Source organism: Streptomyces sp. 2A115, from assembly GCF_052245575.1.
Taxonomy (GTDB): domain Bacteria; phylum Actinomycetota; class Actinomycetes; order Streptomycetales; family Streptomycetaceae; genus Streptomyces.
The window spans coordinates 1-56222 of the sequence record NZ_JBQQCG010000057.1 but is presented as its reverse complement, the minus strand read 5'-3'; the positions used below and the strand labels follow the sequence as shown (position 1 = coordinate 56222).

56 protein-coding genes and 2 tRNA genes (1 of these 58 running past the window's edge) are annotated in these 56222 nt (G+C 68.3%); 10 read left to right on the top strand and 48 right to left on the bottom strand.

Going from position 1 to position 56222, the window contains the following annotated elements; all coding sequences use genetic code 11:
* The 5 genes from ACTWQR_RS37025 to ACTWQR_RS37005 all read right to left on the bottom strand — a co-directional run.
* Window positions 1-348 carry the start of an Rne/Rng family ribonuclease gene (locus tag ACTWQR_RS37025; protein WP_443231616.1) on the bottom strand. 3915 nt of this gene lie to the left of the window's left edge, so the window shows 348 of its 4263 coding nt (coding positions 1-348); the start codon lies at window positions 346-348; its stop codon lies off the left edge, out of view.
* Window positions 349-584: 236 nt separating this feature from the next.
* The gene (locus tag ACTWQR_RS37020) at window positions 585-1409 is read right to left on the bottom strand and encodes a TIGR03936 family radical SAM-associated protein (protein WP_443231615.1); all 825 of its coding nucleotides are present in this window, start codon (window positions 1407-1409) and stop codon (window positions 585-587) included.
* Between the two features lie 135 nt (window positions 1410-1544).
* Entirely contained in the window at window positions 1545-2915 is a 1371-nt protein-coding gene (locus ACTWQR_RS37015) for a hypothetical protein (protein ID WP_443231614.1), read from the bottom strand.
* A gap of 15 nt (window positions 2916-2930) precedes the next feature.
* Window positions 2931-3464 (bottom strand): GNAT family N-acetyltransferase, encoded by a 534-nt coding sequence (locus tag ACTWQR_RS37010; protein WP_443231613.1) that lies wholly within the window; start codon window positions 3462-3464, stop codon window positions 2931-2933.
* Window positions 3465-3593: 129 nt separating this feature from the next.
* Window positions 3594-3986: a winged helix-turn-helix transcriptional regulator gene (locus tag ACTWQR_RS37005; protein ID WP_443231612.1), complete on the bottom strand. Its 393-nt coding sequence runs from the start codon at window positions 3984-3986 to the stop codon at window positions 3594-3596.
* 147 nt (window positions 3987-4133) lie between these two features.
* Between ACTWQR_RS37005 and ACTWQR_RS37000 the strand changes: the two genes are divergently transcribed.
* Window positions 4134-4979: an NAD(P)H-binding protein gene (locus tag ACTWQR_RS37000; protein WP_443231611.1), complete on the top strand. Its 846-nt coding sequence runs from the start codon at window positions 4134-4136 to the stop codon at window positions 4977-4979.
* A gap of 258 nt (window positions 4980-5237) precedes the next feature.
* Here the strand turns inward: ACTWQR_RS37000 and ACTWQR_RS36995 are convergent, their stop codons facing one another.
* From ACTWQR_RS36995 to ACTWQR_RS36925, 15 genes are all read right to left on the bottom strand, one after another.
* Window positions 5238-6053, bottom strand: a complete 816-nt coding sequence (locus ACTWQR_RS36995; RefSeq protein ID WP_443231610.1) for a S1 RNA-binding domain-containing protein — start codon at window positions 6051-6053, stop codon at window positions 5238-5240.
* A 30-nt stretch (window positions 6054-6083) separates the two neighbouring features.
* Window positions 6084-6272: a hypothetical protein gene (locus ACTWQR_RS36990; RefSeq protein ID WP_443231609.1), complete on the bottom strand. Its 189-nt coding sequence runs from the start codon at window positions 6270-6272 to the stop codon at window positions 6084-6086.
* A 147-nt stretch (window positions 6273-6419) separates the two neighbouring features.
* Window positions 6420-8477 carry a restriction endonuclease gene (locus ACTWQR_RS36985; RefSeq protein ID WP_443231608.1) on the bottom strand — a complete coding sequence of 686 codons (2058 nt, stop codon included), beginning with the start codon at window positions 8475-8477 and terminating at the stop codon, window positions 6420-6422.
* 427 nt (window positions 8478-8904) lie between these two features.
* A complete protein-coding gene (locus tag ACTWQR_RS36980) occupies window positions 8905-9090 on the bottom strand; it encodes a hypothetical protein (RefSeq protein WP_443231607.1) in 186 nt (61 codons plus the stop codon).
* A 1-nt stretch (window position 9091) separates the two neighbouring features.
* On the bottom strand, window positions 9092-11044 hold the full coding sequence (locus ACTWQR_RS36975) for a TIGR03960 family B12-binding radical SAM protein (RefSeq protein WP_443231606.1): 1953 nt from the start codon (window positions 11042-11044) through the stop codon (window positions 9092-9094).
* 146 nt (window positions 11045-11190) lie between these two features.
* Window positions 11191-12702: a CYTH and CHAD domain-containing protein gene (locus ACTWQR_RS36970; protein ID WP_443231605.1), complete on the bottom strand. Its 1512-nt coding sequence runs from the start codon at window positions 12700-12702 to the stop codon at window positions 11191-11193.
* A gap of 51 nt (window positions 12703-12753) precedes the next feature.
* Window positions 12754-13953, bottom strand: coding sequence for a rod shape-determining protein RodA (gene rodA / locus ACTWQR_RS36965; RefSeq protein WP_443231604.1), 1200 nt, complete (start codon window positions 13951-13953; stop codon window positions 12754-12756).
* Window positions 13950-16232 carry a penicillin-binding protein 2 gene (mrdA, locus tag ACTWQR_RS36960; protein ID WP_443231603.1) on the bottom strand — a complete coding sequence of 761 codons (2283 nt, stop codon included), beginning with the start codon at window positions 16230-16232 and terminating at the stop codon, window positions 13950-13952. The genes rodA and mrdA overlap by 4 nt, the downstream gene beginning before the upstream one ends.
* 155 nt (window positions 16233-16387) lie before the next feature.
* Window positions 16388-17059, bottom strand: a complete 672-nt coding sequence (gene mreD, locus ACTWQR_RS36955) for a rod shape-determining protein MreD (protein WP_443231602.1) — start codon at window positions 17057-17059, stop codon at window positions 16388-16390.
* Window positions 17060-17072: 13 nt separating this feature from the next.
* On the bottom strand, window positions 17073-18026 hold the full coding sequence (mreC, locus tag ACTWQR_RS36950) for a rod shape-determining protein MreC (protein ID WP_443231601.1): 954 nt from the start codon (window positions 18024-18026) through the stop codon (window positions 17073-17075).
* A 149-nt stretch (window positions 18027-18175) separates the two neighbouring features.
* Window positions 18176-19195: a rod shape-determining protein gene (locus ACTWQR_RS36945; RefSeq protein ID WP_037747701.1), complete on the bottom strand. Its 1020-nt coding sequence runs from the start codon at window positions 19193-19195 to the stop codon at window positions 18176-18178.
* A gap of 1203 nt (window positions 19196-20398) precedes the next feature.
* Window positions 20399-20812, bottom strand: a complete 414-nt coding sequence (gene ndk, locus ACTWQR_RS36940) for a nucleoside-diphosphate kinase (protein ID WP_443231600.1) — start codon at window positions 20810-20812, stop codon at window positions 20399-20401.
* Window positions 20813-20979: 167 nt separating this feature from the next.
* On the bottom strand, window positions 20980-21345 hold the full coding sequence (locus ACTWQR_RS36935) for a DUF4233 domain-containing protein (RefSeq protein ID WP_443231599.1): 366 nt from the start codon (window positions 21343-21345) through the stop codon (window positions 20980-20982).
* A gap of 3 nt (window positions 21346-21348) precedes the next feature.
* Window positions 21349-22854, bottom strand: coding sequence for a bifunctional tetrahydrofolate synthase/dihydrofolate synthase (folC, locus tag ACTWQR_RS36930; protein ID WP_443231598.1), 1506 nt, complete (start codon window positions 22852-22854; stop codon window positions 21349-21351).
* A gap of 150 nt (window positions 22855-23004) precedes the next feature.
* Window positions 23005-25635 (bottom strand): valine--tRNA ligase, encoded by a 2631-nt coding sequence (locus ACTWQR_RS36925; RefSeq protein ID WP_443231597.1) that lies wholly within the window; start codon window positions 25633-25635, stop codon window positions 23005-23007.
* Window positions 25636-25770: 135 nt separating this feature from the next.
* Between ACTWQR_RS36925 and ACTWQR_RS36920 the strand changes: the two genes are divergently transcribed.
* The gene (locus ACTWQR_RS36920; protein ID WP_443231596.1) at window positions 25771-26754 is read left to right on the top strand and encodes a hypothetical protein; all 984 of its coding nucleotides are present in this window, start codon (window positions 25771-25773) and stop codon (window positions 26752-26754) included.
* Window positions 26755-26846: 92 nt separating this feature from the next.
* Here ACTWQR_RS36920 and clpX read toward each other — a convergent pair whose 3' ends face one another.
* The 5 genes from clpX to ACTWQR_RS36895 form a co-directional block, all read right to left on the bottom strand.
* Complete coding sequence (gene clpX / locus ACTWQR_RS36915) at window positions 26847-28133, bottom strand: ATP-dependent Clp protease ATP-binding subunit ClpX (RefSeq protein WP_443231633.1); 1287 nt, start codon at window positions 28131-28133, stop codon at window positions 26847-26849.
* 171 nt (window positions 28134-28304) lie between these two features.
* Window positions 28305-28985, bottom strand: coding sequence for an ATP-dependent Clp protease proteolytic subunit (locus ACTWQR_RS36910; protein ID WP_363108151.1), 681 nt, complete (start codon window positions 28983-28985; stop codon window positions 28305-28307).
* Window positions 28986-29109: 124 nt separating this feature from the next.
* Entirely contained in the window at window positions 29110-29715 is a 606-nt protein-coding gene (locus tag ACTWQR_RS36905) for an ATP-dependent Clp protease proteolytic subunit (protein ID WP_060897745.1), read from the bottom strand.
* Between the two features lie 431 nt (window positions 29716-30146).
* Complete coding sequence (gene tig, locus ACTWQR_RS36900) at window positions 30147-31580, bottom strand: trigger factor (RefSeq protein ID WP_443231595.1); 1434 nt, start codon at window positions 31578-31580, stop codon at window positions 30147-30149.
* 209 nt (window positions 31581-31789) lie between these two features.
* A tRNA-Pro gene (locus ACTWQR_RS36895) sits at window positions 31790-31866 on the bottom strand.
* A gap of 165 nt (window positions 31867-32031) precedes the next feature.
* On the opposite strand from ACTWQR_RS36895, the gene ACTWQR_RS36890 reads away from it, so the two are divergent.
* A tRNA-Gly gene (locus tag ACTWQR_RS36890) sits at window positions 32032-32105 on the top strand.
* Window positions 32106-32171: 66 nt separating this feature from the next.
* Here the strand turns inward: ACTWQR_RS36890 and ACTWQR_RS36885 are convergent.
* From ACTWQR_RS36885 to ACTWQR_RS36820, 14 genes are all read right to left on the bottom strand, one after another.
* A complete protein-coding gene (locus ACTWQR_RS36885) occupies window positions 32172-33341 on the bottom strand; it encodes a tyrosine-type recombinase/integrase (protein ID WP_443231594.1) in 1170 nt (389 codons plus the stop codon).
* On the bottom strand, window positions 33341-33565 hold the full coding sequence (locus ACTWQR_RS36880) for an excisionase family DNA-binding protein (RefSeq protein WP_443231593.1): 225 nt from the start codon (window positions 33563-33565) through the stop codon (window positions 33341-33343). The genes ACTWQR_RS36885 and ACTWQR_RS36880 overlap by 1 nt, the downstream gene beginning before the upstream one ends.
* Before the next feature lie 2 nt (window positions 33566-33567).
* Window positions 33568-34950, bottom strand: coding sequence for a replication initiator protein RepSA (gene repSA / locus ACTWQR_RS36875; RefSeq protein ID WP_443231592.1), 1383 nt, complete (start codon window positions 34948-34950; stop codon window positions 33568-33570).
* Complete coding sequence (locus ACTWQR_RS36870) at window positions 34947-35120, bottom strand: hypothetical protein (RefSeq protein ID WP_443231591.1); 174 nt, start codon at window positions 35118-35120, stop codon at window positions 34947-34949. Before ACTWQR_RS36870 ends, repSA begins: the two co-directional genes overlap by 4 nt.
* 5 nt (window positions 35121-35125) lie before the next feature.
* Complete coding sequence (locus tag ACTWQR_RS36865; RefSeq protein WP_443231590.1) at window positions 35126-35332, bottom strand: hypothetical protein; 207 nt, start codon at window positions 35330-35332, stop codon at window positions 35126-35128.
* Entirely contained in the window at window positions 35332-35511 is a 180-nt protein-coding gene (locus tag ACTWQR_RS36860; RefSeq protein WP_443231589.1) for a hypothetical protein, read from the bottom strand. Before ACTWQR_RS36860 ends, ACTWQR_RS36865 begins: the two co-directional genes overlap by 1 nt.
* Window positions 35512-35604: 93 nt before the next feature.
* Window positions 35605-35976: a hypothetical protein gene (locus tag ACTWQR_RS36855; RefSeq protein WP_443231588.1), complete on the bottom strand. Its 372-nt coding sequence runs from the start codon at window positions 35974-35976 to the stop codon at window positions 35605-35607.
* A gap of 13 nt (window positions 35977-35989) precedes the next feature.
* Complete coding sequence (locus ACTWQR_RS36850; protein WP_443231587.1) at window positions 35990-36178, bottom strand: mobile element transfer protein; 189 nt, start codon at window positions 36176-36178, stop codon at window positions 35990-35992.
* Between the two features lie 2 nt (window positions 36179-36180).
* Window positions 36181-36366, bottom strand: a complete 186-nt coding sequence (locus ACTWQR_RS36845; RefSeq protein ID WP_443231586.1) for a hypothetical protein — start codon at window positions 36364-36366, stop codon at window positions 36181-36183.
* 20 nt (window positions 36367-36386) lie between these two features.
* Complete coding sequence (locus ACTWQR_RS36840) at window positions 36387-37046, bottom strand: DUF2637 domain-containing protein (RefSeq protein ID WP_443231585.1); 660 nt, start codon at window positions 37044-37046, stop codon at window positions 36387-36389.
* A 75-nt stretch (window positions 37047-37121) separates the two neighbouring features.
* Window positions 37122-37307 carry a hypothetical protein gene (locus ACTWQR_RS36835; protein WP_443231584.1) on the bottom strand — a complete coding sequence of 62 codons (186 nt, stop codon included), beginning with the start codon at window positions 37305-37307 and terminating at the stop codon, window positions 37122-37124.
* A gap of 2 nt (window positions 37308-37309) precedes the next feature.
* Window positions 37310-37582: a hypothetical protein gene (locus tag ACTWQR_RS36830; protein ID WP_443231583.1), complete on the bottom strand. Its 273-nt coding sequence runs from the start codon at window positions 37580-37582 to the stop codon at window positions 37310-37312.
* A 54-nt stretch (window positions 37583-37636) separates the two neighbouring features.
* On the bottom strand, window positions 37637-38980 hold the full coding sequence (locus ACTWQR_RS36825; RefSeq protein WP_443231582.1) for an FtsK/SpoIIIE domain-containing protein: 1344 nt from the start codon (window positions 38978-38980) through the stop codon (window positions 37637-37639).
* 2 nt (window positions 38981-38982) lie between these two features.
* Complete coding sequence (locus ACTWQR_RS36820; RefSeq protein ID WP_443231581.1) at window positions 38983-39312, bottom strand: SCO3933 family regulatory protein; 330 nt, start codon at window positions 39310-39312, stop codon at window positions 38983-38985.
* 191 nt (window positions 39313-39503) lie between these two features.
* Between ACTWQR_RS36820 and ACTWQR_RS36815 the strand changes: the two genes are divergently transcribed.
* Window positions 39504-39824: a putative quinol monooxygenase gene (locus ACTWQR_RS36815; RefSeq protein WP_443231580.1), complete on the top strand. Its 321-nt coding sequence runs from the start codon at window positions 39504-39506 to the stop codon at window positions 39822-39824.
* On the top strand, window positions 39821-41059 hold the full coding sequence (locus ACTWQR_RS36810) for a helix-turn-helix domain-containing protein (protein ID WP_443231579.1): 1239 nt from the start codon (window positions 39821-39823) through the stop codon (window positions 41057-41059). The genes ACTWQR_RS36815 and ACTWQR_RS36810 overlap by 4 nt, the downstream gene beginning before the upstream one ends.
* A gap of 661 nt (window positions 41060-41720) precedes the next feature.
* On the opposite strand, the gene ACTWQR_RS36805 is transcribed toward ACTWQR_RS36810, so the two are convergent.
* Window positions 41721-41948, bottom strand: a complete 228-nt coding sequence (locus tag ACTWQR_RS36805; protein WP_443231578.1) for a hypothetical protein — start codon at window positions 41946-41948, stop codon at window positions 41721-41723.
* A 555-nt stretch (window positions 41949-42503) separates the two neighbouring features.
* Here ACTWQR_RS36805 and ACTWQR_RS36800 point away from each other — a divergent pair.
* Window positions 42504-42953 carry a DUF6083 domain-containing protein gene (locus ACTWQR_RS36800; RefSeq protein ID WP_443231577.1) on the top strand — a complete coding sequence of 150 codons (450 nt, stop codon included), beginning with the start codon at window positions 42504-42506 and terminating at the stop codon, window positions 42951-42953.
* A gap of 223 nt (window positions 42954-43176) precedes the next feature.
* Here the strand turns inward: ACTWQR_RS36800 and ACTWQR_RS36795 are convergent, their stop codons facing one another.
* Together ACTWQR_RS36795 and ACTWQR_RS36790 are read right to left on the bottom strand one after the other, a co-directional pair.
* On the bottom strand, window positions 43177-44082 hold the full coding sequence (locus tag ACTWQR_RS36795; protein WP_443231576.1) for an alpha/beta fold hydrolase: 906 nt from the start codon (window positions 44080-44082) through the stop codon (window positions 43177-43179).
* A gap of 251 nt (window positions 44083-44333) precedes the next feature.
* Entirely contained in the window at window positions 44334-44528 is a 195-nt protein-coding gene (locus tag ACTWQR_RS36790; RefSeq protein WP_055611884.1) for a hypothetical protein, read from the bottom strand.
* A 603-nt stretch (window positions 44529-45131) separates the two neighbouring features.
* Here ACTWQR_RS36790 and ACTWQR_RS36785 point away from each other — a divergent pair.
* Window positions 45132-46307 carry an acyltransferase family protein gene (locus ACTWQR_RS36785; RefSeq protein WP_443231575.1) on the top strand — a complete coding sequence of 392 codons (1176 nt, stop codon included), beginning with the start codon at window positions 45132-45134 and terminating at the stop codon, window positions 46305-46307.
* Here the strand turns inward: ACTWQR_RS36785 and ACTWQR_RS36780 are convergent.
* From ACTWQR_RS36780 to ACTWQR_RS36770, 3 genes are all read right to left on the bottom strand, one after another.
* Window positions 46304-46777 carry an HD domain-containing protein gene (locus ACTWQR_RS36780; protein WP_443231632.1) on the bottom strand — a complete coding sequence of 158 codons (474 nt, stop codon included), beginning with the start codon at window positions 46775-46777 and terminating at the stop codon, window positions 46304-46306. The two genes, ACTWQR_RS36785 and ACTWQR_RS36780, sit on opposite strands and share 4 nt — an antisense overlap.
* Window positions 46778-46803: 26 nt before the next feature.
* Entirely contained in the window at window positions 46804-47115 is a 312-nt protein-coding gene (locus tag ACTWQR_RS36775; protein ID WP_443231574.1) for an FtsX-like permease family protein, read from the bottom strand.
* Window positions 47116-47367: 252 nt separating this feature from the next.
* Window positions 47368-48549, bottom strand: coding sequence for a PP2C family protein-serine/threonine phosphatase (locus ACTWQR_RS36770; RefSeq protein WP_443231573.1), 1182 nt, complete (start codon window positions 48547-48549; stop codon window positions 47368-47370).
* A 186-nt stretch (window positions 48550-48735) separates the two neighbouring features.
* On the opposite strand from ACTWQR_RS36770, the gene ACTWQR_RS36765 reads away from it, so the two are divergent.
* On the top strand, window positions 48736-49971 hold the full coding sequence (locus ACTWQR_RS36765; protein ID WP_443231572.1) for a GNAT family N-acetyltransferase: 1236 nt from the start codon (window positions 48736-48738) through the stop codon (window positions 49969-49971).
* Window positions 49972-50029: 58 nt separating this feature from the next.
* Here ACTWQR_RS36765 and ACTWQR_RS36760 read toward each other — a convergent pair whose 3' ends face one another.
* Window positions 50030-50863, bottom strand: coding sequence for an Fpg/Nei family DNA glycosylase (locus ACTWQR_RS36760; protein ID WP_443231571.1), 834 nt, complete (start codon window positions 50861-50863; stop codon window positions 50030-50032).
* A gap of 180 nt (window positions 50864-51043) precedes the next feature.
* The gene (locus ACTWQR_RS36755; protein ID WP_443231570.1) at window positions 51044-51529 is read right to left on the bottom strand and encodes a ribose-5-phosphate isomerase; all 486 of its coding nucleotides are present in this window, start codon (window positions 51527-51529) and stop codon (window positions 51044-51046) included.
* 291 nt (window positions 51530-51820) lie between these two features.
* Here ACTWQR_RS36755 and ACTWQR_RS36750 point away from each other — a divergent pair, with 291 nt between their 5' ends.
* Complete coding sequence (locus ACTWQR_RS36750) at window positions 51821-53281, top strand: amino acid permease (RefSeq protein ID WP_443231569.1); 1461 nt, start codon at window positions 51821-51823, stop codon at window positions 53279-53281.
* 142 nt (window positions 53282-53423) lie between these two features.
* Here ACTWQR_RS36750 and ACTWQR_RS36745 read toward each other — a convergent pair whose 3' ends face one another.
* Window positions 53424-55229: a protein kinase domain-containing protein gene (locus ACTWQR_RS36745; RefSeq protein ID WP_443231568.1), complete on the bottom strand. Its 1806-nt coding sequence runs from the start codon at window positions 55227-55229 to the stop codon at window positions 53424-53426.
* 194 nt (window positions 55230-55423) lie between these two features.
* Here ACTWQR_RS36745 and ACTWQR_RS36740 point away from each other — a divergent pair, with 194 nt between their 5' ends.
* Window positions 55424-56146, top strand: a complete 723-nt coding sequence (locus ACTWQR_RS36740) for an LPXTG cell wall anchor domain-containing protein (protein WP_443231567.1) — start codon at window positions 55424-55426, stop codon at window positions 56144-56146.
* Window positions 56147-56222: the final 76 nt, after the last annotated feature.

The following is a 56222-nucleotide window of genomic DNA, read 5'->3' as shown; positions in this document are numbered from 1 at the left end:
ATCGGCCACAGGTACGGGTTCGGGTACCGATTCGGGCTCAGCCGCGGGCTCAGCGAGCGCGGCCTCCTCCTCGGTGGTCGCCGGAGTGGTGACCGTAGTGGCCGAAATCACGGTCTCGGCGGTCTCCGGAGCGGCAGCCTCGGCTGCCGTCTCCTCGGTCTCCTCCGTCGCGAGAGCGGCGGAGCTCACAGCCGGTACGGCCGGTGCCGTGGTCTCGGCCGTGGCCTCGGACGCTGCCGAGGGTGGTCCCGCGGGGCGGGACGCGGCGCGGCGGCGCCTACGCGGCGGCAGCGTGTCGCTGGGGGTGCTGTTCTCGGAACCCTCAATGGGTTCGGTCGGCTCGAGCATGCGGGTGGATCTCCCGTCAGGCTCCCGGGCGCCACACCTGATCCGGTGACGTCCGCGGCTCGCGCGATGCGCGGTGCCGCCGTCCGGGGCGCGGGCGCCGCACGGGAGCTCTCTGTGTCCTGTCTCGCCGGTTCCGTACGCCATGTGTGCGTACGGCCTGGCGAAAGTCTTCTGGTCGGTGCGCTGCCCGACCCAGGTGGCTCCCGGATACGAGGGCGGCGCTTCGACGTCCGTCCTTACGCGGGACCTTCCGGCACCGGCGCCTTCGCGGCGGCAGCTGCGGCGTGCCCTGAGAAAACTGTTGGGGCGGCTGCTGCTGCCTCGCGGTCGGGCGCGAGCGGGTCGGTCACCGTGCCGGTCTCTTCATCGAAAAGCCCCTGCGCCAGCCTGGTCACCGCTGCGGGGACCGGCGGCGCCAGGTCGGCCACAGCTCGGAGACCGGACAGGACGTCGTCAGGTCGAACGGCAGGCGTCACGTGCCGAACAACCAGCCGCAGTATCGCACAGGGCTGGTCGGTCGGCCTATCAGCCTGTGGACGGTGCGTCTCAGGCAGTGTCTCGGGCTGCGCGGCGTGCGCCTCCAGGCTCGCGACGGCGCCGCGGGCGTCGAAGGTACGCATACCGTTCTTCGTCTTGCGCTGGACCTCGACGGTGTCGGCCGACTTGAAGGCGTCGACCGCGCGCTTCGCGTCCTCGGGCGCCACGCCGTCGAGGCGCAGCTCCCACACGGACCCGGTGAGCCGGTCGGCGAGACCCGACGTGCGGGCCTCGACCGCGTCGACGATGTCGAGCCCGGCCGGGAGCGACTCGTCGAGGAGGTCACGCAGCTTGTCGGGATCGCGCGCGTCGGTGAGCGCGATCTCCAGGTACTCGGCCTCACTGCCCGTGCCGGTGGGTGCGGCATTGGCGTACGACACCTTCGGGTGCGGCGTGAACCCGGCCGAGTACGCCATGGGCACCTCGGCGCGGCGCAGCGCACGCTCGAAGGCGCGCTGGAAGTCGCGGTGGCTGGTGAACCGGAGGCGGCCGCGCTTGGTGTAGCGCAGTCGGATGCGCTGCACCGCGGGTGCGGGCGGCGGGCCTTCGGGCTGTCGCTTGCCCAGTGTCTTTCAGTCCTTCGTGAGAGCGGTCGTACTGCTACCTAGAGTACGTGTCTTGTCGGCCACCGGTTCCCGTCGGGAGCGGTCTGTCTCTGACTACCGGCTCCCGCCGGGCTTGGCCAGGCTCACCGACTCGGGTTCGCTCCGGGGTGGGGCCAAAGGCGCCGGCGCGGGCTCCGGCGGCGCCCCGAACAGCATGCGCCGGATGTCGGCCCGGGTCTGCCGCGCCGTCTCGCGGGCGCTCGCCACGGCCTGCCGGGTGGTACGCCCCACACTCCGGGCGGCCTTCGCGGCGGGCCGCCACACGGCGTCCCGTACGAGGTGCCCGACCGGGGTGAGCACGCTCCTGTACGCCCACCGCACCGGCTCCACGAAGATCCACCGGAAGAGCCGCCCGAGGAACCGCCCGACGGCGAGCGACACATACCCGGCGACTCGCCACGCGTGGCCCAGGGCTTCGCCGAGCTCACGTGCGACGACACCGATCCCCCGCCCGACCGGCACGAGCACCCAGCGCCACAGGGCGAGAGCGGGCACGACGAAGATCCACCGCAGGAGTGTCCCGACCACCATCGCGAGCCAGGTCATCCCCGCCCAGACCCCACGCCCCACCCATGTCATGCCTGCCCATAGGCCCAGGCCGACCCATGTGACGCCGGCCCACAGACCCCGGGAGACCCACACGACACCGGCCCACACACCACTGGCGACCCATACGACACCGGCCCAGAGCCCGCGAGCGACCCATGTCACGCCCGCCCACACCCCCAGACAGACCCATGTGATCCCGCCCCACAGCCCCCGCGCGGCCCAAGCCACGCCTGCCCCGAAGCCCGCGGCCAGCCAGGCGATCCCCCGCCCGGTCGGCGCGAGGAGCCATCGATACGCCCACCCGGCAGGAACGACCACCAGCATCCGCCACAGCCAGGCGCACCCGGCCCCGGTCCCCCGCAGCACCCACACGACGCCGTGCCCAAAAGGCGTCAGCGCCCGCTCGTACAGCCACCCTGCGGGCACGACGAGCAGCACATGCCCGAGCCGGCCCAGTGCCCTGCCCGCCGGCAGGACCATGTACCGCCACAGCCCCACCCACGGCCAGACGAACACCGCCTTGCCCAGCCACACCAGCACGTGCCCGAGACCGGTCAGCAGCCACCCGCCGAGAGCCGCGACTCCCCCGGCCAGCCACACAATTGACCGTCCCACAGGCGCGAGCACCCACACGATCGCCCGCCCCACCGGCCGGAACACCGTGTCGTTGAGGAAACGCCCGCCGACGACGAGCGCGTCCCACACCATGCGCACCGGCAGGACCAGCACGAAGACCACGATCCGCACCGGAACACGGATCGCGACGGCCAGACATCCCTCGGGAGCGGATGCTCGCTGCCCCACAGGCGTCGCAGCCGCGGGTGTCACCGCAGATGTCTCGGGCGCCGCGGGCGGCGGCGACTTTTCCAGGTCCATGAGGACGAGGACGCGTCAGCGGCCCGTACGGATCCAGAACCGCAGCTTTCCGCCGCGTTCGTCCTCGAACTCTCCACCATTGGCCTCTATGACCTTGCGGGAGCCGACGTTGGTGGTGTCACAGGTGACGAGGACCCGGTCGAGCCCCAGTTCACGCGCGTGCGGCAGGACGTCACGGAGCATCGCCGTGGCGTACCCCTTCCTGCGCGCCGTGGGCCGTACCCCGTAGCCGATATGACCACCGAAGTCGCGCAAAGACGGGGTCAGACGGTGACGCAGATGGATCCGGCCCAGGTACGCGTCCCCGTCCACGTACCAGTACCAGCTGCCCGGCACGAATCCCTCCGGGCGCCGCCCCTGCTCCAACTCCTCTTCGCGAATCGCCGCGACATACCGCGCGAATCCCTCCGGCTCCCGCCAACTGCCGCCATACACGGCGAGTTCGTGCTTGAGGGTGTTTCCGAAGTACTCGCTCTCGTCGAGGTTCTCGCGCACGGCGTCCAGGAAGGAGGTCCGGAAACGGGGATCGGGGCTGATGAGCTGCGGCATCGCCTCATTGTGCCGCGACGCCCGAGAACCCGGCCACGGTATTTTTCGCCGCCGCCCGAGCCATCGGACCGTGTGACGAAGTGTCACCAGTCAGGGTTCAGCCGGCGCGTTATCGAGGGCTATCGGGGGCTATCGGGCCGAAGCGGTGTCGTAGTCGTCCCGGGCCCGCTCGACCTTCGCGAGGTTCTCGGCGGCCCACTCGGTCAGGTGCGCGAAGAGCGGAGCGAGGCTGCGGCCGAGTTCGCTGATCTCGTACTCGACCCGGGGCGGGACCTCTGGGTGGTACGTGCGCACGACCAGCCCGTCGCGCTCCAGTTGCCTCAACCGCTGGGTCAGCACCTTCGGCGTGATCCGGGTGATGCGCCGTTCCAGCTCGACGAACCGTTGCCGGCCATGGGTATGGAGGCTCCACAGGATCGGCGTGGTCCACCGGCTGAACACGATGTCCACGACCGGGCCGACCGGACAGGCGAGCTCCGGGTCGGTCCCAGCGGGTGCCGTCCGCATCACATTGCCCGTCATGCGCATCCCTTCGGGATAGCCACTTTCCTATAGGTACCTACTATACCGGCGGTGTTAGCTTCCCCTCGTCGCCCGGAAAGCAGCCATCCGCGGCGTTCCGCCCGCTCGGGCAGCGACAACCACACTGAACCAACACGGGAGTTGCTCATGATCGTAACGACGGGGGCGACCGGCAACGTAGGCCGATCGCTTGTGCAGACCCTCGCGGCAACCGGCCACCAGGTGATCGCGACATCCCGAAGCATCTCGGACGCGGACGTCCCGGACGGCGTCCGGCACCGACAGGCGGACCTGATCGATCCGGAGAGCCTGCGACCCGTGTTCGACGGTGCCGACGCGCTGTTCCTGCAAAGCGGCGGCCCCAGCGCGCACCTGCTCAGCCCGCACAACATCCTCGACGCCGCCAAAGCAGGCGGCATCGGGCGAGTCGTGCTGCTCTCCTCCCAAGGAGTCGCCACCCGACCCCAGTCGGCCTCGCACGGGGGTACGGGACTGGCCATCGAGGACGCTGTCCGGCAGTCGGGCCTGGACTGGACGATCCTGCGCCCCGGCGGCTTCGACTCCAACGCCTACGCCTGGGCCGAGTCGGTCCGCACCCGACGTGTGATCGCCGCGCCCTTCGCCGACATCGGCCTGCCCACCATCGACCCGGCCGACATCGCCGAGGTCGCCGCAGCCGCCCTGCGCGAGGACGGCCACGCCGGACGAATCTACGAGCTGACCGGGCCCGCCCTCAGCACGCCCCGGCACCGGGCCGAGGCGATTGGGAACGCGCTCGGCGAACCGGTCCGCTTCGTCGAGCAGACCCGCGACGAGGCCCGCGAACAGATGCTGCGATTCATGCCCGAGCCCGTGGTCGAAACCACGCTCGACATTCTCGGTACGCCCACCCCCGCCGAGCAGCGCATCAGCCCCGACGTGGAGCAGGTCCTCCACCGCGCGCCCGCCACGTTCGCCGACTGGGCGAAGCGCAACATCTCCGCCTTTGCCTAGCCCACCACGCCTGTTGCCGCTGCGGCTGCGGCTGCTGCCGCCAAACCCCCAGGTCAGGCTGGCGGCTGCCAGAGCTGCCTCCGGACCAAAGCCCCCGGGGTATCAGCAATCCGCAGCCAACGCCACACTCACCTCAATGCCCGTGCCCGCCGCTACCGGCCCCCGCGTTGACCACACTCAGGGGCAGCAGCTTCTTCCCCGTCGGGCCGATCTGGATCTGCGTGTCCATCTGCGGACACAGTCCGCACCAGAGCAGCCTCAGGCCTGCCGCAGGGAAAGCGCCACCCTGCGCCGCTCCACATCGACTTCCATGACCACGACCGAGACCTCGTCGGCGACCTGTAGGACCTCCGCCGGAGCTTCCACCGGCGCCGATGCGAGCTCGCTCAGATGAACCAGTCCCTCAATCCCGTCGGCGACCTGAACGAATGCGCCGAACGGGACCAGTTTGGTGACCCGACCACGCAGGATCTGGCCCACCTCGGTGCCTTCGGCGAACGTCGCGAAGGGATCCGGCTGCAGCGCTCGCAGGGACAGCCGGGCCTCCCCGTTCCATGTGTCGAACTGCAGGAACTCGCACGACACACGCTGTCCGACCTCAACGACATCCGAAGCATCTTCGAAACGCCGCCAGGACAGCTCGGGAAAGGTGACAAAGCCGACCCCAGGAAAGACCGGGTGTTCAGGGCCGTCGTCCAGCGCGACGAACACGCCGAAACTCTCGATCGCCGCGACCGTACCGGACAGGATCTCGCCGGGTTGAAGGCGCTTGAGGAACATCCAGAGTTCCCGGTCCTCGGTGGCCGCCGTCGACAGGAGAACCTGGCCCTCGTCGGAATCAACGGCGATCACCTCGGCACTGATCCGCCGCCCGACCTCCATACCCTCACCCGGACGTTGAAGCCAGGGACCATCCAGCGGCCCCACCATCCCCAGCGGGCGCGCGGCGAAGCCGTCCAAGGTCACCGTCATCCCAGACCGATTGATCTCCGCAACCGTCCCCCTGCAGACATCGCCGACATGGATCGACGACAGAAACCTCCGGACAGCCTGGTCGGCCGACACTTCCCCCATGCCATCCAGGCTCTCACGAGGAGCCTCGCGCTAGATCCACTCCACCTCCGAATAGACACCAGTCGAGCCCCCAGGAGGCGGCAGCGGCGTTCTCGGCGCCTCCCGCACGATCCCCTGCCGTTCTCCGCTCTGAGCGCCGAGCGCCCTCAGGACGGCAGCCGCCTCTTCCTCGCCGCCGTCCCCCAGGACCTCGACGATGCGCCGCAACGCCTCACTCACGTCAGTGAGCATGTCCGCTGGTCGTGGCGTCCTTCTTGACCGTCAGCGGCAGCAACTTCTTACACCGTAGGGCCGATTTTCGGTGGGGCCCGTTTGTGGCCATGTGTCGAACTGCGGGCAGATGCCGCACTGCGATGTGCCGTGGGACTACTCCACTTCGATTCCGTGCTCCTGGACGAGTTGCACCAAACCGCCCGTGTAGCCCTTGCCTCCGAGCACGAAGTCCCAGTCGCCGTTGGCCTTGCGGCGGAACGAACCGAGGACCAAGGCCGTCTCATGTGGGCGACCATCGGAGACCTCAAGGCGGCCAAGCTCCGCCATCGATGGGTCCAGCAGCCGGATGCAGGCATCAGTGAAGCCGGACAGATCAGCATCCGGATTCACTTCTGGGTCCACTGCGGCGACGAGGACGAATCGATCAGCTCTTTCCGGCAGCGCTTCGAAGGACACACGGATTGCTGCCTTGTCCGGTGGAGTGGGGGGCAGCGCGCGGACAGAGCCGTCCGGTGTCTGGGAGTTGTTGAAGAAGACGAAGTGGTCCTCGCTCAGGACTCGGTTGCCGCTACAGACGAGCGCGCATATGTCCAAGGCGACACTGCCGGACCACGACATGCCCAGCACGTTGTAGTCGTCGGGTTGGGGCGTGGCGCTCGACGGTGTCGCCTGTGCAGGAGCTGTACGGTCATCCACCCCCAGGCGTCCACGGAGTCCATGTCGATGCAGCAGGTCGACGAGTTCGCTGCCCGAGATGAGTTCCAATGGCTTGCCATTGGCGAAGGTATGCGAGCCCGGACCGAAACCTGATGTTGTGACCAGGACGCCCTTGTTGGCGCCGGCATCCTGAACAGTGCCGTACAAGTCACGCACTGCTGTCGGAGGAACGGTGTTGCGGTAGCGCTTCACTTGCACCACGATCTTGCCGCCCCGGATCGGAGTCGGGTCCAATGCGTCGACGTCGACCCCACCATCATTCGAACGCTGGGTCGTCACCGCCTGCATTCCCATGGCGCGGAAGAGATCAGCCACGAGCGACTCGAACGCGATCGGATCCATCTCGTACAGATCTGGTTCCTCATCGCCGCCATGAGTGACGACGTGGTTTCCGACGTCCTGGGGCCTCCGACTCGGCCGTACGGGAACCCGTTGATCAGGACGGGAAGTCAGCTGACCCCGAAGGCCATCAACCAAGCAGCTGGCTGCGTCCACCTGTTCCAGGCGCAGGTCAGTGAACATGGACCGCTGGGCCATGACGGTGGCCAGGAAGATCTGCGCTTGCCTCCCCGTCGCTGGATCGTGGTCGTCCACGAATCCGTTCAGCGCCACGGAATCAAGAGCTCGGTGCTCGTCCGCCGCGAAGAGGTCGTTCAACACCAGCAGAACGCATTGCGCGAGTACATCCCGGTACAGCGCTCGGCGCTGGCCCGCTGGACGAGGAGTCTCCTTGTCCTGATCGAGAGTCGGCATATAGCGCACCGACTTCGCTTCGGGAGTGATGTCGTATCCGGGCAGCTCCCAGTCGAGCACCAACTGGCGCGCTGCCGAGTCATAGGCCGCGGAGACCTGTCGCGGGAAACCTTCCGGCCACGCGGTTGAGGAGTACAGAGCGGCCGAAAAGTACTCCACGACAGCTTCGGCGTCCCCCCGGCTGACTCCCGCAGTCACCTCAGCAATGTCCGCGTTGTGCCGACGCGCCTCCGCCCGTTGGGCTCCAGCCCACTGCTCGTACTCGCGCGAGTACGTCGCCAACTGTTGCTGCCGTTGGGCTTCTGCGGCTTGCGCCGCATGCCAGTCGTGTTCGAATCGAGCACGTGCTTCGGCCTGCGCTTGCGTTCGCCGGCTTGCAGTCCAGCCACCCTGCGCTTGGTACTGGTTCGGGTCCGGCATAGGCACTGGAATCGCGAGTGGTCCCGGCGAGAAAGACTCAACCTCCTCGGAACGGATGAGCGCAGCAGCTCTGAATGCCGGGGCTCGGCAGCCGGCAGCCAGCAACCCCTGGAGGGACTCAACCCGTGCTTCGATTTCCTCGGTCCGCCGCCTGGCCTCTGCCTGCCGGTGCTCCCGCTGGCCTTGAAGCGCCTGGCGTTGGTAGGCGCGCGCTTGTCGCTCCTGCTGCCTTCGCTGCCTGGCCTGAGCCTCCATCTGGCGCTGTTGCTGGCGCTGCGCCTCGGCCCACACCCCCACCAAACCACTAGAGCGACGACTCATGCGCTAGGCCCTCCCCCGGACATCGGCACCGCCCGCCGAACGCTGATTGTCCCCACAACCAGCTGTAACGGAACGACTTTATACAGCAACAACCGTCTCGCCTATCAACTTGCCAAACACAGCTTTGCCTCGGCTATCCCTGCAGGCCACCACACTCAAGAAGCACAAGGAGGCCAAGGCTCATCAGCACCTCCTGCAACTGCTCTCCTCCGTCCCCCCAAGGCGATCACAGCGCAACCAGGACGAAGACGACCACTGCGGCCGGGGCTCCAGCGCAACCCCCCAGAGACAGGCGCCCCACGGCTTCCTCTGCGGAGGCCCGGCGGGAGAAACCCACCGAGGACCGCACGCGGAGGGCACCTCGCGAACTCGGAGCAGCCGCTCAGGCAACAGCCCGAGTACGGCTCTCTCCCAGGCTGTCAGCCCCTCAGACCCACTCCACCTCGGAATGGACAGTCGTCGAGCCTCCAGGCGGCGGCAGGGGCGTCCTCGGCGTCTCCCGCACGATCCCCCGCCGCCCACCCCGAGCACCGAGCGCCCTCAGGACGGCAGCCGCCTCTTCCTCGCCGCCGTCCCACAGAGCCTCCACCATGCGCCCCAACGCCTCACTCACGTCAGTGGGTATGTCCGCTGGTCGAGGCGTCTTTCTTGACCGTCAGCGGCAGCAGCTTCTTGCCGCTCTCACTCAGTTGTGGCCATGTATCGAACTGCGGACAGACACCGCAATCAAAGCAAGGCGTCCACCGGCAGTCCTCGACCTCCGTCTCGTCGAGGGAGTCCTGCCAGTCCTCCCAGAGCCAGTCCTTGTCGAGGCCGGAGTCGAGGTGGTCCCAGGGGAGGACTTCCTCGTAGGTGCGCTCGCGCGTCGTGTACCAGTCGACGTCCACGCCGAACGCGGGGAGCGTCTTGTCGGCGCAGGCCATCCAGCGGTCGTACGAGAAGTGCTCGCGCCAGCCGTCGAAGCGGCCGCCGTCCTCGTAGACGGCGCGGATGACGGAGCCGATGCGGCGGTCGCCGCGGGAGAGGAGGCCCTCGACGATGCCGGGCTTGCCGTCGTGGTAGCGGAAGCCGATGGAGCGGCCGTACTTCTTGTCGCCGCGGATCTTGTCGCGGAGCTTTCCGAGACGGGCGTCCGTCTCCTCCGCCGACAGCTGCGGGGCCCACTGGAAGGGGGTGTGGGGCTTCGGCACGAAGCCGCCGATCGACACGGTGCAGCGGATGTCGTTCTGGCCGGAGACCCTGCGGCCCTCGGCGATCACCTTCATCGCCATGTCGGCGATCTGCAGGACGTCCTCGTCCGTCTCGGTCGGCAGGCCGCACATGAAGTACAGCTTCACCTGGCGCCAGCCGTTGCCGTACGCCGTCGAGACCGTCCGGATCAGGTCCTCTTCCGAGACCATCTTGTTGATGACCTTGCGCAGGCGCTCCGAGCCACCCTCGGGGGCGAAGGTCAGGCCCGAGCGCCGGCCGTTGCGCGTCAGCTCGTTCGCCAGGTCCACGTTGAACGCGTCCACGCGGGTGGAGGGGAGGGAGAGGCCGACCTTGTCCTCCTCGTACCGGTCCGCCAGGCCCTTCGCGATGTCGCCGATCTCGCTGTGGTCGGCGCTCGACAGGGAGAGGAGGCCCACCTCCTCGAAGCCCGTCGCCTTCAGGCCCTTTTCGACCATGTCGCCGATGCCGGTGATCGAGCGCTCGCGCACCGGCCGGGTGATCATGCCCGCCTGGCAGAAGCGGCAGCCGCGCGTGCAGCCGCGGAAGATCTCGACCGACATACGCTCGTGGACCGTCTCCGCGAGCGGGACGAGGGGCTGCTTGGGGTACGGCCACTCGTCCAGGTCCATGACCGTGTGCTTGGACACGCGCCACGGAACGCCGCTCTTGTTCGGTACGACGCGGGCGATGCGGCCGTCGGGGAGGTACTCGACGTCGTAGAACGCCGGGATGTACACCGAGCCGGTACGTGCCAGGCGGAAGAGGGCCTCCTCGCGGCCTCCCGGGCGGCCCTCCGCCTTCCAGGCACGGATGATCCCCGTCATGTCGAGCACGGCCTGCTCGCCGTCGCCGATGATCACCGCGTCGATGAAGTCCGCGATCGGCTCGGGGTTGAACGCCGCGTGGCCGCCGGCCAGCACGATCGGGTCGTCCAGCGTGCGGTTCCTCGACTCGAGAGGGATGCCCGCGAGGTCCAGCGCCGCGAGCATGTTCGTGTAGCCCAGCTCCGTCGAGAAGCTCAGCCCGAACACATCAAAAGCGCCAACCGGCCGGTGGCTGTCCACCGTGAACTGCGGGACCTTGTGCTCCCGCATCAGCTCCTCCATGTCCGGCCACACGCTGTACGTGCGCTCGGCGAGCACGCCCTCGCGCTCGTTCAGCACCTCGTAGAGGATCTGCACGCCCTGGTTGGGCAGACCGACCTCGTACGCGTCCGGGTACATGAGCGCCCAGCGGACGTCGCAGGAGCTCCATTCCTTGACGGTGGAGTTCAGCTCTCCGCCGACGTACTGGATGGGCTTCTGCACATGCGGGAGCAGAGCTTCGAGCTGTGGGAAGACCGACTCGGCAGACATCTCGCACTTCCGTGGACCGACAGGGGTGACCCACAAGCCTAACGCGGCTGGGACCACCTCACTGCACGGCAGTGGTCAGCACCCCCACGCCGGCGGGGATGCCCTACGTCAGATCAGCCAGATGAGACGACCGCCCGGGCGTCCGGTCACGCCAGTGCCGTGCGCTCGATCGATTCCCAAGCGCCCGGCAGCGCCCGCTCGTACTCCGCCGCCCGCCGCTCCTCCCTCCCGTACAGAAGCCCGTACGTGAAGGCGCTCTCCCCCGCCGCGTGCGCCTGCGTCGCGACGTCGCGCAGGGCGAGCCGGGTCATGACGCTGTCCTGATGCTCGCCGAGCAGGCCTTGCAGCGACTTCATCGATTTGACCAGGCCGGAGGCGGGGGGACCGAGGGCGGGGGCGGCCGCCTCCGCCGCGTACCGGGTGCGCTTGGCCTTTTTGCGGGCCTCGTGGATGGCGAGGTCGCGGGCCGAGCCCGGTGGCAGGTCGATGGCCTGCCCGACCAGCCCCGACAGCTTCGCGAAGTCCTTGCGTACGGCCTTGTCGATCACTTTCTCCGGCGTTCCCGAGGCAGCCTTGAGCAGCGGCGGATCGGCGACCAGTGTGTCGAGGGCGCCGAGCAGTTCCAGGTACCGGCGGCCGTCGAGGACCGCGATCAGATGGCGCCGGGAGCCGGAGCGGCGGGCGTGGGACCAGGTGCGCAGGCGGGTGCGGACGGGGCCGGCGAGCAGGGCGCGCGGCAGTTCGTCGAGGGCTGCCGTCAGCCGTTCGGTGAGGACTTCCTGATCGCGGTCGAGGCCCAGTTCGCCGGCCAGCCACTTCAGCTCCTCGCCGATCGGGTCGGTGACGGTCCGGTCCATGACCTGCCCGTAGGAACGGAAGGCGCTGCGCATCCGGCGGGTGGCGACGCGCATGGCGTGCACGGAGTCGAACAGGTCGCGTCGTACGGCGGGGTCGAGTTCGACTATCGCGTCGCGCTGGGCGCGGATGTACGCGAGGACGTGGTCGCCCGCGGTGACCGGCTCCTGGGCAACCTCGGCCGTGGGCTTCTTCCGCCCCGTCTCCCCCAGTGCTCTGGCCAGCTTGGAGGCCGACTTGGAGCGGCGGACGCCGGCCTTGCGGAGTTTCTTCTCGACCTTGTCGAGGAAGGCGGGGTCGCCGTCGTCCGCCAGTTCCACCTCGATCTCGGTCCACTCGGCGGTGCCCTGGCCCTCACTGAGCCGCTCGGCGCGTACGCGGTCGAGGCTGATCTCGGCGAGCAGGCCCCCGGCGGCGTCGACGAGGTGGCGGACGTCGCGGGCCGACAACAGCCGTACCACGGGGATGAGTTCGGCGTCGCGTACCCGGGAGCGGACCAGGCCGGTGAGGGTGCGGGGCACGGTGTCGGAGAGCGGGGCGTGGATCTCGTCCCGTACGCCGTCGGAGACGGGGAGTTTCAGGTGCCAGCCCGCGTCGTCGCCTCCGGTGCGGCGGCGCAGGGTGAGCGATGCGGCGGCGAGCCGCTGGTCGGCCGTGTCGTAGTAGGTCGCGTCGAGTTCGGCGACGCCTTTGTCGATGACGGCCGAGACGCCGGATACGCGCGTCAGGTCCGGCAGGTCCGACAGTCCGGTGCTCGCATCGGCTTCGTACTTACGCTCGATCTCCCGCTTTGTGTCCGCCATGGAACGAATTTAGTCGCGAATCTCATTCATGGGCAGTCCCCCAAGTGTTCACTAGGCCGACATCGGTCGTTGGACTCTGATCGACTGCAGCAGCCCCACGGCCACCCAGACGGCGAACATCGACGAGCCTCCGTACGAGACGAAGGGCAGGGGCAGACCCGCGACCGGCATGATGCCGAGGGTCATGCCGACGTTCTCGAAGGACTGGAAGGCGAACCAGGCGATGATCCCGGCGGCGACGATCGTGCCGTACAGCTCGGTCGTCTCGCGGGCGATCCGGCAGGCCCGCCACAGGACGATGCCCAGCAGGACCAGGATCAGTCCGGCGCCGACGAAGCCGAGTTCCTCGCCCGCGACCGTGAACACGAAGTCGGTCTGCTGCTCGGGGACGAACTGGCCGGTGGTCTGGGAACCCTTGCCGAGCCCGGTGCCGAAGAGGCCGCCGGAGCCGATCGCGATGCGTGCCTGGTTGGTGTTGTAGCCGACGCCGGCCGGGTCGAGCTCGGGGTTGGCGAAGGCGGCGAAGCGGTTGATCTGGTACTCGTCGAGGATCTTGAGCTGCCAGGCCGCGACGGCGCCGATCGCGCCGGCTCCGATCAGTCCGAACACCCAGCGGTTGGAGGCGCCGGAGGCGAGCAGCACGCCGAGCACGATGATCACCATGACCATGACCGAGCCGAGGTCGGGCATGAGCAGGACGATCAGTATCGGTACGACGGCGAGGCCGAGGGACTGCAGGACCGTGCGGTGGTCCGGGTACGGCTTGTCCCCGGCGTCGACCCGGGCCGCGAGCAGCATCGCCATGCCCAGGATGATCGTGATCTTCACGAACTCGGAGGGCTGGAGCGAGAAGCCGCCGCCGATGACGATCCACGCGTGCGCGCCGTTGATCGTCGCGCCGAGCGGGGTCAGCACGAGCAGGATCAGGAAGACGGAGATCCCGTACAGGATCGGCACGGCGGTGCGCAGGGTGCGGTGGCCGAGCCAGACCGTGCCGATCATCAGGGCGAAGCCGATGCTCGTGTTGAGCAGGTGCCGGACCAGGAAGTAGTACGGGTCGCCCTGGTTGAGCTCGGTGCGGTTGCGGGTCGCCGAGTAGACGAGGGCCGCGCCGATCAGGGAGAGGGCGATGGCCGCGAACAGTATCGGCCAGTCGAGCCTGCGGGCCAGCGAGTCGCGGGCGAACAGCCGCGAGAGGCTGGAGCGTTGGGGCCCGTACCCGGAGACGGAGAAGCCGTTCGCGCCGGTCATGTGGTCGTCCTTCGCCGCTTTTTCGGGCGGGCCCTGCCCCTTCGGGCATCGCGCCTTCGGGTGTCGCGGTTGTTGCCGGTGTTGGGATTGGGCACGGTGCCGGCCGGGTCGTCGCCCGTCACCGGCGGCTGGGGGCCCTCCTCGGTGGCCTGCTCCTCGGAGAGTTTCTCCTTCGGTGGCGGGTACGCCGCGACCTTCGGGGCGTCGATCGACCCGTCCTTCTCGATCTTCGGCAGGCTCTTCTGCGGGTTGTAGAGCAGGGCCTTCTTCTTGTCGATCTTGCCGTCCTCGGAGACGCCGTACAGCGCGTTGTAGATCTTGCGCACGGCGGGACCCGAGGCGCCGGAGCCCGTTCCACCCTGGGAGATCGTCATGACGACCGTGTAGTCCTTGGTGTACGTGGTGAACCACGAGGTCGTCTGCTTGCCGTAGACCTCGGCCGTACCCGTCTTGGCGTGCATCGGGATCTCGTCCTGCGGCCAGCCGCCGAACCGCCAGGCGGCCGTACCGCGGGTCGCGACTCCTTCGAGGGCACCGTCTATCTCGCTGAGCGTCTGCTGCGTCATCGGCAGCTTGCCGTGCGGCTTCGGCTTGATCTCCTGGACGGTCCTGCCGTCGGGGCTGATGATCGCCTTGCCTACGGTCGGGTCGTAGAGGGTGCCGCCGTTGGAGATCGCCCCGTAGATCGTCGCCATCTGGATCGGTGTGACCAGCGTGTCGCCCTGGCCGATCGCGTAGTTGACGGAGTCACCGGCGCGCAGCCGGTTGCCTTCGAGGCAGTTCTCGTACGCGATCTGCTCGGCGTACGTGCCGCCCTTCTTGCCGTACTTGCACCAGGCGTCCTTGTTGGCCTTCCAGTAGTCCAGCTTCCACTGGCGGTCGGGGACGCGGCCGGTGACCTCGTTCGGCAGGTCGATGCCGGTTTCCTTGCCGAGGCCGAACTGGTGGGCCGTCTTGTAGAACCAGTCGTTGGCGTTATTCGGCTTGGTGCCGCCGTCCCTCTTCCACTCCTCGTGCGAGAGCCGGTAGAAGACGGTGTCGCAGGAGACCTCGAGGGCGCGGCCGAGGCTGATCGGGCCGTACCCCTTGGACTCGAAGTTCTTGAAGACCTGGCCGCCGACGGAGTACGAGCTGGAGCACTGGTAGGGGCCGTCGAAGGAGTAGCCCGCGTTGACCGCGGCGGCCGTCGGGATGACCTTGAAGACCGAGCCGGGGGCCGACTGGCCCTGGATGGCGCGGTTCAGGAGCGGGTAGTTGGAGTCCTTGCCGGTGAGCTTGGTGTAGTCCTTGCCGGAGATGCCGCCGACCCAGGCGTTCGGGTCGTACGACGGGTTGGACGCCATGGCGACGACGCGGCCGGTCTTGGCCTCCATGACGACCACGGCACCGGAGTCGGCCTTGTAGTTCACACCGGTGTTCCTGTCGAGCTCCTTGCGGGCGTCCTTCATGGCCTGGTTCAGCTCGTACTCGGCGACGCGCTGGACGCGGGAGTCGATGCTGGTGACGACGTTGGCGCCGGGCTGGGCCTGGTCGCTCTCGGCCTGGCCGATGACCCGGCCGAGGTTGTCGACCTCGTAGCGGGTGACGCCCGCCTTGCCACGCAGTTCCTTGTCGTACTGGCGCTCCAGGCCGGAGCGGCCGACCTGGTCGGAGCGCAGGTACGGCGAGTCGGTGTCCTTGGCCTTGGTGATCTCCTCGTCCGTGACGGGCGAGAGGTAGCCGAGGACCTGCGCGGTGTTGGCCTTGGCGGGGGCGGCGTAGCGGCGGACGGCCTGCGGCTCGGCGGTGATGCCGGGGAAGTCCTCGGCGCGCTCGCGGATCTGGAGGGCCTGCTTGGGTGTGGCCTCGTCGGTGATGGGGATCGGCTGGTAGGGCGAGCCGTTCCAGCAGGGCTGCGGCGTCTTCGAGTCGCACAGCCGGACCTTCTCGATGACGTCCTTGGGCTTCACGCCCAGCACGCCGGCGAGCTTGGTGAGGACCGCCTTGCCGTCGTCGTCCATCTTCAGCAGGTCGGTGCGGGAGGCGGAGACCACGAGCCGGGTCTCGTTGTCGGCGATCGGCACACCGCGGGCGTCGAGGATCGAACCGCGCACGGCGGGGCTGACGACCTGCTGGACGTGGTTGCCGGAGGCCTCCTTGGCGTACTCGTCGCCGTTGCGGATCTGGAGGTACCAGAGCCGTCCACCGAGGGTGCCCAGGAGGGAAAGGACGAGGATCTGGATGACGACGAGCCGGATCTGGACCCGTGGGGTCCGGCCGGTCTCGGGGATGTTGGTCACTGCGGCTGTCTCCCCCTCTCAGAGCACGTACGAGTCGAAGCACGTACGAGTCATATACGAGTCGGTCATATACGAGTCATACGAGTACACGGCCAACCTGTGCGCGCGGGCCTCCGTCGGCCGGCGTGCCCCCACAGGCTCTTGCTGCCCCGCTCTCACAGTCGCTTGACCCCCTTGATGCGTCCCGCGCGGGCCACCCGTGCCTTGGCCGCCTTGGCTCTCAGTCCGCCGCGCTGGCTGCCGATGCGCAGGCCCGTGCCGGAGGAGATCCAGCCCGCGGAGACGTCGGTCGCCTTGGAGGAGCCACCGGCCTCGGCGAGCGGATCGTTGTCGGCACGCCGGGCCAGCGCCATGATCCCGGGGACCACGAACGGGGCGAGCAGCAGGTCGTACAGGGCGGCCGTGAACAGCAGGCTGCCCAGGCCCACATGGCGGGCGGCGGTGTCGCCGACGAGGGCGCCGACTCCCGCGTACAGGAGGGTGGAGCCGATCGCCGCGGCGACGACCACGGCCATCGGGCCGGTCGCGGACTTGAGCTGACCGTTGTCCGGTCTGGCGAGCCCGGCGAGGTAGCCGATGACGCACAGCACGAGCGCGTAGCGCCCGGCGGCGTGGTCGGCGGGCGGGGCCAGGTCGGCGAGGAGGCCCGCGCCGAAGCCGACGAGGGCACCGCCGACGTGGCCGTAGACCAGGGCGAGGCCCAGCACGGTGAGCAGCAGCAGGTCGGGCACGGCGCCCGGGAGCTGGAGGCGGGCAAGGACGCTCACCTGGATCACCAGGGCGACGATCACCAAGGTCGTGGAGAGCAGCATTCGGTTGAAGCGCATGGAAATTCAGCTCCTACTGCTCTTGCTGCTCTTGCTGCAGACCGTCGGCGGGCACCTCGGCGGACGGTGTGACCGTCACGGTCACCGTCGGCGTGGGGGTCGGCTTGGGTTTGGGTGGCAGTACCTCGTCACGCGGGTCCTCGCGCGGGGCCTGGACGACGACGCCGACGACATCGAGCTTGGTGAAGGAGACGTACGGCCTGACGTAGATCGTGCGGGTCAGGTCGCCGCCGGAGGGGTCGACGCGGGACACGACACCGACGGGGACGCCGGGCACGAACGGCCTGTCGGCCTGGGATCCGAAGGTGACCAGCCGGTCGCCCTGCTTGATCTTGGCCTTGCCGTTGAGCAGCTCCACGCGCAGCGGGCGGTCGCCCTGGCCGGAGGCGAAGCCGAGCTCGTCGGAGGCCTCCATGCGCGTACCGACCGTGAAGTCCGGGTCGTTGGCGAGCAGCACGGTGGCGGTGTTCGGCCCGACGGTGGTGACGCGCCCGACCAGCCCGTCCCCGTTGAGTACGGTCATGTCGCGCTTTATACCGTCGTTGGCGCCCGCGTTGATGGTGACGGTCCACGAGAAGCCCTGAGCCGCCCCTATGGCGATGACCTCGGCGCCCTTGATGCCGTACTGTCCGGCGCCCGCCGTCTTGAGGATCTTGTCGAGCTGTTTGAGGCGGCTGCGGTTGCGGTCGTCGCTGCCCAGCTTCGCCTTCAACGCGGCGTTGTCGCGCTCGAGTTGGGCGATGCGGTCGTGTCGGCTGCCGGAGTCCTTCACGGCCGAGATCGCGTTGCCGACGGGGTCGACCGCGGACGACACTCCGTCCTCGATCGGGCCGAAGACCGTGGCGGCGGCCCGGCGGGCACCGTCGACCGGCGAGTCCTCGCCGCCGCGGATGTCCACCGTGATCAGCGCGAACGCGATGGCGATCAGCAGCACCAGGAGCAGCCGGCTCTCTCGTGTGTCCCTCACGTGCGGCGGCGTGCCTTCCTCGTCGGAATTCGGGAATTCGTTTGTGACGCCGCGGGAACCCCGGGCGACATGGCGGAGCTCATGTCTCCATATCAACGATCCGCCGCACGAGAGGGGCTCGTCTCGTACGGCGGAATCGAAGAGTTACGTCATCTGCGCGGCTGGGCGTCCAGCACCTGCTGGAGTGCCTCGAACTCCTCGACGCACTTGCCGGAGCCGAGCGCCACGCTGTCCAGCGGGTCCTCGGCGATGTGGATCGGCATGCCGGTCTCACGGCGCAGCCGCTCATCGAGCCCGCGCAGCAGCGCGCCACCACCCGTCAGCACGATCCCTCGGTCCATGACGTCGCCGGACAGCTCCGGCGGGCACTTGTCGAGGGTGGTCTTGACGGCGTCGACGATCGCGTTGACCGGTTCCTCGATCGCCTTGCGGACTTCGGCCGCCGAGATCACGACGGTCTTCGGAAGGCCGGAGACCAGGTCCCGGCCACGGATTTCGGTGTGTTCGTCATTGTCGAGGTCGTACGCGGAACCGATCGTGATCTTGATCTGCTCGGCCGTCCGCTCACCGAGAAGGAGCGAGTACTCCTTCTTGATGTGCTGGATGATCGCGTTGTCCAGCTCGTCGCCGGCGACACGGATGGACTGTGCCGTGACGATTCCGCCGAGCGAGATGACCGCGACCTCGGTGGTACCGCCACCGATGTCCACCACCATGTTGCCCGTGGCCTCGTGGACCGGCAGGCCGGAACCGATGGCCGCGGCCATGGGCTCCTCGATGATGTGCACCTGGCGGGCCCCGGCCTGGGACGACGCCTCGATGACGGCACGGCGCTCGACGCCCGTGATGCCCGAGGGCACACAGACGACAACGCGAGGCCGGGCCAGATACCGCCGCTTGTGGATCTTCAGGATGAAGTAGCGGAGCATCCGCTCGGTGATCTCGAAGTCGGCGATGACACCGTCCTTCAGCGGGCGCACGGCAACGATGTTGCCGGGGGTCCGCCCGATCATCTTCTTCGCTTCCGCGCCGACCGCGAGGATTCCACCGGTGTTGGTGTTGATCGCGACGACGGACGGCTCGTTGAGTACGATCCCGCGACCCCTGACGTACACCAGCGTGTTGGCGGTCCCGAGGTCGACAGCCATGTCACGGCCGATGAACGACATTGAGTTCCCCATCAGGATTCGTCTGGCCTTCCCAAGTGGAGCTTTTGATGGCTTTTTAGGTCGGCGAGGGTGTGCGCTGTGACGTGAAGGCTTCCATCGTAGTCTCGCCTGCACGAACACTGCGCGAGGGTCTTCGCCATTGTCAGCAGATGACACGCCGCCCCGCTTCTGGAGACGAGCCAACGGGGGTACGCGTTCCCCCGATCGGCACGCATATGCCAGAGAACAGCCGTCAATGCGAAACCGTCCCAGGTGAGGCGGGTGGGCGACTGACAGGGCGTCAAAAGATTCTCGGTGTGCGGTATGTGGGTGAGTGGGCGGCGAGGGTGAAGGCTGGGGGGCCTCTGGAAGCCTGAGCCTCATGAGCGGGGCCGCCCCTCCCGGGGAGCCCGGCCTTCCTCGGCGCACCGGCTTTCTCGGAGCCCTGGATTTCTCGGCCGGAGAATCGGATCTCCCGGGCGTGGCGCCGGTCGGATCCGCCGCCCGACGAAAGCCCGGAGCCTGAGGGCGGATCCGGGCCGGCCCGAGAGCCCCAGCCCGGCGGCGGGGCGTGGGCTGTCCGGAAATTCCGAATTGAACGGAAACCCAGAACCCGGCGATGGGCCAGAGCCAGGCCGAACGCCCGAGCCCGCCGACGGGACCGAGTTGGAGCGAAAGCCCGAGCCCGCCGACGGGACCGAGTCGGAGCGAAAGCCCGAGCCCGCCGACGGGACCGAGTCGGAGCGAAAGCCCGAGCCCGCCGACGGGACCGAGTTGGAGCGAAAGCCCGAGCCCGCCGACGGGACCGAGTCGGAGCGAAAGCCCGAGCCGAACGGGAAGCCACGAGCCCAACAGAGAGCCCGATCCTGACAAAAGCCCCGAACCTGGCGGAGGGCCCCAGCCGGACGAAAGCTCCGAGTTGGGCCGAAAGCTCGCGGCGGGCGTTAGACGGGGGCGGTGGACGCTAGGCGGTAGGCGGTGGGCGGTAGGCGGTAGGCCCGTGTTTGTCAGTTCTCGGTGCCGGAGGTGTCGGATCGGATCCGGCGCTCCGCTCGGCGCAGTTGTCGGGCGGAGCACCCGGCGCCCGGCCTGGGTGCAGTGCCTGGGTACCACGTCCGGCCGACGCTCCATCCGAGTCCAAGCACTGGGCAACGAGCCCTGCCACCGCCCAACTCGTTCCCGGCCGGGCGGGCGCCCCGGCCGGGAACGAGCGGAGCGGACCCGTCAGGTGAGGCCAGGGAAGAAGATCTTCATCTCACGGTCGGCGGACTCCTCGGAGTCCGAGGCGTGGATCAGGTTCTCCCGGACGATCACGCCGAAGTCGCCGCGGATGGAGCCGGGGGCCGCGGCGATCGGGTCGGTCGGGCCCGCCAGCGCCCGTACGCCCTCGATGACGCGGTCTCCCTCGACGACCAGGGCGACGACGGGGCCGGAGGCCATGAAGGCGACCAGCGGCTCGTAGAAGGGCTTGCCCTTGTGCTCGCCGTAGTGCTGCTCCAGCGTCTCCTGGTCCAGCGTGCGCAGTTCCAGCGCGGTGATCTGCCAGCCGGCCTTGCGCTCGATACGGCTGATGATCTCGCCGGTCAGGCCGCGACGGACCGCGTCGGGCTTGAGAAGGACGAGGGTGCGCTGGCTCACGGTGGTGGCTCCTTCAGGTCACAGATGTGCGGATGCCCGAGATTACAGGGCGTGTCCGGGTGCTCGTTACGCAGCGTCAGGTGGTACGGGGGCTGTTCATCACCTGTCAACCCGACCGGCGTGCACCCGCCGACCCGGTCCGCATCTCCAGCGGCTACGTCGCGGGCCTACGCCGCATTCCCCTCCGCCTCGGCCTGCGTCTGCGTCTGCGCGGCAAACCGCTCCTTCGCCTCCTCGACCTTCCGCCCGAAATGAACGGACGCCCACCACAGAGCGGCGAAAACCGTGCCCAGGAAGAACATGGTCGGCACGAAGAACCCACTCGCGATCAGCGCGATCTGCAGCACCCAGCCGAGCTGCACACCCCCGGGCCGCGTGATCATCCCGCACAGCAGCAGACACAGCACCATGGCGACACCGCTGACCGTCCAGACCGTGGTCATGGACAGATCGGGATCCTTCATGGCGACGAGTCCGGCGAAGCCGATGACGAAGATCTCTCCGATCAGCGTCGAAGCACAGAGCGTACGCACAGGTCAGCTCCTCCCCAGGAGCAGTCGGGCCTCGCCGACGGTGATCACGGATCCGGTGACGAGCACCCCCGCGCCCGCGTACTCGGCCTCCTCCTCGGCCAGGGTGATCGCGGCCTCCAGGGCCTCGTCCAGCCGCGGCTCGACCTGGACCCGGTCCTCGCCGAACACCTCGACGGCGACTGCGGCAAGCGCGTCGGCGTCCATCGCCCGGTGGCTGGAATTCTGCGTGACGACGACCTCGGTGAAGATCGGCTCGAAGGCTTCCAGCAGCCCCCGTACGTTCTTGTCGCCGCTGGCCCCCACGACACCGATCAGCCGGCTGAAGTCGAAGGCCTCACGGATGCCCTCGGCCGTGGCCCGGGCGCCCGCCGGGTTGTGCGCGGCGTCCAGGACGACGGTCGGCGAGCGGCGCACGACCTCCATGCGGCCCGGTGCGGCGACCGAGGCGAAGGCCTTGCGGACCGTGTCGATGTCCAGCGGCTCGGGCCGCTGGGAGCCGACGCCGAAGAACGCCTCGACGGCGGCGAGCGCCACCGCCGCGTTGTGCGCCTGGTAGGGCCCGTGCAGCGGGATGTACACCTCGTCGTACTCCCCGCCGAGCCCGTTGAGCGTCAGCAGCTGCCCGCCGACGGCGACCTGGCGGCTCACGACGCCGAACTCGAGCCCCTCGCGGGCTACGGTGGCATCGACCTCGACGGCTTTCTTGAGCATCACCTGGGCGGCGTCGACGGGCTGCTGGGCCAGGATGACGGTCGCGTCCTGTTTGACGATTCCCGCCTTCTCCTGGGCGATCTCCCCGGGGGTGATCCCGAGGCGGTCGGTGTGATCCAGATCGATCGGGGTCACGACGGCGACGTCACCGTCGATCACGTTCGTGGCGTCCCAGCTGCCGCCCATCCCCACTTCCACGACGGCCACGTCGATGGGCGCGTCCGCGAAGGCCGCGTACGCCATGCCCGTGAGCACCTCGAAGAAGGAGAGGCGGAACTCCTGCTGGGCGTCGACCATCTCGACGTACGGCTTGATGTCGTTGTACGTCTCCACGAACCGCTCGGCGGAGATCGCCGCCCCGTCCAGGCTGATCCGCTCGGTGACCGACTGGACGTGCGGCGACGTGTACCGCCCTGTGCGCAGGTCGAAGGCGCTGAGCAGGGCCTCGATCATGCGGGCGGTCGACGTCTTGCCGTTGGTGCCGGTGATGTGGATGGAGGGGTATGTCCGCTGCGGCTCCCCGAGTACGTCCATGAGCGCGGCGATCCGGCTGACGGAGGGCTCCAGCTTGGTCTCGCCCCAGCGCGTGGCGAGCTCGGCCTCGACCTCGCGCAGCGCCTTGTCGGTCTCGGGGTCGGCCGGTCGCCCGGGAATGTCGGACTGCGGCGGCCCGCCCTGCGTCCGCAGGGTGCGGCTGCCGGCCTCGATCACGGCCAGGTCGGGATCGCGCTCCGTCTCCGCTCCGACGATCTCGTCGAACGGGTCGGACTCACTGCTGTCGTGCGGGAGCTCACTCACACACCCAGTCTACGGAGGACCACCGACAGGAGCTTGAACGCGGGTGCCGGGTGCCGCACACCTACGCCGAGGGCCCCGGAACCGTACTCGGCTCCGGGGCCCTCGGCCACGTACGAACGACTGCGCATACCCCTACCCGTACCGGTACCTCTACGCCTCCGGCAGGCTGTCCAGCTGGGCCTTGATGCGGGCGATGTCCTCGTCCGCCTTGGCTAGCCGCGTGCGGATCTTCTCCACGACGTGGTCCGGGGCCTTGGCCAGGAACGCCTCGTTGCCGAGCTTGGCGTTCGCCTGGGCCTTCTCCTTCTCGGCCGCGGCGAGGTCCTTCGCGAGGCGCTTGCGTTCGGCCGCCACGTCGATCGTGCCGGAGAGGTCGAGCGCGACCTGCGCGCCCGCGACCGGCAGGGTCGCCGTGGCCGTGAAGGCGTCGCCCTCCGGCTGGAGGCGCAGCAGTTGGCGGATGGCCGCCTCGTGCGGGGCCAGGGCGGTCCCGTCGAGGGTGAGCCGGGCCGGGACGCGCTGGCCGGGCTGCAACCCCTGGTCGGCACGGAAGCGACGGACCTCCGTGATGACCTGCTGGAGCGTCTCGATCTCCCGCTCGGCGCCGGCGTCGCGGAAGCCGTTGTCGGTGGGCCACTCGGCGATCACGAGGGACTCGCCGCCCGTGAGCGTCGTCCACAGCGTCTCCGTGACGAAGGGGACCACCGGGTGCAGCAGCTTCAGCGTGACGTCCAGGACCTCGCCCAGGACGCGCTTGCTGACCTCGGCCGCCGGCCCGCCCGCGATGAACGTCGTCTTGGACAGCTCGACGTACCAGTCGAAGACCTCGTCCCACGCGAAGTGGAACAGCGCGTCGGAGAGCTTCGCGAACTGGAAGTCCTCGTAGAACGCGTCGACTTGAGCGACGGTCTTGTTGAGGCGGGACAGGATCCACCGGTCCGTCGCCGACATCTCGGACGGGTCCGGGAGCGGTCCCTCGACCGTCGCGCCGTTCATCAGCGCGAAGCGGGTCGCGTTCCAGATCTTGTTGGCGAAGTTACGGGACGCCTGGACCCAGTCCTCGCCGATCGGCACGTCCGCGCCCGGGTTGGCGCCACGGGCGAGGGTGAAGCGGACGGCGTCGGCGCCGTACGCGTCCATCCAGTCCAGCGGGTCCACCGAGTTGGGGTTGGACTTGGACATCTTCTTGCCGTGCTCGTCGCGGACAAGGCCGGTCAGGGCGATGGTCTTGAACGGGGCCTCACCGTCCATCGCGTACAGACCGAACATCATCATCCGGGCGACCCAGAAGAAGATGATGTCGTGGCCGGTGAGCAGGACGTCGGTCGAGTAGAACTTCTCGAGGTCCGGGGTGCGCTCAGGCCAGCCGAGCGTGGAGAACGGCCAAAGCCCGGAGGAGAACCAGGTGTCGAGGACGTCGGACTCCTGGGTCCAGCCCTCGGCCTCGGTACCCGGCGGCTCCTCGTTCGGACCGACGCAGACGACCTCGCCGTCCGGCCCGTACCAGACGGGGATCCGGTGGCCCCACCACAGCTGGCGCGAGATGCACCAGTCGTGCATGTTGTCGACCCAGTCGAAGTAGCGCCTCGACATCTCCTTCGGGTGGATCTCCACCCGCCCGTCACGGACCGCGTCACCGGCGGCCTTCGCGAGCGGGGCGACCTTGACCCACCACTGCATGGACAGCCGCGGCTCGACGGTGGTCTTGCAACGCGAGCAGTGGCCGACGGAGTGCACGTACGGGCGCTTCTCGGCGACGACCCGGCCCTGTTCGCGCAGGGCCGCGACGATGGTGGAGCGGGCTTCGAAGCGGTCGAGTCCCTGGAACGGGCCGTGCACGGTGATGACACCGCGCTCGTCCATCACGGTCATCGACTCGAGGCCGTGGCGCTGGCCGATCTCGAAGTCGTTCGGGTCGTGGGCGGGGGTGACCTTGACGGCACCCGTGCCGAACTCCGGGTCGACGTGCGTGTCCGCGACGACGGGGATCGTACGGTCCGTCAGCGGGAGCTTGATGCGCTTGCCGATGAGATGCCGGTAGCGCTCGTCGTCGGGGTGAACGGCGACGGCGGTGTCACCGAGCATCGTCTCGGCACGGGTGGTCGCGACGACGAGCGTCTCGTCGCCCTCCCCGTACTTGATGGAGACGAGCTCGCCGTCGTCGTCCTGGTACTCCACCTCGATGTCCGAGATGGCCGTCAGACAGCGGGGACACCAGTTGATGATCCGCTCGGCGCGGTAGATCAGCTCGTCGTCGTACAGCTTCTTGAAGATGGTGAGGACGGCTTCGGAGAGCCCCTCGTCCATGGTGAACCGCTCACGCGACCAGTCCACCCCGTCCCCGAGCCGCCGCATCTGCCCGAGGATCCTGCCGCCGTACTCTTCCTTCCACTGCCAGACGCGCTCGACGAACTCCTCGCGCCCCAGGTCCTGGCGGGACTTGCCCTCTTCCGCCAACTGCTGCTCGACCTTGTTCTGCGTGGCGATACCGGCGTGGTCCATGCCCGGCAGCCACAGCGCCTCGAACCCCTGCATGCGCTTACGACGCGTCAGCGCGTCCATCAGCGTGTGCTGGAAGGCGTGCCCGAGGTGAAGCGAGCCCGTGACGTTCGGCGGCGGGATGACGATGGTGTACGGCGGCTTCTCGCTCTTCGCGTCGGCGGCGAAGTAACCCCGTTCCACCCAGCGCTCGTACAGCGTCCCCTCTACCTCGGCCGGCGCGTACTGGGTCGGCAGTTCGGGAGTGGGCGCTGTTGGCTGCTGCTGAGCGTTCTCGGTCACGGGCTCAGTTTAGGGGTGTCACGCGTCCGTCCCGAAACGGGATTCCTCGGTAACAGTGCGGTCCCGATGCGCCGTGCGGCCGCCGCTTGGGACAGGATGTTCGGAACACATAAGTTTCTGGAGGGGAACCCAGTAATGAGCTACAACCAGCCGGGCCCGTACGGCGGGCAGCCCCAGCAGCCTGGACCGTACGGTCAGCCGGGTCCTTACGGCCAGCCGCCGCAGGCCCCCCAGCCCGGCCAGCCCGGCTACGGCTACCCGCAGCAGCAGCCCCCGCAGCAGCCCGGCTACGGGTACCCCCAGCAGGCCCCTCCCGGCGTCCCGCCCCAGCAGCCCGGCTACGGCCAGCAGCCGCCGTACGGCCAGCAGCCCCCCGGCGCTCCCTACGGCGCCCCGATGCCCCCGGCTCCCGGCGGCGGCAAGAAGAAGACGGGCCTGGTCATCGGCGCGGTGGCGGTCGTGGCCGCGATCGCTGTCGGGGCGTACCTCGTCATCGGGACCGGCAGTGGCAGCGACAGCGCCGGTTCCGGCGGAGTCAAGGACGACGGCCCGCACAAGCTGACGACTCCGGCGACGGTGCTCACCGACTACAAGAAGGGCGAAAGTGCCGGCAGCGGCGGTTTCAACGAGAGCGATCTCAAGGAAGCCGAGAAGCACGGTGTCAAGGGCGCCAAGGATGTCAGCTCGGACTACCAGGCCGGGGACGAGAGCAACCCGCTGGCCATGCAGATGATCAACTTCATGGGCGTCTACGGCGAGATCGACGACCCGGAGAAGGTCGTCGACGCCATGTTCGCCACCATGAAGGAAGAAGCCGAGAAGGACCCGGACGAGGGTCAGGTCGTCGGCAGCCCGAAGAGCTACACGCCCAGCGGCCTGGACGGCGCGGTCCTGAAGTGCCAGGTGACCAAGGTCAAGAACGACGACGCCTCGGCGGGCGACCCGGCCTCCGGCCCCACCGAGATCAACCTGCCGGTGTGCATCTGGGGTGACCACAGCACGCTCGGCATCGTCATCAACCTGGACCTGGCCGACGCCATGGCGGGCAAGGCCGCCGACGTCACAGGGGCCGCCGATCTGACGGCCAAGTTCCGCAAGGAAGTCCGCGTCAAGATCTGACCGTACGTCTCACCGGTCGCCGGTCTGAACAGTCTCAACAGCGAAGGGGCCCCGGTCAGTTGACCGGGGCCCCTTCCTCGTCTGCGTACCGTCTACGCCGTCTTCTGTTCCCCCGGTCCGCGCCCGCGGGCGTCCCGCGGAATCAGTGTCGGGTTCACGTTCGAGCGGACGACGTCCGCCGTGATGACGACGCGGGCCACGTCCTTGCGGGACGGAACCTCGTACATCACCGCCTGCAGGACCTCTTCCATGATGGCGCGCAGGCCGCGCGCGCCGGTCTGGCGGAGGATGGCCTGGTCGGCGATGGCTTCGAGGGCCTCGCGCTCGAAGTCCAGCTCCACGCCGTCGAGTTCGAAGAGTCGCTGGTACTGCTTCACGAGCGCGTTGCGGGGCTCGACCAGGATCTGGAGGAGGGCTTCGCGGTCCAGGTTGTGCACGCTCGTGATGACGGGGAGGCGACCGATGAACTCGGGGATCATGCCGAACTTCACCAGGTCCTCGGGCATGACGTCCTCGAAGCGGTCCTTCGCCTCCAGCTCCTTCTTGGAGCGGATCGTCGCGCCGAAGCCGATGCCCTTGGCACCCGCACGGGACTCGACGAGCTTCTCCAGGCCCGCGAAGGCGCCGCCCACGATGAACAACACGTTCGTCGTGTCGATCTGGATGAACTCCTGGTGGGGGTGCTTGCGCCCGCCCTGCGGCGGGACGGAGGCCGTCGTGCCCTCCAGGATCTTCAACAGGGCCTGCTGGACGCCCTCGCCGGACACGTCACGCGTGATCGACGGGTTTTCGCTCTTACGAGCCACCTTGTCGATCTCGTCGATGTAGATGATCCCGGTCTCGGCCTTCTTGACGTCGTAGTCCGCCGCCTGGATCAGCTTCAGCAGGATGTTCTCGACGTCCTCGCCGACATACCCCGCCTCCGTCAGCGCCGTCGCGTCCGCGATGGCGAACGGAACGTTCAGCATGCGGGCCAGCGTCTGCGCCAGGAGTGTCTTGCCGGAGCCCGTCGGGCCCAGCAGCAGGATGTTGGACTTCGCCAACTCGATGGCGTCCTCGCGGTTCTGGCCCGCGCTGTTCTCGCCGGCCTGGACCCGCTTGTAGTGGTTGTAGACCGCGACCGAGAGCGCCTTCTTGGCGGACTCCTGGCCCACGACGTACCCCTCGAGGAACTCGTAGATCTCGCGAGGTTTCGGGAGTTCCTCCCAGCGGACCTCGCTCGTTTCCGCGAGCTCTTCCTCGATGATCTCGTTGCAGAGGTCGATGCACTCGTCGCAGATGTACACACCAGGGCCTGCGATGAGCTTCTTGACCTGCTTCTGGCTCTTGCCACAGAACGAGCACTTGAGCAGATCGCCGCCGTCACCGATGCGTGCCACGGTGTGCTTCCCCTTCGCCTGGGAGACGCCTAGGTCCAGCGGCTCCTGGTGCTGCCTTATGTCCGACGGTACCTTGCCGAGCCCCTCGTTCGGGCCCCCCTTGGCGCGGTTCACTTTGTCGTGAACCGCGTCAAGGAGCGGCAGACGATACAGCGATCCCTCACGTATACGTCACGCGACGACTGCGTTGTTCATCTTCCGGGTCGAGATGATCTGGTCGATCAGGCCGTACGCGAGCGCGTCCTCGGCCGTGAGGATCTTGTCGCGCTCGATGTCCTCGCGGATCTTCTCGATCGGCGTCGTGGAGTGCTTGGCCAGCATGTCCTCGAGCTGGGCACGCATCCGGAGGATCTCGTTCGCCGCGATCTCGAGGTCGGAGACCTGACCGCGACCGGTCTCACTGTACGGCTGGTGGATCAGCACGCGCGCGTTGGGCAGCGCCATGCGCTTGCCCGGTGTACCGGCGGCCAGCAGGATCGCGGCGGCCGAGGCGGCCTGCCCCATGCAGACCGTCTGGACATCCGGCTTCACGAACTGCATCGTGTCGTAAATGGCCGTGAGTGCCGTGAAGGAGCCACCGGGGCTGTTGATGTAGACCGAGATGTCACGGTCGGGGTCCATCGACTCCAGGCACAGCAGCTGCGCCATGACGTCGTTGGCGGAGGCGTCGTCGATCTGCACGCCGAGGAAGATCACGCGCTCCTCGAACAGCTTCGCGTACGGGTCGTACTCACGGACACCCTGCGAGGTGCGCTCGACGAAGCGCGGGATGACGTAGCGGGACTCCGCGCGAGGGCCTGTGTATTCGGCCTCTGTGCGGGCGTAGAGGCCGCTGCCGGGGAAGTCGTTCACTGTGTCTCCTGGAGAGCCTGATAAGGGCTGAGGCGGTCGGCTGGGGGCTCGGAAGGGCTGGGTGTCGGTCTACGCCGACGCCTGTGCCGGTACTGCGCCGACGCTCGGTCGGCGCGGAACCGGTCTACGCCGCTCCGGTACCGCCGCCGCCCGGCATTCCGGCAGCGGTGGGCATGATGTCGTCGATGAGGCCGTACTCCTTGGCCTCGATCGGGTCGAACCAGCGGTCACGGTCCGAGTCGCGGGTGATCTGCTCCACGGTCTGGCCGGTGTGGAACGAGGTCAGCTCCGCCATCCGCTTCTTGGTGTGCAGCAGCCGCTCGGCGTGGATCTTGATGTCCGACGCGGAGCCGGCGAGGCCGGCCGAGGGCTGGTGGATCAGGATCTCGGCGTTCGGCAGCGCGAACCGCTTGCCGGGGGTGCCGGCGCTGAGCAGGAACTGGCCCATCGAGGCCGCCATGCCCATGGCGATCGTCACCACGTCGTTCTTGATGTACTGCATGGTGTCGTAGATCGCCATGCCGGCGGTGATCGAGCCGCCGGGGCTGTTGATGTAGAGGTAAATGTCCTTGTCCGGATCGGAGGCAAGGAGCAGCAGCTGCGCCGTGATCTTGTTGGCGATGTCATCGTCGACCGCCTGGCCGAGGAAGATGATCCGCTCGCCGAGCAGCCGGTTGTAGACCTGGTCGCCGAGGCCACCACCGATGGGGTCGCCGGCGGCTGTGGGCATCAGATTCGTCACGTATCCACCTGCTCGTCTTACGACGGCGCCGGGCCGTCTCACGTCTTCTACTGGGGCGTGGGACCCCGTGTGCGGCCGTGTCGGACGGCTCCGGGGACTCCCCTGCCCTCGTACTCATGGACCCTAACGCGCGGGTCCCTCCGGGGAATCCCGCAGAGGGAACTGTTCGCTGTGAGCGCATGCGCTCCGCTGGGTCGAGCAGGGAATTCGTCGGGCTCCGCCCCGCTGGTGAGAGGCGCGGGGAACTGCGCGCTCAGCCCCCACGGGCCGCAGGCGCGTCTGCCGCGGTCTGTTCATGGTGGGTGTTGTTGGGGGTGGTTTCCCACCCCCCCCCCCCTCGCCCCTCAAAACCAAAAGCCCGATGGGCTCCCGGGACACACAGGTCCCGGGAGCCCATCGAGGCGTACAAGCGGGGCGGATCAGGCCTCGGGCTTCGCCTCGACGGCGTCGGTGGCCTCGGTGGCCTCCTCAGCCGCTTCCTCGGCGGGGCCGTCCGTGGACTCGGAGGCGGCCTCGACGGTCTCCGCCGTCTCGTCCTCCTCCTCGTCGTCCAGGTCCACGAGCTCGCCGTTCGTGTCCTTGACGGTGGCGGCCTCGACGACCGCGGCAAGGGCCTTGCCGCGAGCGACCTCGCCGACCAGCATCGGGACCTGGCCGCCCTCGACGACCGCCTGGGCGAACTGGTCGGGGGACATGCCGGAGGAGGCAGCGCGCCGCATGAGGTGCTCGGTGAGCTCCTCCTGGTTGACGTTCAGCTTCTCCTTGTTGACCAGCTCGTCCAGGACGAACTGGGTCTTGATGCCCTTGACCGCGGCTTCCTTGGTCTCGGTGTCGAACTCTTCCTCGGTCTTGCCCTGGATCTCCAGGTACTTCGGGAGGTCGATGCCCATCTGGCCGAGCTGGTGGTGCTCGAGGTTGTGCTTGCGGGTGTTGATCTCGTCCTCGAGGAGCTTCTCGGGGACGGGCACCTCGACGAGCTCGAGCAGCTTCTCCAGGACCCGCTCCTGCGCCTGGGTGGCCTGGTCGTACTGCTTCATGTTCTCGAGGCGCTTGCGGCTGTCCGCCCTGAGCTCCTCGAGGGTGTCGAACTCGGACGCGAGCTGAGCGAAGTCGTCGTCCAGCTCGGGCAGCTCACGCTTGGCGACCTGGGTGACCTTGACGGTGACCTCGGCCTCCTTGCCGGCTGCCGTGCCGCCCTTGAGCTCGGAGGTGAAGGTGGCCTCGCCACCGGCCTCCAGGCCCGTCACGGCGTCGTCGACGCCTTCGAGCAGTTCGCCCGACCCGATGGTGTACGAGACACCGCTCGCGACACCGTCCTCGAGGATCTCGCCGTCGACCTTGGCCTCCAGGTCGATCGTGACGACATCGCCGTCCTCGGCGGCACGCTCGACCGGCGCGGTCGACGCGAAGCGCTCGCGCAGCTCCTCGACGGCCTTGTCGATGTCCTCCTCGCCGACCTCGACCGCGTCGACCTCGACCTCGATGCCGGAGTAGTCCGGGATCTCGATGGTCGGGCGGACGTCGACCTCGGCGGTGAAGTTCAGCGTCTCGCCGTCCTTCAGCTCGGTGATGTCGACCTCGGGCTGGCCGAGGACGTTCAGCTCAGCCTCGTTGACCGCGTCGGTGTAGAACTTCGGGAGCGCGTCGTTGACGGCCTCTTCGAGCACGGCGCCGCGACCGAACCGCTGGTCGATGACACGGGCCGGAATCTTGCCCTTCCGGAACCCCTTCACCGTGACCTGCTGGTTGATCTTCTTGTACGCCGCGTCGAGGCTGTCCTTGAGCTCCTCGAAGGGCACCTCAATGCTGAGCCGAACCCGAGTCGGGTTCAGGGTCTCCACGGCGCTCTTCACGGTTCGGTCTCCTTGGGGGCTGACTTCTTGGGGTTCTGCTGACGTTCTCTGCCGGGTGCGGCGGAGCCTCAGCGGATTCGCGGCCCTGAGAGACGTAACAGTGCAGACATACGGGCGCGCAGTTTGCATACTAGCCGCAGGTGGTACACGCCCCAAAAGGTGATCTTGCCGATGGTCCGGCACAGCGGCCGACACGGTGGTCGGCACGATGGTCGGGGTGGCGGGATTTGAACCCACGGCCTTCCGCTCCCAAAGCGGACGCGCTACCAAGCTGCGCCACACCCCGTCTGGTGCGACACGTAGGGTACATGCCCGCAGGCAGTGCGGCTCCCGCATTTCGCAGCGCGTTCCCGCGCACGGGGACGCGCATCGGAACGGGGTGTGCGGCGCGGGGGTGCGACCCGCTACGATGCTCCCGTGCCGCGCGTCACTGACCTGCGGCGCACCCTGTGCGGGCGTAGCTCAATGGTAGAGCCCTAGTCTTCCAAACTAGCTACGCGGGTTCGATTCCCGTCGCCCGCTCCATACGAATCAGGGCCAGGTCAGAGGTTCGATCCTCTGCCTGGCCCTGATCGTTTCCGGCGGCTCCGTTCAGTCCGCCGTGTCCCCCGCGTGCCCCTTGGGCTTTCGATCTTGTTTCTTCTTGGCCTTCCGGGTCTTCTTCCGGTCCTTGTTGACCAGACCGCTCACCGCGTCGGCGATCAGCCGGTCACGGTCGGCGCTCGCGTGCTGATAGATCAGCGCCGCGCGGGCGGTGCTGTGGCCCATGCGGGACATCAACTCCCGCGTGCTCGCGCCGGTCGACGCGGCGAGGGTGTTGCCCGTGTGCCGAAGATCATGGAAGTGCAGGCCCTTGATCGCGGCATCCTGGCAGGCCTTGCGCCACAGCCGGTTGAAGTGGTTCCGGCGCGGAGTCGCGCCCTTGGCGCCGACGAAGACGCGGCCATCGGCCCCCGGTTCGGCATACCGCTTCAGGTGGTCACGGATGTCCGGGATGATCGCGGCCGGGATCGCAACGGTGCGCTTGCCCGCAGCGCTCTTGGGCGCCTTGATCTCACGCTGCCCGTTGAACAGTTCGGCGACCGCTCGCCGGACGCGTACGGCGCCCCGGTCGAGGTCGACGTCCCGGCGGTGTAGGCCGATCAGTTCGCCCCAGCGCAGGCCGAGGAACCCGGCCATGAGGACGAGTGCCCGGTGGCGGGGCTGGATCGCGTCGGCCAGGGCGTAGACCTCGTGCACGGTGGCGGTTGGCCGCTCGGGGGTGTGCACGGTGCTCGCACCCTTGATCGTGCACGGGTTGCGCCTGATCATCTGGTCGGCCACGGCGGTCCCCATGATGGCGCGCAGCAGGGCGTACGCCTTGGCGACCGTCGTCGGCCCGGTGCCGGACGCGAGCTTGTCGGCCCGCCAGCGCCGCACGAGCGGGGGCGAGATCTCGGCGACGTTGATCGTCCCGAAGGTTGGCTCAAGGTGGTGCTTCAGGAGCGAGCCGTACAACTGCCGTGTGGTGGTGGTCAGTTCGCGTTCCCTGATCCAGGCGGCGGCGTACGGACCGAACGGCACCTTCCCGGCGTCCGGGTCGTGCCAGTCGCCACGGCGCACCTCGGTCTGCTTGTCGGCAAGCCAGTCATCCGCGTCTTTCTTGGTGCGGAACGTCTCGGGCGCAGGCCGGAGCAGTCCGTCAGGGCCCACGTAGCGAGCCTGGTAGCGGCCGGAGGGGAGCTTGCGGACGCGGCCGAACTGTCGGCGCTTGCTGGCCATCAGGCAGCCACCCCCCGAAGGACGGCGCCACGCCGGCGCGGCTGCACCGTGTTGGCCGCGATGTAGTCCTCTACGACGCTCTCCCGGATGCGGACGTACCGGCCGACCTTGACGAAGGCGATCCGGCGCTCTTCGATCAGGCGGCGCGGGAAGCGTTCCCCGCTCTCCTCCCAGGTGCCGAGCCGTTCGGCGACCTCAGCCACGTTCAGCAGGCGATCGGCCATGTTCATACCTCCCCTGAGTCGTCGAGCAGCTCTTCACGTGCGATTTCGCGGTTGAGTTGGATGTCCCGGCGGATGTTGGCGGCGAGCCAGGATTCGCCGGGGGTGTGGCCGTGGCCGGCGTAGGTCCAGTGGGCGAGGGTGAGCGTGGTTGCCTCCGGGGTGTCGTCGGGGTCGGGCAGGCCGAGCGCGGCGCGTTGCTGGGCTGAGCGGTAGTCGGCGCGGACCTGTCGGAGGGCACCGAGGGTGGTCGAGTAGCGGCGGGACTTGGTCGAGAAGTGCCCCCGGAAGCCGAGCATGTGAGCCCAGTCCCGCAGCTTGCGTTCCGGGTAGTCGGCGTGGAGGTCGAGGCAGGCTTCGATCAGCCGGCGGGGGTGGTCGGGAACGCCGAGCAGGACAAGCGCTTCCTTGTTGCCGATCCGGCGGTCCACGGTGCCGGTGGTCTCGGCCGCCTTGGTGGCGTACTTGGCGACGTAGGAGGCAACCGCCTGCTCGGTGATCTCCTCGCCGTGGCCGAACGCGCCGATCGGCTGCACGTCGAGCTGCGTGCCCCAGCGCAGCTTGCGGGCAGGCTGGTCACCGGCCGGAGGCACGTCGACCGCGACGCGGCCGGCGGCGGCATGAATGGCGTCGGTGAGCAAGTCGAGGGTTGCCCAGGCCGGGGGCGGGGAGTCGGGCCCGTCCGGTCCGTCGAAGCGGATCACCGCGTGGAAGTGGACGGCTCCGCGCTTCTGGTACTCGGCGACCTTGCCGAAGGACAGCCGGGACTGTTCACGGGCGGCTTTCTGGGTGAGCCCGGCCCGTCTGGCGATCTCGCGGCGGAGGTAGATCGTGAAGTAGCGCCACAGATCGGAGGCGTGGTTGTTCCACAGCACCGCGCCCGCGTAGTCGTACGTGGCCGGGTCGAGCGGGGTGCCGAGTTCCGGCGCGTCGTCGGCATGGCGGATGCCGCAGCGGCAGGGCCGGGTGCCGGGTCGGTTGTGGACGGGGCCGAACGAGGGGGCGGTGAGGGTGGCGAAGACCCGAGAGTGCTCGCGCACGGTGTGCGGGGTGCCCTTGGCGGGGTCGCCGGTGAGTCCGGCGCGGATCAGGTGGTAGGTGTCTCCGGCGTAGGTCCAGGCGCAGGCCGGGCAGCGCGAGGCACGCCGGTTGCCGCAGGCGATGCGGAGCATGCCACCCGGCTCATGCTCCGTCGTGTAGGCGTGCAGCACAGTCTTGGTCGTCGGGTCGACGGTCTTGGTTCCACCGATGAGGCGGATCGGGTCGGCGCAGCCGCCGGTACGACGAGTCTGCTCGTGCCAGCGGTCGAAGTCGTCGGCGCCGGCCACCCTCAACACGTCGCTGAGGGTGGCCGGGTCGAGACCCGCCATGGTGGCGGTGTCGGTCACTGGTGGTCGTCCTCCTTCGGCGGGTGGCGGTCGATCCAGTCCTCGGCGCAGACCTTGTGGACGGGCTTGCCACGGTCGGAGCGCAACGGGGTGGGCTTGGCGCAGATCACGCACGGCTGGTCGCCGGTGTGGTCGTAGTGCTCGGCAGAGCGCCAGTTCAGGAGAGCCATCACGATCACCGGCCCCAGCGGCGCTTTTGCGGGGTACTGGCGTTGCTGCTGGACGGTCCGGACTGGTTCTTGGACCGGCCACTGGGGCGGGGCAACTTCGCGTCACCGTCGTGCAATTGGTGGGCTTTGACGGTCTTCTTGAGTTCGTCGTAGTCGCCGTCGAGTCCATCCGAGTGGATGCGGTCGACGCCGAGGCTCCAGCGGCGGGGCATCAGACGCTCACCTCCTGCTTGCGCACGAGGCGGGTCACGCCGGTGCCCTGGCAAGCGGGGCAGGTGACGCGGAGGGTGGTGCGGGAGCCGTCGCGGTTGCGGGTGCCGGTGGTGATGGCGGCGGTGGCGAAGCCGTCGCAGTCGTGGCAGACGGGCGTGTTCGAGGCGTGCTGAGGCATGATGAGTGAGCCCTTTCAGGTCGAAAGATCGGGAATGGGTTGAGGCCGTCCGGGGCGGCGGATACTTGGCGGTAGAGGCCGCCCCGGAGGGCATTACTTGAAGCCGCGGCTCTTGGACCGGACAGGCCGAGAGCGCGTCGGGCGCCGGCGAGGCAAGCGCCCCTTTGCGGTCGGGCGGGGTAACGCCCCCTTCTTGCCGGTGCGGTTGAGCGTGTAGCCGATGCCGCAGCTCGCCGACAGAACGGCGATGACCGATGCGGCGATGATCTGGATGACGAAGGCGATCACCAACAGCACGACCACGGAAGCAGCCGCGATGGCGAAGGTCAGCAGAATCGGGCCTTTGTAGGAACGGGGCGCTTCCTGCACGATCACAACTTTGCGGACGTCGGTGCCGGGCGGGATCTGCCGGTACAGCTCAGTCGGGATGTGACCGGCGCGGAACTGTTCGTCGGGCAACTGCATGGGATAGCCCTCCTCAGACCGTGCAGTGGTGGGTGCGGGCGGCGAGTTCGGCGGCCGAGCGGTTGCTGTGCTCGGTGGAGAAGCCGCAGTTCGGGGCGGTGCATGCGGCGGCGTGCTTGGTCTGGCCGCGTCCGTTGTTGAACGAGCCGACCTTGACGGGCCCGATGCGGAGCACGTCGTAGAAGCGGTTCGGGCGGGGCATGGTCAGCCCTCCTGTCGGAGGCTGGGGCCGGGGAACTCGGCACGGATGCGGGCGGCTTCCTCGGGGTCCGGGGTGCGGTCGGCGGCTTCCTCGGCGAGCAGGTGGGCCAGGGTGTGACGGCCGGAGTCGGCCATCTCGCGAGCCGCGTCCACGAAGTCGGACGGACGGGTGAAGGTGGACCAGGTCATCGGCTGAACTTCCTTTCTCCTCAGGTGAGTTGGAGTTGTGCGGCGATCGCGTTGGTCATCGGAGCGGGCAGTCCGAGCCGGGCGGACAGGGCCTCGGCGGGCATCGGGGAGCCGGTCGTAGCTCGGTGGGTGTCGGCGATCTGTCGGGCGTGGTCCAGGAGCGCGGCCGGCACCGTGAGGGCAGGTGCAGCGGGTTCGGGCGTCGCGGCCGACAGTTCCGGGGCCGGAGGCGGAGCGGGCGTTTCGCGGCGCATGTCGACCTCAGTCACGGCGGGTTCATCCACAGCCTGTGCAGGCGCCTTGACGGGGGGCGTGTCCTCGGCCGGTGAGTGCACCAGCAGCGTGCCGCCGAGGAAAGCGAGCGCGGGCCAGCCGGCGACGAGGATGCGCAGCCAGGCGGGCACGTGCTCCAGGTCGAGAAGTCCGGCCGTGGCGACGTTGGCGCCGAGTGAGGCGACCAGCGCGATCACGAACCAGGTCCAGGCGGACCGGTCCCGGCGGGCCGTGCGCAGCCGACGCCAGGCAGCGACAAGCAGCAGGTCGACCGAGACGGGGTAGGCCCAGGCCTTCCAGCCGGTCTGTCCGGCGGCTTCGGCCAGGTCATGCAGGTGGGCGAAGGACAGCGCGCCGGCGATGACCGCCTGTATGAGCACGGCATCAACGCGGATCGAGCGGTTCATGTCCTCACCTCCTTCGCGGAGTTGGGCCGACGACGGGGCGGGGACCAGATGTCCGGCCGCCCGGTCGTGGCGGGTTCAGTCGGTGGGGGCTTCGCCGGTGCCCAGGCAGGTCAGGCACAGGCCGGACTGTTGACCGACGACGCGTTGCTTGCGGCCGACCCGGACCGTGCGGGCGACCTCGCCGGTGCCGTTGCACGGTCCGCACGGCGCGGGCTTCGCGGCGGCGGGCTTGCGGGGCGGGGTGGTCTTGCGTGCGGCCATGGTCACCACCCCTGGCCGGGGTACTCGGGGCCCTCGGGGTCGAGGGCGGGGTAGCCGTGGCCGGGCGGTGGGTAGATGCCGGCCGCCCGGTGGACGAACTCGGCCTCAACAGCGCCGACCAGGACCGTGACGAAGGCGTCCATGGCGGGGTGGAAGTGCAGGTGATTGCGCAGACCCTCGTACAGATAGCCGAGCCGGTTGACGTCGTCCCGTTCGGCCGGGTCGAGCTCGAACCACTGCTTGTCGGGCATGGTGTCCTCCCAGGTTTCAGACATGGGCGGGGTAGGGACCTGGCGCGAGGCGGTCACACCGACCGGGAAAGCGGGGGATTACTCAGTTGCCGGCTGCGGGACCACGAGCGGCGGTGCGGCGGGCATCGGCGGGACCATCCGGTCGACCGGCCGGAACGGCGCCAGGAACGGCAACTCCGGCGTCAGGTAGGCGAACTCCCGGCACACCGCAGCCGCTTCGTCCGCAGTGGTCTCCGGGGTACGGATACGGGACCAGCCGCCCGAGGTATCGCCGGCCACCGCCACCCCGGGACGGTCCGGGGCGATCGCGGTCACGGCGACCACGGCGTCCGGGGCGATGTCACCGAGCCCCATGTCGGCGGTCTGCTTGTCGTTGACACGGTGCACGACACGGCCGGTGAGCTGAGCACGCAGGGCGGTTGCGCCCTTGCCCAGATCGGAGCCGAAGCGCTGCCCGCACACCTCCAGGTAGACGCCGATCGAGCGGGCCATCTGGCCCAGACGCACCAGTTGCATGACGGTGCGATCGCGCGCCGCCTCGTCCTTCTTGGAGGTCACGAAGAACAGTTCCGCCACCTCGTCGATCAGCACGATCAGCGGCACCGGGCGGACCTCGGCGGGCAGCTCCCACAGGTCCGAGACGCCGTACAGGGCGAGCAGGTCGAAGCGCTCTTCCATCTCTGCGACCAGGGCGTCTATCAGGCGCCCGGCGGCATCCGGATCGGTGGCCAGCGCCGACAGGCGAGGCGCGTACCGGCCGTGCTCGACACCGCGCTTGCAGTCGATACCGACCAAACCGACCGGCAGCTTCGCCAGACCCTTGATCAGGTTGCGCTGATACATCGACTTGCCGGACAGCGTCGCGCCCAACGTCAGCGCCATCGGAACCTTGCGGTAGTCCCGCTCGAACACCGAGCCGTCCTCCCGCAGCGCGACCGGCACGACCAGGTCACGGGGCTGCGCCTTGCGCGGCATCTTGACCCGCTTGAGGACGTCGTAGCCGGTCATCCTCAGCTCGACATACCCAGGCTTGGTCTCCGCCACGGTCACCGACCGCACGCCCCAGGCATGACGCAAGCGCTCGGACGATGCGGCGAGGTCGGCGGGCTCCAGGCCGGCGGGGAGACGGAGGGTGACCCGCAGGCCGGTCGACGTCGGGAAGACGCGGCGCACCTTCGGCGGCACCGGCCGGACCTCGCTGCGGGCCAGGTTGCGCTTGACGAAGGCGCGGAAGCCGGACGGCTGGACCGTCAGCCCGCACACCTCCATCGTGGACGAGTAGGTCCAGGTGAACCGGCCCCAGGTGGCGGGCAGGCCGACCAGCGACCAGTACACGCGCGGGGCACGCACCTTCGCGTAGCCGAGGCCACCGGCGCCGGCCGCCAATCCCCCGGCCTCCAGCCAGGTCGCCAGGTCCGTCATGGTCAGGCCCCCGCCGTGATCGCGACCGCGCGGAACGAGATCCCGTGGCGCTTCTGGCCGTTGAACTCGTTCTCCCAGTCACGGGCCTTGAGGCCGATGACCCGCACCGGCATGCCCGGCGTCAGGCCCTCGGGAAGGCCGGTCTCCGGCACGGTCACCTGGTAGAGGTTTCCCTCACCCTCGTCCGAGACCAGCAGGCCCACGGTCGACAGACCCGCGTTGGTCTCCCGGTCCACGGCCCGCTCACCAGTCTTCTTGTTGACCATCTTCGGTTCGGGCGCGGTCGCCACGAACACCACAGCAGTCGAAACATCGATCTTGAAGGACGGCATTATGGAGTTCTCCCCTTGTGGGATGAGCCCCGGACTGCGTTGTGATCTTGGCGGATGGCACGCAGTCCGGGGTGCGTTGTTCTCTGACCCTCCCGAAGCTACTCGCAGTTTTTCTGCGGGTCAACAGAAAAGTTGCGACTAGCAGGAAAACTCCGATTCTGCGAGACTGGCGACGAGAAGAAGGAGGAGTTATGGGAAATTTCGCACTTTTTGTACGATTCACCCTGCGCGAAGGGATGGGCGACGCTTTTGACGCGCTGGTGAAGGAGACCGAAGCGGGAATCGGGGCGCACGAGCCAGGGACGCTGGTCTACGCCTGCCACAAGGTCGAGGGGGCTCCCAACGAGCGGATCTTCTTCGAGATCTACGCCGATCGAGCAGCGTTCGACGAGCATGAGCGTCAGCCGCACACGGTTCGGTTCCTGAGCGAGCGAACCCGGTACGTCGAGAAGACCGACGTGGATTGGCTTGAGCCGTACGCCGGGAAGTACCCGCACGGAGCTGAGAAGTGAATGCCCTGCCGCCTACGACTGGGCAGCGGATCAAAGGACTGCGACGGGCAGCAGGCATGTCGCAAGCCGACCTTGCCGCCGCCATGAGGCGATCTGAGAGCTGGGTATCCCAAGTTGAACGCGGCGTGCAGCCGGTTGAACGCTTCGCGATCATTCAAGCACTCGCTGACGCACTGGGCGTTTCGACACAGGATATTCGGCCCGACACCGCTCCTGCCCCGGTTGATCCTGCCGACGACGCACCTGAACCGCAAAGCAACGATCTAGACGGTCTACGGGTCGCGCTCACGGGCCACCCTGCCTTGGGCAGCCTGTTCGACCGCAGACCGAGTTCCCCCGCACCCACACTCGCCGAGTTTCGTCGGCTTGTTGACCAAGCCTGGGAGTACGTGCACGCATCGAGCTTTGCAGCCTTGAGCGACCATCTCGTCAAGTTGCTCCCCGACATCGAAGTTGCAGTGCGCCATGCGCCAGCTGCCGATCGAGTCGAACTGCACTCGTTGAGGGCCCGCAGTTACCAGGCAGCGGCAGCCAGCTTTACCCGGCAAGACCAGGCTGATGCTGCATGGGTAGCCGCAGACCGGGCCTTGCAGGCAGCCGAGATGGCCGACCAGCCTCTTGAGGTGGTGGCCAGCCTCTTTCGCATGGCTCATGCGTTCATGCGGCAGCAGCACATGGACCAGGCTGAACAAGCCGCGAAGTCAGCGGTCGAAGTCTTGGGCCCTCGGGCAGAGAATCCCGCATGCTCTGCAGCGGAACTGTCGCTTCTCGGCGCCATGAACCTCGTGCTAGCCGTGATCAATGCTCGCGAGGGCAACAGGCCTCAAACCCATACTCACCTCAGCCGAGCGGGGGAACTTGCCACGCGCTTGGGCGAGGACCGGAACGACTTCGACACCGAGTTCGGCCCCACGAACGTCAAGCTCCACTCAGTGAGCACGGCCGTAGAGCTGGGGGATGCAGGACTGGCGTTGGAGACCGCTGCAGAAGTCGACGCCAGTGGTCTCTCCACCGAGCGCCAATCACGCTTTCTGCTCGATGTGGCACGGGCGCATGCGCAACGCCGACACGTTGGCGAGGCGACCGCAGCGCTCTTGGAGGCTGAGACCCTCGCACCGGAACAGATCCGCGATCACCACTCAGCCCGCGAAGTCATTCGCGACCTCATCCAACTGTCTGGCCGCCGCGTGCCCGAAACGCTCCGGGATCTTGCCGACCGTTGCGGCGTGAGCTGACCTGTTACAGGTTTCTCTACCTCATCAAGCCCCGGCTGCGCTCCGCTCCGCCGGGCGCGCTTCCCGGCTCTGGCCGCGCCCGCGCTCCTGCCTTCGGCCCGCTCGGCGCTGCCGCCGCCGACGCGCGCCCACATGTGGATAGGGCCGGTGGCCATGAGTCGATCACCGCATTGCGCGGCCCACGGTCAACGCGATGCCTCCGGCGGGGGATCGGCCGGCACCGGGATGGAGGGGGCGCCGTTCCCGACCGCGGGCCCGTAGTGGTGTGCGTGAGGAGCTTCCATCCCGACCACCGCCGACCCAGGCAGAGCCGAGCAGACGCGGCCCATGGCGTCCAGGTCGTTCGTACAGTGGCGCGCTCCACCTGGACGCCATGAACCACGCCCGCTCCACGGTGTGTGGGTCGACGGCGGACGGGATGGAAGCTTGGGGAGAGTGGTGGGTAGAGGGCCGTTCCCGACGAAGGGACGGGGGGCGGCCTGAACCAGCACCGCCCCGGCAGGACCCTTTCCGTTTGACGACCAATGTTCCGCTTGTCAGCCTTGTCGCATATTTCCTTCGATGCGGGGCATACCTAACGGTACGTACTGGTTATACCGTTTGATACGTTGACAAACTTCCCGGCAGACCGAGGCGGACCTCGAGAGGGTTTCCACGGTAACTATCGGGATGAAGAGCGGTGATGGGCATCGTGGATCTTCACGTAGGCCTCTGCGACGTCGGTGACCAGGCTTTTACTGGTCGCCTCGATGACGTCACAGATCTGCGGGCCGACGAAGTAGATCACGACGGCCCCCACCGCGAGAAGGAAGGCGAGGCGAAGCGCTCGAGGCCAGCTCGCCAGCACGTACTCGAACGCTCGCCTCGCCTGCCGAAACAGATCACTCATGGGGGACACCCCCTTTCAATGTGCTGAACACAGAAGCCCGCCGCGCTCCAGGCGATGTAGGACCGATCCTTGACACGGTCGACGTCGGAGTGCGCCGGGCTTCTCGATCTGCAGACGAGTCGCACCTCTGCGCTGTGGACTAGTTACTCGATCATCAAGTTGTGTTCGCATCACTAGCGTCCCCCACGTCACTCAAGCTGACAAGAGACGCCTTAGTAGGATGACCTAGTAATTTTCTGTATCCACCCAGATGCATAGCGTTCGCGAGTAATGTCGCAATCGTCGCGGCCTGGAAGTCGCGGCAGGCATCGCAGGGCATGCAAGCGGCAGATAGGGGCAGCCACCGGCAACCGTCCGAAACCGCTAGGCCTCCGTGATGAGGTCGGGAGACCTCAGCGACCTTCCCGCCGCAGTTCACATCGAGGGGTAGTCCCTCAGGACCCCAACTCAGGTCGAGCCCATCCCTGCACCTTGATAGTCGCGTGCACATGACCGCCGAATAAGGCCAAATCGCGACCTACTGGGATCCGGTCAGATTCGCTCACACTCGAACACATGGGGGCGACAAGGGATCGCAAGCGGTACTTGTGCCATCGGTGCGGGGAGGCCAGCGTGCGCGATCGCGGGCGGATCAACCTCATGAGCAGACTCTGCGAGACATGCTGGAACGTCTTCGCCAACGAGATGGCCGAAGCCGATGGAGCTACAGCCGCCCCGAGGCCGGAGCCCGACCCCGACGACGTGTCATGGTTCGAGCCACCGGTTTGCCCCAAGTGTGGGGCGTTGGTCCGCATATACCCGACTAACTACGACCGTTGGGTCAGCCTCGCCACGGTAGAACTCCCCGCCAAAGACGTCCCAGAGCCCTTCAGGTGGCGTTTGACGAGGCTCCCGGACCCATCCCGCCTCACCACCGATATCGTGGCCGTACGGGTCCGTGGAGTCGATCCGCTGCCCAGCGAGCCTGTCGTGCCTGCACATCGCATGATGTGTGCCCCGGATTAGGCGAGTCCTAGATCACACGGGGCAGATGCAGGCCGTGCCCCGAACGTGCCCGATCAAGCGGCGACCGGTGGGGAACAGCGGGGAACGTCGGCGACCGTCCCGAGAACACGCAGGTCAGCGTTTCGCCAGCTCAGCCGCCACCCGCATACGCGATCTTCCAAACTAGCTACGCGGGTTCGATTCCCGTCGCCCGCTCCATACGAATCAGGGCCAGGTCGGAGATTCAGTTCTCCGCCTGGCCCTGAGGCGTTTGCGGGGTGCCGAGGAACGTGAGCAGGGCGCCGAGCAGCTGGGCGGGGGCGTCCAGGGGTACGAGGTGGCCGGCGTCCGGGATCGTGCGGAGGCGGGCGCCTGGGATCAAGGAGGCCAGTTCCTGGCCCTTGGCCGGCGGGATCCAGGTGTCCTCCGCGCCCCAGCAGACGGTGACGGGCAGGTTCAGCGTGGGATACAGGTCCTGGATCTCGTCCGTGTGGCGCTGGTCGGCCTGGGCGATCTGGCGGTAGAAGGCCGCTTGTCCGGCCCCGTCCGACCAGGGAGCGACCAGCTCGTCCAGGATGTCGGGCCGTAGTCCCCGGTGACTCGCGGAGCTCACGTACTCGCGGACCAGGGCCTCGTGCAGCGCCGCGGGGAGTCGTTCGAAGACATCGGCGTGCTCGGCGACCAGGCGGAAGAAGGGCGAGCCCCAGGGGGCCAGGGCGACGGGGTCGACCAGTGCGAGACGCCGGTACTCGGCCTTGTGCAGCAGATGCGCCCGCAGCGAGACGCAGCCGCCGAAGTCGTGGGCGATCACCGATGGCCTCGACAGCCCCCAGACGCCCAGGAGTTCGGCGAACACCTCGCCCTGCGCCTTCAGCGAGACGTCCTGGCCTTCGCTCTTCGCGGAGCGGCCGTAGCCGGGCATGTCCCAGACGTGGACCCGGTACCCCTCGGCGGCCAGTGCGGGCGCGATCTCGTGCCAGACGTAGGAGGAGAAGGGTGTGCCGTGCAGCAGCACCACGGGTGGGCCGTCCTCGGGCCCGAGGCGGTCCCACCGGACGGTTCCGATCGGGCTCGGCCAGGTCTCCCGCAGCTGCCAGGCGAGGGTCGCGGGCCGCGTGGAGTGCGCGGGGTTCGTTGTCCTTGGGTTCACGGTCCTCGCGTTCACGTCTCCGGCTTTCCGTCGGGAGCCTGTCTTCGGGGCCTGCCTTCGGGAGAGGGGGCGTAGGTCCGTCAAAGTCTCCGTACGTCCACCGCGAAGACCGCACCGCGCCGTCCGAGCGGGAGCAACTCATCGGGGGCGCCGTCGAGTTCGGGGGCGCCGGCGTGACCGCCCGTGCACGGGCTTGCCTCCCGCTCCCCGCCTCCGGGAGCGTGAACCCACTCAGAACCGGGTGAATCGGCTCAGAACTGGATCGAGTTGATGGTCTCCGCTACCGAGTTGAGGAACCGTTGGATGTCGTCCGCCATGCCTGTGGAGGCAAGAAAGAAACCGAAGAGCACGGCGACCACCGCCGGCCCTCCTTTGATCGATCCACCCCGTATCAACACCACTAGGACGATCCCCAACAGCAGCACCACTGACAGCGAAATGGCCACAACTGATCACACCCTCGGTCGGTCCGCTCTCCCGGCCCGGAGGTGCAACCCCGCGCACCCCCGCCAGAACCATCGTGCCACCAACAGGCCCGGCGTATGCGGCGGGTGAGGCATCCGTCGGCCACCGAGGTGAACAGTGACGTGAACAGTCCGGTCCCGCACGGCAATTCGGGGCACCCCTCCCAGCACTCCTCCCAGCACTCTTCGCACCGGAAATTCAGGGTGATCATTTCCGTGTCCACACAACCTGTTCGCAGGTAATTCGAATTGTTGCCACAGGCACATCAACAACGCTGGTCAGTGGGTCACTAAAGATGAATCAACCGGACATTTCACCAGAGTCGCCCGCGGATGTTATGCACCATTTAGTCACGACGAATCCGGACGTAACACCCGCACGTGATACGTCGATCGGCATGAACATCGCCATGTCGACTTCACCAAATCCCGGGTACTCGACGGGAGATAAGTGGGATTCACCTCAAGAGTTTTACGAAATCCCACAGTCAACGCTAGGGTGCCTCAGATGTTCTACGCTGCCACGTCCCCCGCACGCGCAGCGAGGTCCCGGATCGTCTCCCCCAGTTCCTGGTGGGAGGGTCTGTGACGAACTCGCTCCGTCCGCACGGCCACAACAGGTCTCCGCTCCCGCCGGCCCAGACATCGGCGCAGGGAGTGCCGAGCCCGCGACCACCGCAGACCCAGCAGCCCGGCACCGCCCCCGCCCCGCCCGGCGCCAAGCCCGTCAAGCAGCGCGACGCGTTCTTCGACAACGCCAAGTACCTGGCCATCGTGCTGGTCGCGATGGGCCACGCCTGGGAACCGCTGACCGACCACAGCCGCGCCGCAGAAGCGCTCTACATGGTCGTCTACACCTTCCACATGCCGGCCTTCATCCTCATCTCCGGCTACTTCTCCCGCAGTTTCGACATGCGCGCCGACCGGCTCCAGCGGCTGATCACCGGCATCGTCGTGCCGTACGTCCTCTTCGAGGTCGCGTACTCCCTCTTCAAGAAGTGGGGTGACGACGACCCGGCCCACCCGATCAGCCTGCTCGACCCCTGGTACCTCACCTGGTTCCTGGTCGCGCTGTTCGTGTGGCGGATGACCGTCCCGCTGTGGAAGGTCGTGCGCTGGCCGCTGCCGCTCGCGCTCGCCATCGCGGTCCTCGCCTCCGTCTCGCCCGACATCGGCGACGACCTGGACCTCCAACGCGTCCTGCAGTTCCTGCCGTTCTTCGTGGTGGGCCTCTTCATGAAGCCCGAGCACTTCCAGCTGATGCGGCGCCGCGAGGTGCGGATCCTGTCGGTGCCGGTCTTCGCGATCGCGGTGGTCGTGGCGTACTGGGCGGCTCCACGCATGACGTCCGCGTGGTTCTACCACCGTGACAGCGCCCAGGAGTTGGGTACGCCCTGGTGGGCCGGCGGCGTGATGACGCTCGCGCTCTTCGGCTGCTCGCTGGTACTCACCGCCTGCTTCTTCTCGTGGGTGCCGCGCCGCAAGATGTGGTTCACGGTCCTCGGCGCGGGCACGCTGTACGGCTACCTGTTGCACGGCTTCCTCGCCAAGGGCTCCCGCTTCTGGGGCTGGTACGAGGACTACGCGTGGCTGCACAAGCCGCTCGGCGAGATCTTCGTCACGCTCGTCGCGGCGACAGTCGTCACCCTGCTGTGCACCCCGCCCGTCCAGCGCATGTTCCGCTTCGCGATGGAGCCGAAGATGGAGTGGGCGTTCCGACGGGACGCCACGGAGCTGGCCCGGAAGCGGACCAAGTCCTAGCTCAGGCCCAGGAGTTCACGCATCCGTGCGTACTTCTGGGTCAGCCGGGCCCTCGTCGGCTCGTCAAGGACCGCCAGCCGCGCCGGATCCGCGTTGTGGGCCAGGTCGGACTCCTTCACGAGCAGGGCGCCCGGAGTGGCCAGAATGCGCCCTGCGTACGCCTCCGGGGGCTCGCCCGCCCGCTTGGTGAGCGCCAGCACGATGTCCTTCGTGCGCCGGGTCAGTGCGGCCTCGCGCAGCCACTCCTCGGAGACGGCGTCGTCCTCGACGGCGTCGTGCAGCCAGGCGGCGGCGATCTGCTCCTCGTCGCCGCCGCGGGCACGCACCCCGTCCGCCACGGCCCGGAGGTGCTCGGCGTACGGCCGACCCGCCTTGTCGGTCTGGGCGGCGTGCGCGTTGCGGGCGATGGATTCGATCTCGGTGAGGTTCAGCAGGGCGTTCCCGGTCTCCCGGGGCGTGCTCTCGGTCATACGCGGCGTACGCGCGTCGTTCTCGCTCATGCGTCGAGTGTGCCGCCTATCGCCGCCCGGGCCGGGACCATCGCCACCGTCAGCCCGAGCGCCAGGACGCCCGTCGCGAAGGAGCCGTACAACAGCGAGGGTATGTACGGCGCCTGGCCCGTCAGGCCGCCGTTCATCATCGGGACGAGGGTGGCGAGCGCGATGGTCGTGCCGAGGACGATGCCGGCGAGCGCGACGAGAAGCGTCTCCCAGCGGATCATGCGCATCACCTGGCGGCGGGTGGAGCCGATGAGCCGCAGTGTGCCCAGGCCTCCGGCCGGCCCGTGAGGCCGGAGGAATGGGCCCATCGGACACGCAGACATCCTGATAGCCATGGGAAGGGGCCTCTGGCCCCACTCGTCCGCAGCCTTCCGTCGGCGTGAGGGGCCGTGCCGGGGCGTCCGAGCGCCGCGCTTCCCGGCCAACCCAACCACCTCAGAGCGGCGGTCGGATGTCCCGGCACGTCCCCGACCCCCCACACACCTCAGGGGCGCGGGGAACTGCGCGACCAGCCCAACACAACCCGCACCCACCAACCGCCCAACCGCCGGAGGCAACCGTCACACCGTGACGGGCCCCGTCGTCGCACCCTCGCGGCAGATCAACAGCAGCGCCCGGTCGTCGTTCACGTCCTTGGCCACCGCCTCGATGAGGTGCCAGGCGGCTCCGTGGAAGCCGCCCGCCACGTATCGGTCGGCTTCGCCGGTGAGGCGGTCGATGCCCTCGACGATGTCGCGGTCCGACGTTTCCACCAGACCGTCCGTGAAGAGCATCAGAACGTCCCCCGGCCGCAACGAGCCCTTCACGGAGTCGAACTGAGCCCCGCCGTACACCCCGAGCAACGGCCCCTCCGCGACCTTCTCCTCCCAGCGCCCACTGCCCGCGCTGAGCTGGAGCCCGGGCGGATGCCCGGCAGAGAAGAGCTCGTAGTCACCCGAGTCGAGGTCCAGGACAAGGTGGATCGATGTCGCGAAACCCTCGTCCCAGTCCTGGCGGAGCAAGTAGCCGTTCGCCGCGGGCAGGAAGGCGTGCGGCGGCAGAGAACCCAGCAGCCCCCCGAACGCCCCGGACAGAAGCAGCGCACGCGACCCAGCGTCCATCCCCTTACCGGAGACATCCGTCAGGACCACCTCGAGCGTGCGCCCACCGTTCGTCCGCGCCGCTACGACGAAGTCACCGGAGAAGGACTGGCCTCCGGCCGGCCGCAGCGCCATCTCCCGGTGCCAACCCGCCGGCAGCGGCGGCAACTTGCTCTGCACGCGAATCCGCTCGCGCAGGTCGAACAGCATCGTCCCGCCGCGCCGCCAAGGCACCCCCACCCGGCTTCTGAACTGGGCGATCAGCAGGCCGAAGAACCCACAGGCGGCCACGACGAGCACGGTCCCCGGAGTCACCCGGGACGGCCCCTCGGTGTACGGCCCGAGCTCTATGGACTCCACGATCAGCGCGGTGGCGGCCGCGGCGTACAGCCCGAGCAGGCTGGACGGCCGCAGCAGCAGACCGCCCGCGACGATCGGCAGGACCAGCAGCGTCGGCGAGCACCACACGGAGTTCATGAGCGTGAGGGAGGCGATCACCGGAATCGTCAGCAGCAGACCGACGAGCGCGACCCAGTCCGAGCCGTCCCCGCGGAAGTAGTCGACGGCGGATCTGCGCAGCCCGGTGCGGACCCGGTGAACCTGCTTCTTCAACCGGGCCGCGAACGTATCGGCTTCCGCGCGCCGCTCTCGTCCTGCTGCCATTAGTTCGGGACCCTATCCATCGGACCAGGTGCTTGGCACGGGAGGTCCCACTTGTCCCCCGTCCGGGGACGGAAGTCACAGAGAAGCCCGGCCCCCGGAGAGCGTACGACCGGACACGGACCGGAGAACGCCGGGCCGGGAGAAATCCAGTCGCTCATCCCGGATTGCCCTGGTAGGCATGGAGACATGACGACAGACTTGCGCGTGCTGCGTCCGGACGACTGGGACGAGTGGTACGGGAAACTGGAGCGCGCGTTCGGCGGCGCCGCGGAATCTCCGGAGGAGCGGGCTCTGTGGAGCGACCTCACGGAGCACGACCGGTTCATCGGGGCCTGGGACGGCGAGGAGTGCGTGGGCACGGCGGGAGCGTTCAGCTTCCGGGTCACCGTCCCGGGCGGCGCCTCCGTCAAGGCGGGCGGCGTCACGATGGTGAGCGTCGCCTCCACGCACCGCAGGCGCGGTGTGCTGACCTCGATGATGCGGCGCCAACTGGACGACGTACGGTCCTGGGGTGAGCCCCTCGCCGTGCTCACCGCGTCCGAGCCGGTCATCTACGGCCGGTTCGGCTACGGCGTCGCGACCCAGCAACTGCGCGCCGAGATCGACACGTCCCGGGTGCGGCTGACGGTGCCGGAGGGCACGGACGACGTACGGCTGCGGCTCGTGGAACCGGGCGCGGACGCCGTACGCGACGCGTGCGAGGCCGTGTACGCACGTCGGGTGGCGACCCGGCCCGGGATGCTGGCGCGGCTGCCCGGCTGGGAGCGGCTGCCCGTGCTCGACCCGGAGAGCGACCGGAAGGGCTCGTCGCCGCTGCAGTGCCTGGTCGCGGAGCGGGACGGCGAAGTGGTGGGCTACGCCCGGTACTTCAACAAGCAGGACTGGGACGCGGCCGGCCCCAAGGGCACGATCGAGCTGCGTGACCTGGAGGCGCTCGACCCGGCGGCGTACGCGGCGCTGTGGCGGCTGCTCTTCGACATCGACCTGACGTCGACGATCACGACGTACAACCGGCCGGTGGACGACGCCTTCCAGCACCTCGTCACCGATGTCCGGCGGTGCAGGATCGGGGTCCGGGACTCGCTCCACCTGCGGCTCGTCGACGTCGGCGCGGCGTTGGAGACGCGGACGTACCAGACGCCCGTGGACGTCGTGTTCGAGGTCGAGGACGCCTTCTGCCCCTGGAACGAGGGGCGTTGGCGGCTCACCGGTGACGCCAAGGGGGCGTCCTGCGAGCGGACCGCCGACGCGGCCGATCTCGCCCTGTCCGTACGGGAGTTGGGGGCGGCCTATCTCGGGGGCGTCTCCCTCACCTCGCTCGGCGCGGCCGGGCGGGTGCGGGAGCTCCGCCAGGGCGCCCTCGCGGAGGCCTCGATCGCCTTCTCCTCCGACGTGGCGCCCTGGCTGCCGCACGGGTTCTAGGCCCGGTTTCCGGGTCCGGTCCGGCCCCCGTTCAGGTCCGGTCCGGCTCCGGTTCGGGTCAGGCCTTCTGGCAGGTCGGGCACCAGAAGAGATTGCGGGCGGCGAGATCGGCGGTGCGGATCTCGCCGCCACAGATGTGGCAGGGCATGTTGGCCCTGCGGTACACGTAGACCTCGCCGCCGTGGTCGTCCTTGCGCGGCGGGCGGCCCATGGCGTCCGGTTCGTGTTCCGGGCGGACCGTGTCTATGCGGTTGTTTCGGACGCCCTCACGCATCAGGGCGACCAGATCCGCCCACATCGCGTCCCATTCGCTCGACGCGATGTCCTTTCCTGCCCGGTACGGATCGATTCCGTGGCGGAAGAGGACCTCCGCGCGGTAGACGTTCCCCACGCCCGCGATGACCTTCTGGTCCATGAGGAGGGCGGCGATCGTCGTACGGCTGCGGGAGATCCGGGTGTACGCGTGTGCCGGTTCGGCGTCCTCGCGCAGCGGGTCCGGGCCCAGGCGGTCGTGTACCGCCTGCTTCTCCGCGTCCGTGATCAGGGTGCAGGTGGTGGGGCCCCGGAGGTCAACGTATGTGGTGTCGTTCGCGAGTCTGAGGCGGACCGTGTCGGTGGGTGGGGGTGCGGAGACTCCGCCGGTGGGGCCGGGGTTCACCTTGCCGAAGTTCACCTTGCCGAAGAGGCCGAGGTGGATGTGGATCCAGTCCTCGCCCTCGAAGCGGAGGAAGAGGTGCTTTCCGTGGGCTTCCGCCGTCGTCAGTGCCGTGCCGTCCAGGAGGGCGGCGGCGTCGGCGAACTTGCCCTGCGGGCTGGTGACGCGCGCCTTGCGTCCGCCGAAGCCGGCGAGGTAGTCCTCGGCCAGTCGGTGGATGGTGTGCCCCTCGGGCACGGGGACCTCCGGTCGGTGGGCGGGTTGCGGTACGAGCCGTTTCTCTTCCCCAGCCCCACCCCTTCCCGAAATTGGGGGCGCTGCCCCCACGCCCCCGTATCGGCCTGCGCGGCCTCGTCCTCAAACGCCGGACGGGCTGGAAATGAGGCCGAGCCAGGGATGGGGCGGCGGGGGCGAAACCTACGCCTGCGGGTGGTGCGCCGGGATCGGCGGCAGCTCCCCGGTCGTCTCGTACGTCGACAGCATGTCGATCCGCCGGCTGTGGCGCTCGTCGCCGGAGAACGGGGTGCTGAGGAAGGTCTCGACGAACTTGGTCGCCTCGTCCTGGGAGTGCATACGGGCACCCACGGCGACGACGTTGGCGTCGTTGTGCTGACGCCCGAGCGCGGCGGTCTCCGCACTCCACGCGAGAGCGGCCCGTACCCCGTCGACCTTGTTCGCGGCGATCTGTTCCCCGTTCCCGGAGCCGCCGATCACGATGCCCAGGGCCCCGGGGTCGGCCGCGGTGCGCTCGGCGGCGCGCAGGCAGAACGGCGGGTAGTCGTCCTGGGCGTCATAGATGAGGGGCCCGCAGTCGACGGGCTCGTGCCCGGCGGCCTTGAGCCACTCGACGAGGTGGTTCTTGAGTTCGAAACCGGCATGATCGGAGCCGAGGTACACGCGCATGGTCCGAGTGTGTCACGGCTGTTTCGGATCGGCGCTGCCGGGGCGGGCGCACGAAACGCGCTGAGGTGGATGCTCGAAAACTGTGAGCAACACTACAGAACCTCAAGAAAACCTCAAGTAACAATCTGGATTCAAAGGTTCAACTATCGATTCGCCTGGGATTCACTGGGTCGACTTGTGCACCTCGTGTGCACCGCCCGTACCACCACCGCTTGTACGGGCACGGCTGCGATTCCCCCACCATCCCCACGCAGTCTCCCCACAGTCCCCGGCGCAAAGGAATCCCGTCCCATGACCTCGCAGCCGACCCTGCCCAAGGCCGGAAGCAGCCCCGGAGGCCCCGCGGAACCCGACGAAGGCCTCCAGGCAGGACTCAAGAACCGCCACCTCTCGATGATCGCGATCGGCGGTGTCATCGGCGCCGGCCTCTTCGTCGGCTCCAGCTCCGGCATCGCCACCGCGGGCCCGGGCATCCTCCTGTCGTACGCCCTCGTCGGCACGATGGTCGTCCTCGTGATGCGGATGCTCGGCGAGATGTCCGCCGCCAACCCGACCTCGGGTTCCTTCTCCGCCCACGCGGACCGTGCGCTCGGCCGCTGGGCCGGGTTCTCGATCGGCTGGCTCTACTGGTTCTTCTGGGTCGTCGTCCTCGCCATCGAGGCGACTGCCGGTGCGGTGATCCTGGAGAGCTGGGTCCCGGCCGTCCCGCAGTGGGGCTGGGCGCTCATCGTCATGGTGGTGCTCACCGCGACGAATCTCGGCTCCGTCGGCTCGTACGGCGAGTTCGAGTTCTGGTTCGCCGGCATCAAGGTCGTCGCGATCGGCGCGTTCATCCTCATCGGTGGGCTCGCGGTCTTCGGCGTACTGCCGGGTGTCGACACCGACGGCGCCGGTCTCGGGAATCTCACGGATCACGGCGGCTTCCTCCCCAACGGCCCCGGCGCCATCCTCACCGGCATCCTGCTCGTCGTCTTCTCCTTCATGGGCAGCGAGATCGCCACCCTCGCGGCGGGCGAGTCGGAGGACCCGCAGCGCGCGGTGACCAAGTCCACCAACAGCGTCATCTGGCGGATCGGCGTCTTCTACCTCGGCTCGATCTTCGTCGTCGTCACGCTGCTCCCCTGGGACTCCGAGGCGATCCAGAAGGACGGCTCGTACGTCGCCGCCCTGGACTCGCTCGGCATCGCGAACGCCGGCGAGATCATGAAGTTCATCGTGCTGACGTCCGTGCTGTCCTGCCTCAACTCCGGCCTCTACACGGCCTCCCGCATGGCGTTCTCGCTCGGCCGGCGCGGTGACGCGCCGAAGGCCTTCGGCCGCACCAACAACCGAGGTGTACCGATGACGGCGATCCTCGCGTCGGTCGTCTTCGGCTTCGTCGCGGTGTTCTTCAACTACGAGTTCCCCGACTCGGTCTTCCTCTTCCTGGTCAACTCCTCCGGTGCGGTCGCCCTGTTCGTCTGGCTCGTCATCTGCCTCTCGCAGCTGCGGATGCGGAAGATCATCGAGCGCGAGGCGCCGGAGAAGCTGGTCGTGCGGATGTGGCTGTACCCGTATCTGACGTGGGCGACGATCGCGCTGATCGTCTTCGTACTCGGCTACATGCTCACCGACACCGAGCACGACGGCCGGGAGACGGTACTGCTGTCGCTCCTGGTGGCGGCGATCGTCGTCGGTATCGCGCTGGTGATGGAGAAAATGCGGCGCGGCAAGGCTCGGGGTGAGCGGGAGGAGCAGGACGCGAAGGTCTGACCTGGTCTGGTCTGAGCTGGTCTGACCTGGCCTGCTCCGGTCTGAGCTGGTCCACCTTCCGCTTCTCTCCCTCTCGTGGGGCTTGTACGGCCTGTACGACGCCTCCGCGGGTCCTCATCGCGGAGGCGTCGTCGTGCTTTTCTCACAGCGGTGTGAAGCTGTCCCGAACCCGCTCGTAGACCGAGAGGGCCCGGTCCTCGATGTCCGGCTCGTACCAGGTGCTGATCTGGTACGACTTGCCTCCCGTGTTGAAGCCGAGCAGCCGGACGTGCCAGGGCAGTCCTCTGGCCGTGACCTCGTACTCCCAGACCACCGCGGGCGCACCGCGGAACGTGGTCTCCTCCAGGCGGATCCTCCGGTAGCCCAGGCCCTTGCTGGTGTCGTTCTCCTCCTTCTTCTTCCACTGGGCCATCAGGTCACCGCGGGCCAGGGTCGCGTTGCCCACGATCTCCTGCTTGCCGTCCGGCGACGTGTAGTGCACCTCGGCACCGCTGTTCACCTGCCGCGTCCAGCCCTTGGGCGGGACCCACATGAACACCCCGGCCTCCGTACGGGCTCCCGCCGGGAGGGTGGGCGGGCGCACGGTGCCCGCGACAGTGGGCGACGGGGACACGGACGTGGCACCGGAAGGGGTGGACGACGGTGACGAGGAAGGGGAAGAGGGAGCGGCCTTGTCCTTGTCGTCGGGCGATCCGCCGAGAGCCGTGATGACGAGTGCGGTTACGGCCCCGGCGACGACCACGCCCGAGGCGGCCACGATGCCCGCACGGCGCCGGCTCCGACGTGGACCGGACGGCACGGCGGGGCCGAGCAGTTCACCCGGGGGCATCGGGGGCCGTTGCCTCGACGGCAGCCCGTTGCTCGCTTCGGTCGGCGGCTCCGGCCGTGCCATCGGCTTCGGCGGCTCGGAGGGCTCGGCAAAGTCCTGCCGTTCCAGCTGAATCCCGGGCGCGTGGAAAGCGTGCCCCGGTGTCGCGCCGAGGGAAGGGATTTCGGGGGTGCCTTCGGGTGGGGCTTCGGAGGAGGCGTTCTCCAGGTCGGGGGGCGAGTCGGGGACGGATCCTTCCGGGGCCGGAGCTGGGGCCGGGGCCTGGGCCGGAGCTGGGGCCGGGGCCGGGGGTGTATCCGCTGCCCCGGTCTCCGGTTCCGCGCCCCCGTCCGCCACCGGTCCGAGAACCGCGGCCAGTTCCTCCGCCCCGGGCCGCGCCGACGGGTCCTTGGCCAGCAGTGCGGCCAGCACATCCCGCAACTCCCCCGCCGCGGACGGAATGTCCGGCTCCTCGTGGAGCACCGCGTGCAGCGTCGCCAGGGTCGTCGAGCGGGAGAAGGGGGAGCGGCCGCCGAGCGCGGCGCAGAGGGTCGCGCCCAGGGACCAGAGGTCGGACGGCGGTCCCTGCGGACGGCCGGAGACCCGCTCGGGCGCCATGTAGTCGGGCGAACCGACGATCATCCCGACCATGGTGAGGGCTTCCGCGTCCTGGATCGCGGCGATGCCGAAGTCGGTGAGTACGATCCGGCCCGCGCGCCGCTCGACGAGGACGTTGCCCGGCTTGATGTCCCGGTGCAGGACGCCTCCCGCATGCACCTGGCCCAGCGCCGCCACCAGTTGGAGGCCGATCCGCGCCGTGTCGCGCGGACTCAGCGGCCCGTCCTCACCCACGACCCGTTCGAGGGAGCGGCCGTCGACGAGCTCCATGACGATCCACAACCGTTCACCCTCGTCCACGACGTCGTACACGCGCACGACATTGGGATGGTCGATCCGGGCGGTGGCCCTGGCCTCCCGCAGGGTCCTCTCCCGTCGGGTGCCGGTGTCCTCGGTGTCCAGGCCGTCTATCCGCATTTCCTTGACGGCCACCTGCCGGTCGAGCATTTCGTCGGTGCCCCGCCACACCCGCCCCATTCCCCCCTGACCAATACTCTCGACGAGCCGGTAACGACCCGTCACCAGCACCCCCGGAATACCACCTCTTGTTATTCCCGGCACCCCCATGCCCCCCTTCAACACCTGTCACAGAAGAACCGTAATGAATCACAATGGTCACACTTCGTGCCGCACCAGCATAGTGCGGAGAAATCTTGTGGTACCTCTTCAAGTGCTGCGAATTCAGGCGCAGCCAGGGGGATACAAGGGGGACGAACATGAGTTCTCGTCGCACGACAGCCATCACGGGATCGCTGCTCACTGCATCTTTCTCGGCGGTGATGATCTTTTCCTTCTCCGCCGGTGCGGACGACCAGGGGCCGATGAGCGGCAAGGGGGGAAAGGTCGTTGACGAGGCACCGCCGGGTGTGAAACTGACGACGCTCCTGCCCGAGAAGATCTCCGTCGACAACAGCTCACAGAAAACGGCGATTACCGCCACCGTAAAGAACGGTGGAAACGAGGAAAGCGGCGAAATCCGACTGCTGGTGGTTGGTTTTGATGGCCTGGCGGTCAAGGGCGTGGCAGGATGCTCAGAAATCACCAAGAAAGACCTCCCCGAGGGGTCGAACAGTGGTTTCGCGTGCGCCATCGACAATCTGGCGGCCGGCAAGTCGAAGTCGTACGACGTCGACGCGACCTTCGACGTGAAGAAGCAGGGCAAGATCTGCCTGCCCGTCCAGGACGCCGCCGGAGAGAAGACGTTCTGGCAGCAGGGCCCGGTCCCGTTCGGCGCGAACAACCCGTCGCCGAACGCCCCGGCCACACCGCTGCTGCTCGGCACCGACAACAGCCCGGTCACGCCAGGCAGCGACGAGCTGCCCAAGACCGGTCCGGCGGACAAGGTGCTGCCGCTCGGCGCGGCCGGCGCGGCGCTGATCTCCGCGGGCGCGGCGGGCCTGTGGTGGACGCACCGGCGACCCCAGCGGAGGGAGTCATAAGGCTCGTAGGGCTCACACGCGGCACGTACTCGTAACCGCGCTCGCGCGGCGCCTCCGCGGTCTCCCCGCGGGGGCG

Bases quoted from the DNA above. Each gene is read 5' to 3' on its own strand.
- ACTWQR_RS36870 (WP_443231591.1), bottom strand. From the start codon at position 35,120: ATGGCTCTCCTGAACTGGCGCTCTGCCGAGCACTACGACCACACCGGC.
- rodA (WP_443231604.1), bottom strand. From the start codon at position 13,953: ATGACCGGCGCGAACGGCTTCTCCGTCTCCGGGTACGGGCCCCAACGC.
- ACTWQR_RS36770 (WP_443231573.1), bottom strand. From the start codon at position 48,549: ATGGCAGCAGGACGAGAGCGGCGCGCGGAAGCCGATACGTTCGCGGCC.
- ACTWQR_RS36750 (WP_443231569.1), top strand. From the start codon at position 51,821: ATGACCTCGCAGCCGACCCTGCCCAAGGCCGGAAGCAGCCCCGGAGGC.
- ACTWQR_RS36905 (WP_060897745.1), bottom strand. From the start codon at position 29,715: ATGCCCACAGCCGCCGGCGACCCCATCGGTGGTGGCCTCGGCGACCAG.
- ACTWQR_RS36885 (WP_443231594.1), bottom strand. From the start codon at position 33,341: ATGGCCAGCAAGCGCCGACAGTTCGGCCGCGTCCGCAAGCTCCCCTCC.
- ACTWQR_RS36975 (WP_443231606.1), bottom strand. From the start codon at position 11,044: ATGTCTGCCGAGTCGGTCTTCCCACAGCTCGAAGCTCTGCTCCCGCAT.
- ACTWQR_RS36855 (WP_443231588.1), bottom strand. From the start codon at position 35,976: ATGCAGTTGCCCGACGAACAGTTCCGCGCCGGTCACATCCCGACTGAG.
- ACTWQR_RS36805 (WP_443231578.1), bottom strand. From the start codon at position 41,948: ATGAGTGATCTGTTTCGGCAGGCGAGGCGAGCGTTCGAGTACGTGCTG.
- ACTWQR_RS36740 (WP_443231567.1), top strand. From the start codon at position 55,424: ATGAGTTCTCGTCGCACGACAGCCATCACGGGATCGCTGCTCACTGCA.
- ACTWQR_RS36755 (WP_443231570.1), bottom strand. From the start codon at position 51,529: ATGCGCGTGTACCTCGGCTCCGATCATGCCGGTTTCGAACTCAAGAAC.
- ACTWQR_RS36775 (WP_443231574.1), bottom strand. From the start codon at position 47,115: ATGGGCCCATTCCTCCGGCCTCACGGGCCGGCCGGAGGCCTGGGCACA.
- ACTWQR_RS36845 (WP_443231586.1), bottom strand. From the start codon at position 36,366: ATGACCTGGTCCACCTTCACCCGTCCGTCCGACTTCGTGGACGCGGCT.
- ACTWQR_RS36865 (WP_443231590.1), bottom strand. From the start codon at position 35,332: ATGCCCCGCCGCTGGAGCCTCGGCGTCGACCGCATCCACTCGGATGGA.
- ACTWQR_RS36945 (WP_037747701.1), bottom strand. From the start codon at position 19,195: ATGTCGTTCATCGGCCGTGACATGGCTGTCGACCTCGGGACCGCCAAC.
- ACTWQR_RS36880 (WP_443231593.1), bottom strand. From the start codon at position 33,565: ATGGCCGATCGCCTGCTGAACGTGGCTGAGGTCGCCGAACGGCTCGGC.
- ACTWQR_RS36800 (WP_443231577.1), top strand. From the start codon at position 42,504: ATGGGGGCGACAAGGGATCGCAAGCGGTACTTGTGCCATCGGTGCGGG.
- ACTWQR_RS36825 (WP_443231582.1), bottom strand. From the start codon at position 38,980: ATGACGGACCTGGCGACCTGGCTGGAGGCCGGGGGATTGGCGGCCGGC.
- ACTWQR_RS37015 (WP_443231614.1), bottom strand. From the start codon at position 2,915: ATGGACCTGGAAAAGTCGCCGCCGCCCGCGGCGCCCGAGACATCTGCG.
- ACTWQR_RS36830 (WP_443231583.1), bottom strand. From the start codon at position 37,582: ATGTCTGAAACCTGGGAGGACACCATGCCCGACAAGCAGTGGTTCGAG.
- ACTWQR_RS36815 (WP_443231580.1), top strand. From the start codon at position 39,504: ATGGGAAATTTCGCACTTTTTGTACGATTCACCCTGCGCGAAGGGATG.
- ACTWQR_RS36820 (WP_443231581.1), bottom strand. From the start codon at position 39,312: ATGCCGTCCTTCAAGATCGATGTTTCGACTGCTGTGGTGTTCGTGGCG.
- ACTWQR_RS36780 (WP_443231632.1), bottom strand. From the start codon at position 46,777: ATGACCGAGAGCACGCCCCGGGAGACCGGGAACGCCCTGCTGAACCTC.
- ACTWQR_RS36850 (WP_443231587.1), bottom strand. From the start codon at position 36,178: ATGCCCCGCCCGAACCGCTTCTACGACGTGCTCCGCATCGGGCCCGTC.
- ACTWQR_RS36835 (WP_443231584.1), bottom strand. From the start codon at position 37,307: ATGGCCGCACGCAAGACCACCCCGCCCCGCAAGCCCGCCGCCGCGAAG.
- ACTWQR_RS36765 (WP_443231572.1), top strand. From the start codon at position 48,736: ATGACGACAGACTTGCGCGTGCTGCGTCCGGACGACTGGGACGAGTGG.
- ACTWQR_RS37010 (WP_443231613.1), bottom strand. From the start codon at position 3,464: ATGCCGCAGCTCATCAGCCCCGATCCCCGTTTCCGGACCTCCTTCCTG.
- mreD (WP_443231602.1), bottom strand. From the start codon at position 17,059: ATGCGCTTCAACCGAATGCTGCTCTCCACGACCTTGGTGATCGTCGCC.
- ACTWQR_RS36970 (WP_443231605.1), bottom strand. From the start codon at position 12,702: ATGGCGGACACAAAGCGGGAGATCGAGCGTAAGTACGAAGCCGATGCG.
- ACTWQR_RS36920 (WP_443231596.1), top strand. From the start codon at position 25,771: ATGAGCTACAACCAGCCGGGCCCGTACGGCGGGCAGCCCCAGCAGCCT.
- ACTWQR_RS36995 (WP_443231610.1), bottom strand. From the start codon at position 6,053: ATGGGGGAAGTGTCGGCCGACCAGGCTGTCCGGAGGTTTCTGTCGTCG.
- ACTWQR_RS36985 (WP_443231608.1), bottom strand. From the start codon at position 8,477: ATGAGTCGTCGCTCTAGTGGTTTGGTGGGGGTGTGGGCCGAGGCGCAG.
- ACTWQR_RS37000 (WP_443231611.1), top strand. From the start codon at position 4,134: ATGATCGTAACGACGGGGGCGACCGGCAACGTAGGCCGATCGCTTGTG.
- ACTWQR_RS36860 (WP_443231589.1), bottom strand. From the start codon at position 35,511: ATGCCTCAGCACGCCTCGAACACGCCCGTCTGCCACGACTGCGACGGC.
- ACTWQR_RS37005 (WP_443231612.1), bottom strand. From the start codon at position 3,986: ATGACGGGCAATGTGATGCGGACGGCACCCGCTGGGACCGACCCGGAG.
- ACTWQR_RS36840 (WP_443231585.1), bottom strand. From the start codon at position 37,046: ATGAACCGCTCGATCCGCGTTGATGCCGTGCTCATACAGGCGGTCATC.